This is a genomic window from Arthrobacter sp. V1I7 (genome assembly GCF_030817015.1).
Classification (GTDB): domain Bacteria; phylum Actinomycetota; class Actinomycetes; order Actinomycetales; family Micrococcaceae; genus Arthrobacter.
On sequence record NZ_JAUSYS010000001.1, the window covers coordinates 3,252,406 to 3,309,320 of the forward strand.

General features: G+C 67.3%; 54 protein-coding genes and 1 tRNA gene (2 of these 55 only partly in view). 21 read left to right on the top strand and 34 right to left on the bottom strand.

Annotated features, from left to right (window positions below; genetic code table 11):
• The 3 genes from QFZ69_RS14905 to QFZ69_RS14915 all read left to right on the top strand — a co-directional run.
• Window positions 1-326 carry the end of an LCP family protein gene (locus tag QFZ69_RS14905; protein ID WP_306919319.1) on the top strand. It extends 1,312 nt beyond the left edge of the window, so the window shows 326 of its 1,638 coding nt (coding positions 1,313-1,638); its start codon lies beyond the left edge, outside the window; the stop codon is at window positions 324-326.
• 118 nt (window positions 327-444) lie between these two features.
• Window positions 445-1,737, top strand: a complete 1,293-nt coding sequence (manA, locus tag QFZ69_RS14910; protein WP_307000209.1) for a mannose-6-phosphate isomerase, class I — start codon at window positions 445-447, stop codon at window positions 1,735-1,737.
• A 4-nt stretch (window positions 1,738-1,741) separates the two neighbouring features.
• On the top strand, window positions 1,742-2,731 hold the full coding sequence (locus QFZ69_RS14915) for a peptidoglycan bridge formation glycyltransferase FemA/FemB family protein (RefSeq protein ID WP_306919321.1): 990 nt from the start codon (window positions 1,742-1,744) through the stop codon (window positions 2,729-2,731).
• Window positions 2,732-3,534: 803 nt separating this feature from the next.
• Here QFZ69_RS14915 and glpX read toward each other — a convergent pair.
• Entirely contained in the window at window positions 3,535-4,557 is a 1,023-nt protein-coding gene (gene glpX, locus QFZ69_RS14920; protein ID WP_306919707.1) for a class II fructose-bisphosphatase, read from the bottom strand.
• Between the two features lie 221 nt (window positions 4,558-4,778).
• Here glpX and QFZ69_RS14925 point away from each other — a divergent pair, with 221 nt between their 5' ends.
• The 3 genes from QFZ69_RS14925 to QFZ69_RS14935 all read left to right on the top strand — a co-directional run bounded on the left by QFZ69_RS14925 (window position 4,779) and on the right by QFZ69_RS14935 (window position 7,576).
• Entirely contained in the window at window positions 4,779-5,444 is a 666-nt protein-coding gene (locus tag QFZ69_RS14925; RefSeq protein ID WP_306919708.1) for a DUF4245 domain-containing protein, read from the top strand.
• Between the two features lie 9 nt (window positions 5,445-5,453).
• Complete coding sequence (locus QFZ69_RS14930; RefSeq protein WP_306919323.1) at window positions 5,454-6,068, top strand: carbonic anhydrase; 615 nt, start codon at window positions 5,454-5,456, stop codon at window positions 6,066-6,068.
• A 71-nt stretch (window positions 6,069-6,139) separates the two neighbouring features.
• Window positions 6,140-7,576 carry a class II fumarate hydratase gene (locus tag QFZ69_RS14935; RefSeq protein ID WP_306919325.1) on the top strand — a complete coding sequence of 479 codons (1,437 nt, stop codon included), beginning with the start codon at window positions 6,140-6,142 and terminating at the stop codon, window positions 7,574-7,576.
• Between the two features lie 182 nt (window positions 7,577-7,758).
• Here the strand turns inward: QFZ69_RS14935 and QFZ69_RS14940 are convergent, their stop codons facing one another.
• From QFZ69_RS14940 to QFZ69_RS14950, 3 genes are all read right to left on the bottom strand, one after another.
• Window positions 7,759-8,427: a vWA domain-containing protein gene (locus QFZ69_RS14940; protein WP_306919327.1), complete on the bottom strand. Its 669-nt coding sequence runs from the start codon at window positions 8,425-8,427 to the stop codon at window positions 7,759-7,761.
• 113 nt (window positions 8,428-8,540) lie between these two features.
• The gene (locus QFZ69_RS14945) at window positions 8,541-9,011 is read right to left on the bottom strand and encodes an NUDIX domain-containing protein (RefSeq protein ID WP_306919329.1); all 471 of its coding nucleotides are present in this window, start codon (window positions 9,009-9,011) and stop codon (window positions 8,541-8,543) included.
• 53 nt (window positions 9,012-9,064) lie between these two features.
• On the bottom strand, window positions 9,065-9,622 hold the full coding sequence (locus QFZ69_RS14950) for an A24 family peptidase (protein ID WP_306919331.1): 558 nt from the start codon (window positions 9,620-9,622) through the stop codon (window positions 9,065-9,067).
• 59 nt (window positions 9,623-9,681) lie between these two features.
• On the opposite strand from QFZ69_RS14950, the gene QFZ69_RS14955 reads away from it, so the two are divergent.
• From QFZ69_RS14955 to lepB, 7 genes are all read left to right on the top strand, one after another.
• Complete coding sequence (locus tag QFZ69_RS14955) at window positions 9,682-10,506, top strand: hypothetical protein (protein WP_306919333.1); 825 nt, start codon at window positions 9,682-9,684, stop codon at window positions 10,504-10,506.
• Between the two features lie 36 nt (window positions 10,507-10,542).
• Entirely contained in the window at window positions 10,543-11,193 is a 651-nt protein-coding gene (locus QFZ69_RS14960; RefSeq protein WP_306919334.1) for a GNAT family N-acetyltransferase, read from the top strand.
• 92 nt (window positions 11,194-11,285) lie between these two features.
• Window positions 11,286-11,504 carry a hypothetical protein gene (locus tag QFZ69_RS14965; RefSeq protein ID WP_306919336.1) on the top strand — a complete coding sequence of 73 codons (219 nt, stop codon included), beginning with the start codon at window positions 11,286-11,288 and terminating at the stop codon, window positions 11,502-11,504.
• Window positions 11,505-11,561: 57 nt separating this feature from the next.
• A complete protein-coding gene (locus QFZ69_RS14970) occupies window positions 11,562-11,816 on the top strand; it encodes a hypothetical protein (RefSeq protein ID WP_306919338.1) in 255 nt (84 codons plus the stop codon).
• A gap of 71 nt (window positions 11,817-11,887) precedes the next feature.
• On the top strand, window positions 11,888-12,883 hold the full coding sequence (locus QFZ69_RS14975; protein WP_306919339.1) for a multicopper oxidase family protein: 996 nt from the start codon (window positions 11,888-11,890) through the stop codon (window positions 12,881-12,883).
• Window positions 12,880-13,494 (top strand): multicopper oxidase domain-containing protein, encoded by a 615-nt coding sequence (locus tag QFZ69_RS14980; protein ID WP_306919343.1) that lies wholly within the window; start codon window positions 12,880-12,882, stop codon window positions 13,492-13,494. The genes QFZ69_RS14975 and QFZ69_RS14980 overlap by 4 nt, the downstream gene beginning before the upstream one ends.
• Window positions 13,495-13,499: 5 nt before the next feature.
• On the top strand, window positions 13,500-13,982 hold the full coding sequence (gene lepB, locus QFZ69_RS14985) for a signal peptidase I (RefSeq protein ID WP_306919345.1): 483 nt from the start codon (window positions 13,500-13,502) through the stop codon (window positions 13,980-13,982).
• Between the two features lie 381 nt (window positions 13,983-14,363).
• On the opposite strand, the gene QFZ69_RS14990 is transcribed toward lepB, so the two are convergent.
• Window positions 14,364-15,803 (bottom strand): PhoH family protein, encoded by a 1,440-nt coding sequence (locus QFZ69_RS14990; RefSeq protein WP_306919347.1) that lies wholly within the window; start codon window positions 15,801-15,803, stop codon window positions 14,364-14,366.
• 234 nt (window positions 15,804-16,037) lie between these two features.
• Complete coding sequence (locus QFZ69_RS14995) at window positions 16,038-16,799, bottom strand: isoprenyl transferase (RefSeq protein ID WP_306919709.1); 762 nt, start codon at window positions 16,797-16,799, stop codon at window positions 16,038-16,040.
• Between the two features lie 211 nt (window positions 16,800-17,010).
• Between QFZ69_RS14995 and QFZ69_RS15000 the strand changes: the two genes are divergently transcribed.
• A complete protein-coding gene (locus tag QFZ69_RS15000; protein ID WP_306919710.1) occupies window positions 17,011-17,673 on the top strand; it encodes a hemolysin III family protein in 663 nt (220 codons plus the stop codon).
• Between the two features lie 84 nt (window positions 17,674-17,757).
• Here QFZ69_RS15000 and QFZ69_RS15005 read toward each other — a convergent pair whose 3' ends face one another.
• The 3 genes from QFZ69_RS15005 to mca form a co-directional block, all read right to left on the bottom strand.
• Entirely contained in the window at window positions 17,758-20,031 is a 2,274-nt protein-coding gene (locus tag QFZ69_RS15005; RefSeq protein WP_307000211.1) for a thioredoxin domain-containing protein, read from the bottom strand.
• On the bottom strand, window positions 20,009-20,371 hold the full coding sequence (locus QFZ69_RS15010) for a hypothetical protein (protein WP_306919350.1): 363 nt from the start codon (window positions 20,369-20,371) through the stop codon (window positions 20,009-20,011). The genes QFZ69_RS15005 and QFZ69_RS15010 overlap by 23 nt, the downstream gene beginning before the upstream one ends.
• Before the next feature lie 143 nt (window positions 20,372-20,514).
• Window positions 20,515-21,420 carry a mycothiol conjugate amidase Mca gene (mca, locus tag QFZ69_RS15015; protein WP_306919352.1) on the bottom strand — a complete coding sequence of 302 codons (906 nt, stop codon included), beginning with the start codon at window positions 21,418-21,420 and terminating at the stop codon, window positions 20,515-20,517.
• Between the two features lie 127 nt (window positions 21,421-21,547).
• Between mca and QFZ69_RS15020 the strand changes: the two genes are divergently transcribed.
• The gene (locus QFZ69_RS15020) at window positions 21,548-22,006 is read left to right on the top strand and encodes a DUF4307 domain-containing protein (protein WP_306919354.1); all 459 of its coding nucleotides are present in this window, start codon (window positions 21,548-21,550) and stop codon (window positions 22,004-22,006) included.
• A gap of 187 nt (window positions 22,007-22,193) precedes the next feature.
• Window positions 22,194-22,688, top strand: coding sequence for a transcription elongation factor GreA (gene greA, locus QFZ69_RS15025; RefSeq protein WP_306919356.1), 495 nt, complete (start codon window positions 22,194-22,196; stop codon window positions 22,686-22,688).
• A gap of 96 nt (window positions 22,689-22,784) precedes the next feature.
• Here greA and QFZ69_RS15030 read toward each other — a convergent pair whose 3' ends face one another.
• The 4 genes from QFZ69_RS15030 to QFZ69_RS15045 are packed head-to-tail and all read right to left on the bottom strand — an operon-like array spanning window position 22,785 to window position 26,998.
• Window positions 22,785-23,411 (bottom strand): rhomboid family intramembrane serine protease, encoded by a 627-nt coding sequence (locus tag QFZ69_RS15030; protein WP_306919358.1) that lies wholly within the window; start codon window positions 23,409-23,411, stop codon window positions 22,785-22,787.
• 5 nt (window positions 23,412-23,416) lie between these two features.
• Window positions 23,417-24,655, bottom strand: coding sequence for a threonine ammonia-lyase (ilvA, locus tag QFZ69_RS15035; RefSeq protein WP_306919360.1), 1,239 nt, complete (start codon window positions 24,653-24,655; stop codon window positions 23,417-23,419).
• A 20-nt stretch (window positions 24,656-24,675) separates the two neighbouring features.
• Window positions 24,676-25,983 (bottom strand): AI-2E family transporter, encoded by a 1,308-nt coding sequence (locus tag QFZ69_RS15040; RefSeq protein WP_306919362.1) that lies wholly within the window; start codon window positions 25,981-25,983, stop codon window positions 24,676-24,678.
• A 4-nt stretch (window positions 25,984-25,987) separates the two neighbouring features.
• Window positions 25,988-26,998, bottom strand: coding sequence for an aldose 1-epimerase family protein (locus QFZ69_RS15045; RefSeq protein WP_306919364.1), 1,011 nt, complete (start codon window positions 26,996-26,998; stop codon window positions 25,988-25,990).
• Window positions 26,999-27,141: 143 nt separating this feature from the next.
• Here QFZ69_RS15045 and QFZ69_RS15050 point away from each other — a divergent pair, with 143 nt between their 5' ends.
• A complete protein-coding gene (locus QFZ69_RS15050; RefSeq protein WP_306919366.1) occupies window positions 27,142-28,377 on the top strand; it encodes an acetyl-CoA C-acetyltransferase in 1,236 nt (411 codons plus the stop codon).
• 74 nt (window positions 28,378-28,451) lie between these two features.
• On the opposite strand, the gene QFZ69_RS15055 is transcribed toward QFZ69_RS15050, so the two are convergent.
• Entirely contained in the window at window positions 28,452-29,357 is a 906-nt protein-coding gene (locus tag QFZ69_RS15055) for a Bax inhibitor-1/YccA family protein (protein ID WP_306919368.1), read from the bottom strand.
• Window positions 29,358-29,885: 528 nt separating this feature from the next.
• Between QFZ69_RS15055 and QFZ69_RS15060 the strand changes: the two genes are divergently transcribed.
• Genes QFZ69_RS15060 through QFZ69_RS15075 form a run of 4 tightly spaced genes read left to right on the top strand, consistent with a single transcriptional unit; the run spans window position 29,886 to window position 34,005 of the window.
• Window positions 29,886-31,169: a branched-chain amino acid ABC transporter permease gene (locus tag QFZ69_RS15060; protein ID WP_306919370.1), complete on the top strand. Its 1,284-nt coding sequence runs from the start codon at window positions 29,886-29,888 to the stop codon at window positions 31,167-31,169.
• A 9-nt stretch (window positions 31,170-31,178) separates the two neighbouring features.
• Window positions 31,179-32,147, top strand: a complete 969-nt coding sequence (locus QFZ69_RS15065) for a branched-chain amino acid ABC transporter permease (RefSeq protein ID WP_306919372.1) — start codon at window positions 31,179-31,181, stop codon at window positions 32,145-32,147.
• Window positions 32,144-33,238 (top strand): ABC transporter ATP-binding protein, encoded by a 1,095-nt coding sequence (locus QFZ69_RS15070; protein ID WP_306919374.1) that lies wholly within the window; start codon window positions 32,144-32,146, stop codon window positions 33,236-33,238. The genes QFZ69_RS15065 and QFZ69_RS15070 overlap by 4 nt, the downstream gene beginning before the upstream one ends.
• Window positions 33,235-34,005, top strand: coding sequence for an ABC transporter ATP-binding protein (locus QFZ69_RS15075; protein WP_306919376.1), 771 nt, complete (start codon window positions 33,235-33,237; stop codon window positions 34,003-34,005). The genes QFZ69_RS15070 and QFZ69_RS15075 overlap by 4 nt, the downstream gene beginning before the upstream one ends.
• A 229-nt stretch (window positions 34,006-34,234) precedes the next feature.
• Here the strand turns inward: QFZ69_RS15075 and QFZ69_RS15080 are convergent, their stop codons facing one another.
• The 20 genes from QFZ69_RS15080 to QFZ69_RS15175 form a co-directional block, all read right to left on the bottom strand.
• Entirely contained in the window at window positions 34,235-35,584 is a 1,350-nt protein-coding gene (locus QFZ69_RS15080; protein WP_306919378.1) for an ABC transporter substrate-binding protein, read from the bottom strand.
• A gap of 326 nt (window positions 35,585-35,910) precedes the next feature.
• Window positions 35,911-36,738, bottom strand: a complete 828-nt coding sequence (locus QFZ69_RS15085; RefSeq protein WP_307000214.1) for a hypothetical protein — start codon at window positions 36,736-36,738, stop codon at window positions 35,911-35,913.
• 897 nt (window positions 36,739-37,635) lie between these two features.
• Window positions 37,636-37,709, bottom strand: a tRNA-Leu gene (locus tag QFZ69_RS15090).
• Between the two features lie 47 nt (window positions 37,710-37,756).
• Window positions 37,757-38,698: an N-acetyltransferase gene (locus QFZ69_RS15095; RefSeq protein WP_306919382.1), complete on the bottom strand. Its 942-nt coding sequence runs from the start codon at window positions 38,696-38,698 to the stop codon at window positions 37,757-37,759.
• Window positions 38,699-38,798: 100 nt separating this feature from the next.
• Entirely contained in the window at window positions 38,799-40,250 is a 1,452-nt protein-coding gene (locus tag QFZ69_RS15100; protein ID WP_306919384.1) for an NAD(P)/FAD-dependent oxidoreductase, read from the bottom strand.
• A 38-nt stretch (window positions 40,251-40,288) separates the two neighbouring features.
• The gene (locus QFZ69_RS15105) at window positions 40,289-41,719 is read right to left on the bottom strand and encodes a S8 family serine peptidase (protein WP_306919386.1); all 1,431 of its coding nucleotides are present in this window, start codon (window positions 41,717-41,719) and stop codon (window positions 40,289-40,291) included.
• Between the two features lie 103 nt (window positions 41,720-41,822).
• Complete coding sequence (locus QFZ69_RS15110; protein WP_306919388.1) at window positions 41,823-42,830, bottom strand: Ppx/GppA phosphatase family protein; 1,008 nt, start codon at window positions 42,828-42,830, stop codon at window positions 41,823-41,825.
• Window positions 42,827-43,594, bottom strand: coding sequence for a DUF501 domain-containing protein (locus tag QFZ69_RS15115; protein ID WP_306919711.1), 768 nt, complete (start codon window positions 43,592-43,594; stop codon window positions 42,827-42,829). Before QFZ69_RS15115 ends, QFZ69_RS15110 begins: the two co-directional genes overlap by 4 nt.
• A 94-nt stretch (window positions 43,595-43,688) precedes the next feature.
• Window positions 43,689-44,438 carry a septum formation initiator family protein gene (locus QFZ69_RS15120; RefSeq protein WP_306919390.1) on the bottom strand — a complete coding sequence of 250 codons (750 nt, stop codon included), beginning with the start codon at window positions 44,436-44,438 and terminating at the stop codon, window positions 43,689-43,691.
• Between the two features lie 188 nt (window positions 44,439-44,626).
• Window positions 44,627-45,907: a phosphopyruvate hydratase gene (gene eno, locus QFZ69_RS15125; RefSeq protein ID WP_306919392.1), complete on the bottom strand. Its 1,281-nt coding sequence runs from the start codon at window positions 45,905-45,907 to the stop codon at window positions 44,627-44,629.
• Between the two features lie 149 nt (window positions 45,908-46,056).
• Window positions 46,057-46,680, bottom strand: a complete 624-nt coding sequence (locus QFZ69_RS15130) for a MazG nucleotide pyrophosphohydrolase domain-containing protein (protein ID WP_306919712.1) — start codon at window positions 46,678-46,680, stop codon at window positions 46,057-46,059.
• A gap of 229 nt (window positions 46,681-46,909) precedes the next feature.
• Window positions 46,910-48,058, bottom strand: coding sequence for an adenosine deaminase (locus tag QFZ69_RS15135; RefSeq protein ID WP_306919394.1), 1,149 nt, complete (start codon window positions 48,056-48,058; stop codon window positions 46,910-46,912).
• A 32-nt stretch (window positions 48,059-48,090) separates the two neighbouring features.
• On the bottom strand, window positions 48,091-48,813 hold the full coding sequence (locus tag QFZ69_RS15140; RefSeq protein WP_306919396.1) for a DedA family protein: 723 nt from the start codon (window positions 48,811-48,813) through the stop codon (window positions 48,091-48,093).
• 114 nt (window positions 48,814-48,927) lie between these two features.
• Complete coding sequence (locus QFZ69_RS15145; RefSeq protein WP_306919398.1) at window positions 48,928-49,575, bottom strand: DedA family protein; 648 nt, start codon at window positions 49,573-49,575, stop codon at window positions 48,928-48,930.
• Between the two features lie 115 nt (window positions 49,576-49,690).
• Window positions 49,691-51,013 carry a thymidine phosphorylase gene (locus QFZ69_RS15150; protein ID WP_306919713.1) on the bottom strand — a complete coding sequence of 441 codons (1,323 nt, stop codon included), beginning with the start codon at window positions 51,011-51,013 and terminating at the stop codon, window positions 49,691-49,693.
• Window positions 51,014-51,018: 5 nt separating this feature from the next.
• Window positions 51,019-51,423 carry a cytidine deaminase gene (locus QFZ69_RS15155; protein WP_306919400.1) on the bottom strand — a complete coding sequence of 135 codons (405 nt, stop codon included), beginning with the start codon at window positions 51,421-51,423 and terminating at the stop codon, window positions 51,019-51,021.
• Window positions 51,424-51,428: 5 nt separating this feature from the next.
• Complete coding sequence (locus tag QFZ69_RS15160) at window positions 51,429-52,772, bottom strand: ABC transporter permease (RefSeq protein ID WP_306919402.1); 1,344 nt, start codon at window positions 52,770-52,772, stop codon at window positions 51,429-51,431.
• The gene (locus QFZ69_RS15165) at window positions 52,769-54,172 is read right to left on the bottom strand and encodes an ABC transporter permease (protein ID WP_307000216.1); all 1,404 of its coding nucleotides are present in this window, start codon (window positions 54,170-54,172) and stop codon (window positions 52,769-52,771) included. The genes QFZ69_RS15160 and QFZ69_RS15165 overlap by 4 nt, the downstream gene beginning before the upstream one ends.
• Entirely contained in the window at window positions 54,165-55,784 is a 1,620-nt protein-coding gene (locus tag QFZ69_RS15170) for an ABC transporter ATP-binding protein (protein WP_306919404.1), read from the bottom strand. The genes QFZ69_RS15165 and QFZ69_RS15170 overlap by 8 nt, the downstream gene beginning before the upstream one ends.
• Window positions 55,785-55,952: 168 nt before the next feature.
• Window positions 55,953-56,915, bottom strand: partial view of a BMP family protein gene (locus tag QFZ69_RS15175; protein WP_306919714.1) — the 3' portion only. Its footprint extends 108 nt past the window's final position; only the last 963 of its 1,071 coding nucleotides appear in the window; its start codon lies off the right edge, out of view; it ends in the stop codon at window positions 55,953-55,955.

The following is a 56,915-nucleotide window of genomic DNA, read 5'->3' on the forward strand; positions in this document are numbered from 1 at the left end:
GCCCGCCGGACTTCGATGTGTCCTTCTCCACGGTGCCGGACTTTGACGTCATCCATGAGCGGGTTGACCAGCTCCTTGCCGCGAAGGCCTCGGCTTCGGCCGAGGACAGCGTGCTGCCCCAGGCGGCGGCGCCCGGACCGCTCTCGGCCGCCGGTGCGGCCGCCGGCACGCAGCCCGCGCCGTCGCCGTCGGACTTCACCCCGGTGACCACGACGCCGGACGGCGAGCCGATCACCGAAGAGATGCTCAACGATTTCAAGCGCCAGGGCGACGAGCAGTCGATCCGCGACCTCGTCGCCACCAACGGCCTGTGCGCGCCCCTTTAGCACTTTCGCCGGCCGCCGGACAGCCGGCCGCCGGACAGCAGGACACCGGCGGGACCTGATCCGGTGCTGCACCGAAACCTTAACGACCGAACGTTTTTGACCAGATAGGGACCAGGCAGTGTACGAACTCGAGAACGTCCTCCGGCCCTACGCCTGGGGTTCCACGACGGCGATTGCCAAACTGCTCGGCAGGCCCGCCTCCGGCGGCCCCGAGGCCGAGCTGTGGATCGGCGCGCACCCGGACTCCCCGTCCGTGGCGCTCTCGTACGCGGCGTCCGGCTCCGGCGGGGCGCACGCCGCGGGCTCCGACGACGACGGTCGCCGGACCCTGGACGCCCTGATCGCTGAGGACCCAGCACACCATTTGGGCGGCGAGAGCCTCGCCGAATTCGGGCCCCGGCTCCCGTTCCTGCTCAAGGTCCTCGCCGCCGAGCATCCGCTCTCCCTGCAGGTCCACCCGACGCTGCAACAGGCGCGGGAAGGTTTTGCGCGCGAGGAGGCAGCCGGCGTCGACCCTGCCGCCGTCGAACGCAACTACAAGGACGACAACCACAAACCTGAAATGATCTTCGCACTGACGGACTTCGAGGCGCTGTGCGGCTTCCGTCCGGCCGCGGAGTCGCGGGCCGTATTCCTGCATCTGGCCGCCTGCTTTGACCTGGCCGGGCTGGAGCTTCCGCCGCTGCTGCCCCGGTTGCTGGACGATCTGGCGCGGCCCGACGAACCGGCGGCCCTCCGTGCCGCCTTCGAGCGGCTGATCGCCGGCGGCGAGGACGTCTCGCACGCGACCGCGATGATCACCGCGGCGCTCATCTCCGGAGCGCCGATGGCATCGCACGTGGCGGAGCTGACCACCGTCGTCAACCTCAACGGCGACTACCCCGGAGACCCGGGGGTGCTGATCTCGTTGCTCTTGAACCGGATCTCGCTAGCCCCGGGAGAGGCTGTGTACCTGCCGGCCGGCAACGTGCACGCCTACCTGCGCGGCCTGGGCATCGAGGTCATGGCCTCCTCCGACAACGTGCTCCGCGGCGGCCTGACGCCCAAGTTCGTGGATGTGCCGGAGCTGCTCAAGACCGTGGCCTTCGAGGCCGTGGGCGTGCCGATGCTCGACGCCGAGACCACGATGCTGGGCCAGGAGCTCTTCCGTCCCCCGTTCCGGGAGTTCCAGCTGCAGCGGGTGGAACTTCAGCCCGGCGGGGGGCCGGTCCCGCTGGCGCAGTCCGGCGCCGCCGTGATCATCGTCGTCGCGGGCGCCGTCCTGCTCGACTCCCCCAAGGGCGAGCTTCGCCTGGACCACGGCGCGAGCGCGTTCCTGCCCGCCGCCGAGGCCCCGGTCAACGTCCACGCCGTCTCCGGCGCCACCCAGACTGCCCTGGCCTTTGCCGTGACCACCGGGCTGAAGGCCTGACGACGTGGACTATTTCCTGCAGGGCCCCCCGTGGGCAGACTTCCAGCGCGCGCTTGGCCGGACTGTCCATGAAGAGTCCGGACCCGGCTGGAGCTTCCTCGCGGTCGAGGAGTCGAACCCGGCCGGGAAGCTGCTGTACGCGCCCTACGGTCCGGTGGCCGCATCGCTGGAAGCGTTCGACGCCGCGCTGGCGGCGCTGACGGAACTGGCACGTCGCCGCCGCGCGGTGTTCGTCCGGATCGAGCCGGTAAGCGCCGGCCTGGCAGTCCCCGACGCCGCCGCCCTGCTGCGCGGCCGCGGCCTGCAGCCCGCGCCGGCGAACCAGCAGCCCGAGCTCAGCTGGATCGTGGACCTGGACCGCGACTTCAAGGAAGTCCTGGCGGACATGAAACCGGTGAACCGCAACCTGTACCGGAACATCCATAAGAAGGGCGTGACATTCCGCTCCAGCCGGGATCCGGCCGAGATCTCGGTGTTGCTGGAGTTCCTGCACATGACGGCCGCCCGCAACGGTTTCAAGCCCCAGAGCGATGAATACCTGAGCCAGGTGGCCCGTTCCCTGATGCCGGCCGGGGCCGCGACGCTGTTCATCGCCGAACTGGAGGGCACGCCCATCGCCGCCGCCCTCGCATACGATTCGGCGGACACCCGCACCTACGCGCACGCCGCCCTGGACGATACCCACCGCAAGCTCAGTGCCGGGATTCCGCTGCTGGTGACCCTGATCGCCGATGCCCAGGAAAAGGGCCTGAAGCACGTGGACCTCTGGGGTGTGGCCCCCGAAGACCAGCCGGACCACAAGTGGGCCGGTTTCACGGCGTTCAAGAAATCGTTCGGCGGACGCGGGGTCGAGTACCCGGGCACCTGGGATCTGCCGGTGCGGAAGCTGCGCTATGCCGGGTACCAGCTCGCCCGCCGGGCTGCGCAGGCCGCGAAGACGATCCCCGCGAAGCTCCGACCGTTGAGGGACAAGGTCACAGCTATCCGGCGCTGACTTGCCGCTGGCCAGCCGCCCGCCGACCACTGGACATGCCCCCCGCTAAGGCCGGCGGGTGGACAGAATGCCACTCTGCGCATTCCCGGGCGCGACCACTGGACATGTCCCCCGCTGCGGCTGGCGCGTAGGCCTGCCCCGCCCGCCGACCAGTGGACATGCCCTCCGCTAAGGCCTGCCCCGCCCGGCGACCGCTGGACATGCTCCCCGCTAAGGCCCGCGAGCGGACAGAATGCCACTCTGCTCATTCCCCGGCGCGGCCACTGGACATGTCCCCCGCTGCGACTGGTGCCCCGGCCTGCCCCGCCCGCCGACCACTGGACATGCCCCCCGCTAAGGCCGGCAAGCGGACAGAATGCCACTCTGCTCATTCCCCGGCGCGGCCACTGGACATGTCCCCCGCTGCGACTGGCGCGCAGCCCGCCCCACCCGCCGACCACTGGACATGCCCACCGCTAAGCCCCGCGAGCGGACAGAATGCCACTCTGCTCATTCCCCGGCGCGGCCACTGGACATGTCCCCCGCTGCGACTGGCGCGCAGCCCGCCCCACCCGCCGACCACTGGACATGCCCACCGCTAAGGCCGGCGAGCGGACAGAATGCCACTCTGCTCATTCCCGGGCGCGGCCACTGGACATGTCCCCCCGCGGGCGGCCGGCGCGCAGCCCGCCCCACCCGCGACCACTGGACATGTCCCCCGCTGCGGCGGCGCCGGCGCCGGACGCAGCAGATCCCGGGGCGCGGAGCGCGTCCCGGGATCCGGTGGTGGTGCTGATGTGCTGCGGACGCTGGTCCGCGGCGGCCTAGCCCTTGCGGGCGTAGCCTTCCCACTTGCTGGCCTGGTGCTCGCCGTCCACGAACCTGATGGTGCCGGACTTGGACCGCATCACGATGGACTGGGTGAGGACCTTGTCCCTGGAGTAGCGCACACCCTTCAGCAGGTCGCCGTCGGTGATGCCGGTGGCCGCGAAGTAGCAGTTGTCGCTGGAGACGAGGTCGTTGGTGGACAGCACGCGCTCCAGATCGTGGCCGGCGTCGATGGCCTTCTGCTTTTCGTCATCGCTCGTGGGCCACAGGCGGCCCTGGATCACGCCGCCGAGGGACTTGATGGCGCAGGCCGCAACGATACCTTCCGGTGTGCCGCCGATGCCCATCAGCGCGTCAACACCCGTGCCGGAACGCGCCGCGGCGATGGCGCCGGCGACGTCGCCGTCCATGATGAACTTGGTGCGTGCCCCGGCTTCACGGATTTCCTCCACGAGCGGGCGGTGCCGGTCGCGGTCCAGGATCATCACGTTGAGCTGGTTGACCTTGACGCCCTTGGCCTTGGCAATCAGGTGCAGGTTCTGCTTGACCGGCAGGCGCAGGTCCACCATGTCGGCGGCTTCCGGCCCGGTTACGAGCTTCTCCATGTAGAACACGGCGGAGGGGTCGAACATTGAGCCACGTTCGGCCACGGCCAGCACGGCCAGGGCGTTGTTGATGCCCAGCGCGGTCAGCCGGGTTCCGTCAATCGGGTCGACGGCGACATCACACTCGGGGCCGGTGCCGTCACCGACGCGTTCGCCGTTGAACAGCATCGGCGCCTCGTCCTTTTCGCCTTCACCGATGACCACAACGCCGTTGAAGTGGACCGTCTGCAGGAAAGAGCGCATGGCGTCGACGGCAGCACCGTCCGCCTTGTTCTTGTCCCCGAAGCCAACCCAGTGGCCGCCGGCGATAGCCGCGGCTTCGGTGACGCGGACCAGTTCCAGTGCAAGGTTGCGGTCAGGCTCGTCGATCCCGACGGCGAGAGACGGGGAAAGCGTGGAATACTTCTGGGTCATTGGCGCTGGTGTCACGTGAACCTCTTCTTCGAGTGGCGATCATTGAACCCGGACGGCCAAGGTCGATCCGCCGCGGTGATTCGTCTGATACTGATCATAGTCGCGCCGGTAAAGCTGCGTCGCAGCATGACCAACCCGCGAAACACCTCACCGGACTCCCGGCCGGCCGTCCCGAATGTGAGAACGGCACCGTCATGGGCGACTATAGAGGGGTGAGTGAAATGCAGGATAGGTCCGCAACAGCCCCAGCAGCCCCTGCCGGCGGAGCCGCTCAGGGCGCCGCCGGCGCAGTCAAGCCCGTGATCGCGCCGGGGGCGGCGAAGCGGGCGAACGCCTCGGTGATCGGGATGATCATCGCGCTGGCTCTGAGCATCGGGACCTTCCTTCCGATCGTGCTGCTGAACCCATCGCCGAAGAGCGACGGCTACCGGCCGGACGTCAACGTCAGCGCCATTGCGCAGAATGCCGCGGGTGTGGCGGGATTCACACCGCTGGCACCTTCCCCGGGCGACACATTCCGTCCGAATTACGCCCGTTGGGAGTCCGGCACTGGCAGCGGGGTCGCCACCTGGGAAGTCGGCTACATCACGCCGAAGGAGTCCTTCATCGGCCTGGTGCAGACCCGGCAGTCCAATCCCACGTGGCTGCTGCAGCAGGTCAGGAACGCTCCCGTGACCGGGACCAGGAACGCCGGCGGGCGGGACTGGGAGCTCCGGGACAGTGGCAAGGGCGACAAGAGCATGGTGCTGGTCCACCGCGGCACCACCGTCATCCTGAGCGGCCCGGCCCAGCTTGACGAGTTCAGCGTCCTGGCCGCTGCCGTCGCGAAGGCATTGGACAGTAACCCCGAAGCAACAGTTTCACCTTCCGCCACGCCGTCCCCGTAAAGTAGGGCCGTGGCCACTTACCTGACTCCTGCACTTGCCTGGCGCCGTCTCCGTGAAGGCAACGAACGCTTCGTTTCCGGCGCTTCCTCCCACCCGAACCAGGATGCTTCGCGCCGGTCCTCCCTCGTGGAGGACCAGCACCCGTTCGCCGTGATCTTCGGTTGCTCCGATTCCCGGCTGGCTGCCGAAATCATCTTCGACCTGGGTCTGGGCGACGCCTTCGTGGTCCGCACCGCGGGCCAGGTGATCGACGACGCCGTGCTCGGCTCGCTGGAATACAGCGTCAGCGTGCTGGGCGTGCCGCTGATCGTGGTCCTGGGCCACGACCGCTGCGGGGCCGTCACCGCGACCAAAAAGTCCGTCGAAACAGGCCAGATGCCGGTCGGGTTCATGCGGAGCCTGGTGGAGCGGATCACCCCGGCGGTGCTGACCTCGCTGCGGAACAACCAGGACGACGTCAACGACATGGTGGTCGAGAACGTCAAGCAGGCGTCGCAGCACCTCGTAGACAGCTCCCGGGTGATCTCTGCCGCAGTCGAAGGTGGGCGGGCCGCGGTGATCGGGCTGGCCTACAGCCTGGCCGATGGCAGGGCCGACCTCGTTTCCTCCATCGGCGAACTCTAGGGTCTGCGGCGGCCGGGCCTGCAACCGGTTCACGGTTTTCGGTGCAGCGCCCCGCCCAATAAGCTAGCTCCATGACTTCCACTGAAGAGTTGAACACCGAAGAGTTCCGCATTGAACACGACACGATGGGCGAAGTCCGCGTCCCCGTGAATGCTCTGTACCGCGCCCAGACGCAGCGTGCGGTCGAGAACTTCCCCATCTCCGGCAAGACGCTGGAACGCACCCACATCGAGGCGCTCGCACGGGTCAAGAAGGCTGCCGCCCAAGCCAACGCAGAACTGGGAGTGCTCGACGGCGAGCTGGCCCAGGCGATCGCCGACGCTGCCGATGAGGTTGCTGCCGGGAAGTACGACGGCGACTTCCCCATCGACGTCTTCCAGACCGGCTCCGGCACGTCCTCCAACATGAACACCAACGAGGTCCTCGCCGAGCTTGCCTCCCGTGCCCTCAAGGCCGCCGGCAGCGACAAGGTCGTCCACCCGAACGACCACGTCAACGCCTCGCAGTCCTCCAACGATGTCTTCCCGACGTCGGTCCACGTGGCTGCGACCTCCGCGCTGATCAATGACCTGATCCCGGCGCTGGACTACCTGGCGAAATCGCTGGAACGCAAGGGCGTCGAATTCAAGGACGTCGTGAAGTCCGGCCGCACACACCTCATGGATGCCACCCCGGTCACCTTGGGCCAGGAGTTCGGCGGCTACGCTGCGCAGGTCCGTTATGGCATCGAGCGCATCAACGCCTCCCTCCCCCGCGTGGCCGAAGTTCCCCTCGGCGGCACGGCCGTCGGCACCGGCATCAACACCCCGGCCGGTTTCCCGGAGCGCGTGATCGAACTCCTCGCCGCCGACACTGGACTGCCGCTGACCGAGGCCCGCGACCACTTCGAAGCGCAGGCCAACCGCGACGGCCTGATCGAGGCCTCGAGCCAGCTGCGCAATATCGCGATTTCCTTCATGAAGATCAACAACGACCTGCGCTGGATGGGCTCCGGACCCAACACCGGCCTCGGTGAAATCGCGATCCCGGATCTGCAGCCGGGCTCCTCGATCATGCCCGGAAAGGTCAACCCGGTCATCTGCGAAGCCTCCATCATGGTCTGCGCGCAGGTCATCGGCAACGACACCGCCATCGCTTGGTCCGGCACCAACGGCGCCTTCGAACTGAACGTTGGCATCCCGGTCATGGCCGCCAACCTGCTCGAATCCGTGCGCCTGCTCGCCAACACCAGCCGCGTCATGGCGGACAAGATGATCGACGGCATCACCGCGAATGTGGAGCGCGCACGCTTCCTGGCCGAGGCCTCCCCGTCCATCGTCACCCCGCTGAATAAGTTCATCGGCTACGAAAACGCCGCCAAAATCGCCAAGAAGGCTGTGGCCGAGGGCCTGACCATCCGCGAAACGGTGGTGGCCATGGGCTTCCTCGAACGAGGCGAACTGACCGAGGAACAGCTGGACACCGCCCTGGACGTCATGTCCATGACGCGTCCGCCGCACAAGGCCTAGCCACCACAAGGCCTAGTGACCACAAGACCGAGCCACCACAAGGCCGAGTCACAGCGATGCCGCAGCCGCCCCGGGCGATGCCCGCGGTCACTGATCGTCCGCCGTCGGCCGGCACCCTTCAGCCAAGGGTGCCGGGCGACGTCGTTCGCGGCGCTTTGGGCCCGACACCGCGCTGCCCGTGGCTACGTCCGGGGCGGCTTTCCCCCGGCAGCCCGCCGCTCCTGAACCGTGTAGGCCGCTGCCGCGGCAGCGTCCGCCATGCTGGCGCCGCCGATCCGGGCCTCCCGCAGCCGGCGGGTCTTGGCCGACTGGACCGAGAAGGCCGCGTCCACGTTCCCCGCGGCATACGTCAAGGCGTCCTCGGCCCGGATGCCCAGGCCGCTGGCTGTCAGCACGGCGTCCTGGTTAGCGCCCAGATAGGTGAACTGCCACCCCCACTGGCTCTGCTGCTGCTCGACCAGTGCCTTGACCATGGCCCCGGTAGCCTCCCGGGAGGAGTTCTCGTGGCCATCGGTCAGGACGGCAACAAGGACCGTGCCCGGGCGCTGATCCTCCGGCAGGGACGCCAGCTCGGCGCCCGCCTCCCCGATCAGCCGCACCAGGGCATCATGGAGGGCCGTGCTGCCGCGGGGCTGCAGGTCAAGGGCAGGCACATCCCCGATGTCCACGGCGGCGTAGACCCGCTCATAGCTGTCGTCGAACTGGGCGAGGGAGAGCCGGCAGCGGCCGGCGACCGCCTGCTGTTCGCGGACGAAGGCAGCGAAACCGCCCACCGTGTCGTCCGCAATAGCACTCATGGATCCCGATCGGTCCAGGAGGACGTAAACGTGGGTCAGGGCAGAGTCTGTCATGCTTCCCCATTTCCGGCCCGGACACCCGGGCCAACTGGTTCCAGCGGATGGCTGGACAGAAGCAGGCTACGGCCGGGCACCGACAATTAACCCCAACCTCCGATTCCCAGCGGTCAGCGCTGGAAGTGCGCGGCCCCGTCAGCCTGCGCGGCCCGCTCAATGCCCTCCCCGTGCCCGGGCATGAGCTCCGGAAAGTCCTCCGGCCGGAACCAGCCGACGGCGAGGGACTCGTCGTCGTTCACTCTCGCCTTCCCCGAAACATACCGGCAGCGGAAAACCAGAGTCAGGTAACGGCAGACGTCCCCGTTCGGATACGTCACGTGGCCGGTGGCATCCACGGCCACGAGACGTTCGGCGGCCGCGACGACCCCGGTCTCCTCCATGATCTCCCGCAACAGTCCCGGTGCCGGCTCCTCACCGGGTTCCAGGATTCCGGCGATCAGGCCCCAACGCCCGTTGTCCGCGCGCTGGCCGAGCAGCACCCGTCCGGCGTCGTCGAACACGACGCCCCGGACTGCCGGAATCCAAAGCGTGTCGTGGCCGATTGTTTCGCGCAGCTTGAGGATGAAGTCGGGGGTAGCCATGTTGCCAGCCTAACCGGCGGATTCCCCGATCGGCGGCGAACCCAGGGACCGCGTCACGCGGGCACCATCATGGCCACGGCCGTTCCCGCGAGCATGAACGGCCCGAACGGGATGCTCGATTTCAGGGTGCCGCGCCGCGAGACCAGCAGGCCGAGGCTCCACAGCCCGCCGAAGAGGAACGCGGCGAAAGTCCCGGCCAGGACATGCGGCCAGCCGAGGAACCCCAGGTACATGCCGAGGACGCCTGCGAGCTTGACGTCGCCGAAGCCCATTCCCGGCGGGTAGAGGGCCCTGAGCAGGAAGTAGAAGAGCCACAGCGCCGCGCCCCCGGCGACGACGCGCAGGCCGGGCACGCCGAAGAGACCGGCATCGCCGTCGGGCACGGAGGCCACGGCAGCGGCCCCCGCGAGGGCATGGGTCGCCACCGCGCCGAGCAACAGCGCCCCTGCCACTGCATAGGAAGGGAAAACGATCCGGTCCGGCAGGCGGTGGTGCCGGACGTCGACCACGGTGAGCCGTACGGCCACCACCGCAAAGTAGGCGCAGGCCAGCAGCACCAGCCAGAAGGCCAGCGGCGTCACCTCGCCCAGTTCGCGCAGTCGTTGGATCACTCTCGGATGCTACTGGATATTCCCCAAAACGTGGCCGGGCCCGCGCGTACACTGTGGATATGGCCGCATGGGACAGCAGGAACCGCCCCGGGCCACGCACGCCCGGCGGTCCGGCGGAGCAGGCGGCCACCTTCCGCAACCTGTGCCGTTCCTCGCCCTGGAAGTGGCAGTCGCTGCGCTTCGAGTACCTCGACCGGCCCGTCACCAACGCGGGCATGGACCCGGCCGGCGACGCTGCTGCCGGCGCTCCGGATCTGGTGCGTGCCTGGCTCCGCCGGCCCGGCGCCCTGCGGCTCGAGACCGCCGAGCGGCTCGTCCTCCACAGCACCACGGGCATCAATGATTCCCGCGACGGCTTTTATGTGAGTTCCACGCGGAAGTCGTGGCTGCTGCCGCCGCAGCTGGTCACACCGGTCTACGACGACGGCGGCCTGGTCCGGCGCCGCCCCGAGGCCGCCTACGGGGAGCCCTGCTTCGGCAACGGCAGATTCGGCGCCGCGCTGGATCCCGTGGAACTGGCCGGCAATGCCCCCGTTCCGCTGGAATTCCCCAACTCCAACGCGGTGGAGGTCGGCGCCATCGCGGAGGTCGACCATGAGGGCCGCCCCGCGCTGGAAGCCACCGTCTCGCCCAATGCGGGCTACCGCCCGGCGTACGCGGACGCGCCGCTGTGCCGGCCCGGCCGCACCCTCGTCCGCATCGACGCCGGTACCGGCGTCTGTGTCGCCAGCTGCTGGCTTGAGGGCGACACGGACAGCTATGGCCACTGGTTACGGATCCTGGCCGTGGACGAGTACATGCTCGATGACCTGTTCCTGGCCGAATCCATGAATCTCACCGACGTCCGCCGGCACATCAGCTGGGATGTGTCACCGGGCGTGTGACTGGCCGTCGTCAGTCCCGGCCGCTAGGCTTCCGGGATGACTGAGCTCGCCTCCTACTGGCCACCCTTCGCCCTCACCCTGGCCACACCCCGTCTCACCCTGCGTGCTATCCGCGACGAGGAGATCCCCGCTGCGGTGGAGGCGGCCCTGAGCGGCATCCACGAGCCCGGCCGCAGCCCCTTCAGTAAGCCGTGGGCAGAAATGCCCGCCGACGAGCTCGGGCCCAACATGGCACAGTGGTACTGGCGGTGCCGGGGAAACATGTCGCCGCAGGAATGGACCCTGCTGCTGGGGATCTGGCACAAGGGAGATTTCATCGGCTGCCAGGACATCGCGGCCAAGGACTTCACGGCCCTGAAGACCGTCGGCACCGGCTCCTGGCTCCGCCGGAGCATGCAGGGCCAGGGCTTCGGCAAGGAGATGCGCGCCGCCGTCGCCCTCTACGCCTTCGACTGGCTCGGCGCCGACGCCGCCGAATCCGAAGCCGCGGCCTGGAACCAGCAATCGCTCGGCGTCTCCCGCTCCCTCGGCTACGAACTCAACGGCGTCACGCGCGCGTCCTGGGGCGGGAAGGCACAGGACGTCCAGAAGGTACGCCTCACCCCCGAACGCCTCAAGCGCCCGGACTGGACGCTGGCAGTGGCGGGCCACGAACCGACGGCCAGGTACCTGGGGATCAGCGGCTAGGCGGACCGGTGCGGGGCCGGTCTGCCTCGCCCGGGTTTTTCCCGGCCACGGTGAGTCGGTTTTTCCCAAGCCTGGGCCGCTTGAATGGCCGAATGTCAATCAGCGCGATCGAGGTCAGTCCCCGCCAGTCCGCCGGACGGCGCAGGGCCCTGCTGATCCCCCTCATTCTGCTGTGCGCCCTCGGGCTGGGACTGGCATATTTGTTCCTGACGGCGAAACCGGAGTCGAGCGTTCCCCTGGGGGCTTCAGCCGTCGTCCCTGGCGGGATGGCCAGTATCAGCGAAATCGTGCCGCTGGAAGTGGACGGCTGAGAGCCTGGCGAGGGCGGCGCTGCCTGGCCAGGTAACCCGCGCGAGGGCAGCCACCGCGTGCGGCTCGTGGTCCGGCTCACCGCGCTGGAACCCGGCGGTGTGCAGCTGGATGCCGACGATTTCATCGTCACCGGCCTGGGTTCACTCAAGACGCAGCCATTGCGGAGCTCGGCGCAGGATATCGCACTGCGTCAGGGAGAATCGCTCGGTACAACGCTCGTCTTCGAGGTCCCGGACAAAGCCGTCGCCCTCGTTCTGGAGGGTCCCGGGGATGCCCGGCTGTCAATGGGGCTTGCACACCACACCGGCTAGCCCGGCCATAGGTTTTTTCCAAGCTCCTTGGCACACGCTGTCCGGAAGATTCCACTGGAAGGCTGACGATTATGTCTGTTACGCGGCGGCAAGCCCTCATTTTCGGCGGGCTCGGGATCGTCGGGGCAGGCATCGTGACCGTCCCGATTTCGGGGGTCAGCGCCAAGTCCGCCAGTAAGCTCAGCGACAGGGACATGCCCCGCCCGTACCGGACCCCCCTCACCTTTCCTCCGCCGCCGGCCTTCAAGACGACGGTTGACGCTGAAGGGGTCACAACCCGGCACTACACACTGACGCAACGGCTGGGTACCGCGCAGATCCTCCCCCGGCTCAGCACGCCGATCCTGGGCTACAACGGAATCTTCCCCGGGCCTACCTTCCGGATTGATAAGGGCACCCCCGCGGTGGTCCATATGAGGAACCAGCTGCCAGCCAAACACCCCGCTCTCGGTTACGCCCTGCCGACGTCCACGCATCTTCACGGTTCCGCGTCGCTTCCCCAGTTCGACGGCTACGCGAACGACCTCACCCTGCCCGGCTTCTACAAGGACTACCAGTATCCGAACCACCAGCCGGCGCGGACTCTCTGGTATCACGACCACGCCGCTCATTTCACGGCACAGAACGTCTACTCCGGACTCGCCGGCCAGTACCTGATCAGCGACCCGGTGGAAAAGGGGCTGCTCCCCCAGGGCAACCTCGATATTCCGTTGACCATCAGTGATGCGATGTTTGCGGCTAGCGGCGCGCTGGGCTATGACGACCGGGAACACTCCGGTCTCTGGGGCGACGTCATCCTGGTGAACGGAAAGCCTTGGCCGGTGATGAAGGTCCAGCGGCGCGTCTACCGTTTCCGGATCCTGAATGCCTCGGTCTCCCGTTCCTACCGGTTTACGCTGAGCACCGGCGATCCCGTCACCGTGGTGGCCACCGACGCCGGACTGATACCCGAGGCCCAGACCATCGGCTCCTGGCGCCACAGCAGTGCGGAGCGGTACGAGGTGCTGATCGACTTCCGGAAATACGCCCCGGGGCGGCGGGTCGAGCTTTGCAACCTTTCCAAATGACAACAACCGCGACTTCGACAACACGGGCAAAGATCATGGCGTTCGACGTCGTGGGGGACGCCGTCGACACGTCAGACCCCACGTGGGACCGGATTCCCACCACCCTGGCCACCAGCCACCCGATGGACCTCAAGGCAGCTGCCGCCACGAAGACACGGCGCTTCCGGATCAAGCACGACGACGACACAAACATCTGGACCATCGATGACATGACCTGGGAAGAAGTCATCGCCAGCGGCTTTAAGAAGGTGATGGCCGATCCTGCCCTGGACGCCGTGGAAATCTGGGAGCTTCAGAACACCTCGGGAGGCTGGCATCACCCCATGCACATGCATCTGGTGGACTTCCAGATCCTCAGCCGCAACGGCAAGCCCCCCTTCGCCTACGAGAAGGGGCCCAAGGACGTCGTGTACGTGGGCGAGCGGGAAACAGTCCGGCTGCTGGTCCACTTCGGACCGCACCGGGGGCGCTACATGCTTCATTGCCACAACCTGACCCACGAGGACCATTCCATGATGCTCCAGTTCCGGGTGGGTCTCCGGGCAGACCAGGCCGACCCGAACGATCCGATCACGGCGGCCCCGGCGGTCTTTGACCCGGTCCAGGGCTGAGCGCCATGCACCGCCGGACCGTGGCAGCGGCGGCCGTCTGCCTGGGCGGCTTGCTGTGCCTCAGGTTAGGGGTCCTCGAACCGATCTGGGTCAGCTCCGGCAGCATGGAACCCACTATTGCGGCCGGCAGCCTGGTCTGGCTCGACAGGACAGCCCCGCGCTTGACCGACCTCCATTCCGGGCAGCCTGTCGTCTTCCCGGAACCGGAGGTCGGCGAGCGCAGCGACGGCAGCATCCTGCTCAAACGTGTCGTGGCGGCGGGAGGCCAGACGGTCATGATGAAGGACGGTGTGTTGTACGTCGACGGCGTTGCGGTCACAGAACCGTACGTGGACCAGAAGTCCATCGACGGCGTCTACTTCGGCTCGGTGACGGTACCGGCCGGGGAGCTGTTCGTGCTGGGAGACAACCGGGAAACCTCGATCGACTCCCGCAATTTTGGCCCGATCCCCGCCTCCGAAGTCCTCGGCACGGTCCTGGGGCATTGACCGACCGTGACCGGACCTGCGAAGGCGACCGGGGCACACGCCGGGTCGCGGTCCTTCGCAAATCGCAAGGTCAAACGCACATGCCGGGTGGGCAGTCTTTCGCAAAAGGCGACTGACTCGTCCGCCGGACCGCGGTCCTTCGCAAAGGAGCGCATCGCGGTGCATCGGACCCCGCAGGTCGCCTAGCGACCGAAGCGGGTCCCAAGCGTCGAAGCGGCGTCCCGAGGGCCCCGAGGGCCCCGAGGCGAGCTTGCGAGCCTTGGGAAGGGACCGCCGCGCTAAGCGACGGCGAAGGGCCGTGGCCCGGCAAACCCGACCACGGCCCCCTCGCCAAGGCGACCGCGAAACTACAGCGACCGCGAAACAGCAGCCTAGGCGTCCTTAGATCTCCGCCCCCTCCAGCAGCTCCGTGACGAGCGCCGCAATCGGCGAGCGCTCCGAGCGGGTCAGCGTGATGTGGCCGAAGAGCGGATGTCCTTTGAGGGTTTCGACGACGGCCGCCACGCCGTCGTGCCGTCCGACGCGCAGGTTGTCGCGCTGGGCGACGTCGTGGGTCAGCACGATCTTGGAGTTCTGGCCGATCCGGCTCATCACGGTCAGCAGGACGTTCTTCTCCAGCGACTGGGCCTCGTCCACAATCACAAACGCGTCGTGCAGCGAACGCCCGCGGATGTGGGTCAGCGGCATCACCTCGAGCATGCCGCGGTCCATCACCTCCTCCACGACTTCCTGGCTGACCAGCGCACCCAGGGTGTCGAAGACCGCCTGAGCCCACGGGTTCATCTTCTCCGCCTCGGACCCGGGCAGGTAGCCCAACTCCTGGCCGCCGACCGCGTACAGCGGCCGGAAGACGATGACCTTGCGGTGTTCCCGGCGCTCCAGGACGGCTTCCAGGCCGGCGCACAGGGCGAGCGCGGACTTGCCGGTGCCGGCACGGCCGCCGAGGGAGACAATCCCGACGGACGGGTCCATCAGCAGGTCAATCGCGAGCCGCTGTTCGGCGGAACGGCCGTGCAGGCCGAAGATGTCGCGGTCCCCCCTCACCAGACGCACCTGTTTGTCGGCTCCCACCCGCCCGAGTGCGGACCCCCGGCCGGAGAGCAACACCAGTCCGGTGTTCACCGGCATCTCTGCGGCTGCCGGGATGAAAACCGGTTCGTGACCGTAGAGGGACGCCACGTCCTCCTCGCTCGCATCGAGCTCGGCCACCCCGGTCCAGCCGGAGTCCTTGACGAGCTCGTTCCGGTACTCATCGGCCTGCAGCCCCATGGCCGAGGCCTTGACGCGCATCGGCAGGTCCTTGGACACCACCGTCACATCCCGGCCCTCGTTGGAGAGGCTCTTGGCGACGGCAAGGATCCGGCTGTCGTTGTCGACGCCGCGGAAACCGGCGGGGAGCACCTCGGCGGAGATGTGGTTCAGCTCCACCATCAGCGTGCCGCCCTCGTGGCCGATCGGGATGGGACGGTCCAGGCCTCCGTGCTCGACCCTCAGCTCGTCGAGGAGCCGGAGCGCCTTGCGGGCGAAGTAGCCGAGCTCGGGATCGTGCCGCTTGCCTTCCAGTTCGGTGATCACGACGATCGGCAGAATGACCTCGTGCTCTGCGAAGCGCAGCAGGGCACGCGGGTCCGACAACAGTACCGAGGTGTCGATCACGAAGCTCCGGGCCGGTTCCATGTTTGCTGTCCCTTCCCCGGAAACAGCAAGACCGGTCGCGGCGGAATCCGCTGCACCGGTCTTTGAGGTGGCTCGCTTGGCGCGAGAGGTAGCTTTCTGTCCCATGTCGGTCACGGCGTCGGGCAGTTGTTCAGAAATAGCCACATCGACTCCAGCCCCGGGGCGCATGCCCGGATTTGTTGGTGGTGAGGCGGCTCGGCCCGAAGGCCGCACGCGGCCTCCCATGCACCCGGTGCGAAGATCCGCTCCATGTACTGGCCTCCCCGATCAGCCGGCGGTTTGCCTGCTAATGGGAATAACGTAAATCGCGGCCGTCTTGTTTCCGCGCCTATTCTTCGGCGATTCCTGTTGCCATCGTGTGAACACGTTGTGAACGCATCAGGAACCGAAGCGGCGCTGCCTGCCGGCGTAGTCGCGCAGGGCGCGGAGGAAGTCCACTTTCCGGAAAGCCGGCCACAGCGCTTCGCAGAAATAGAACTCGCTGTACGCGCTCTGCCACATCAGGAACCCGGAAAGCCGCTGCTCTCCCGACGTCCGGATCACGAGGTCCGGGTCGGGCTGGCCGCGGGTGTAAAGGAACCGCGAGATGTCGTCGACGCTGAGTTCATCGGCGAGCGTGCCGATGTCGGCGCCGCGGCCGACGGCGTCGTGCAGCAGTTCGCGGACGGCGTCGACAATCTCCCGGCGCCCGCCGTAGCCGACGGCGACATTGACGTGGAGCTTCTCGCGCGCGGGCGTGCGGGCGGTGAGTTTGTTGAGCCGTTCGGCAAGGTAGTCCGGCAGGAGCTCCGGGGCGCCCATGGCATGCACGGAGATCTCGGCGTCCTCGTCCAGCCGGTCCAGGGTGTTGGCGATGATGCCCATCAGCAGGTCGAGTTCTTCGCCGGAACGGTTCATGTTGTCCGTGGAGAGCATGTAGAGCGTGACGACTTTGACTCCGAGTTCCTGGCACCAGCCGAGGAACTCGTGGATCTTGTCGGCACCGGCCTGGTGGCCCTGGCTGGTCGGAGCGTTGAACTGGCGGGCCCACCGCCGGTTGCCGTCCACCATGACACCGATGTGTTTGGGGATCCGCTCCGGGTCAAGGGACCGTTGGAGCCTGCGCTCGTAGAAGCCATAAAGGAACCCGGGCAGTTCCATCCGGCGATTCACCTGGCTTCCTTGAAGTACGACTGCAGTGCACATCCTAGGCTACCTGCCGGACGGCGGCGGCGAGTGCAGGGCGGCCCGATCGCTGCGTCCCAGCGTTTGTTACTAATCAGTAACTTACTAGGCCGTAGGTTATTATGGCGGCATGGAAAGCAACAGTCCGGAGCCCTTGCCGGAGCGCCCGGCGGACCGCAGAACCGCAATGAACGACGCCGCGGTCAGGCTGGCCGAGCTGCTGATGATCAAGCCGAAGTGGCGTGGCTGGATCCACACCGGAACGGCCCCGCTGGCGCTCGCGGCCGGCCTGGTGCTGGTCATCCTGGCCCCCACCCCGGACCTCAAGATTGCTTCCGCCATCTACGCCCTCACCGGGGTACTGCTCTTCGGCATCAGCGCCATCTACCACCGGGGGAACTGGTCGCCGGGCGTCAAGATGGTGCTGAAGCGGCTGGACCACACAAACATCATGCTGGTCATCGCCGGCAGCTACACACCGCTCGCCTGGTCCCTCCTGGACCGGCCAAAGGCCGAACTGCTGCTCTGGGTGATCTGGTCCGGCGCCATCCTGGGCGTGCTGTTCCGCCTGCTGTGGACCAATGCCCCACGCTGGCTCTACGTACCCATCTACATCGCCCTGGGCTGCGGCTCCCTGTTCTACCTGCCGGAATTCTTCGCCGCCAATGCGGCCTCCGCCATCCTGATCTGTGTGGGCGGACTCTTCTACATCACCGGTGCCGTTTTCTACGCCCTGAAGAAGCCGAACTTCAGCTACAAACACTTCGGCTTCCACGAGCTGTTCCACGCCCTTACGGTGTTTGCCTTTGCCGCGCACTACATCGCGATTGCCATCGCCGTCCTCAGCTGATCCCCGGAGCCGACAGCCTCCGCTGCACCCGAAGCAACATCCCAGCGCCGCGGTCAGAGTTCCAGGCCCGCAGCGCCGCGGCGGTCAGCTCCGGCCAGACATCCCTGATGAAGGGCGCCCCGCCATCGCCGCCAGGCGTTCCCGCACCGCACCGGCGGACCCGACGGGACGTTCGCAGACCATCCCCCGGCAGAGGAACACCTGCGGCGAGCCGTCCGGGGCGGGTTCCCGGTCCCGCAGCAGCGGCACGGAGGGCTCGGCGTCGGCGGTATCCTGGACGGCGATCACGAGTCCGGGGCTCGGTGCGAGCAGCAGTTCCCGGTGCAGCGCCGCCCGCTCCGGTGTGTCCGGGCCGGCCACGGCGGCCTCCACCGGACCGGCGAGCGCGGCCTGCGCCGTCGCGAGCAGCCAGCCGGCCACGCGGGGCGCCCGGGCCGCCAGCGGCGGCAGGAGTTCAAGGATATTGCCGGCCAAGGCCCGGTGCCGGCTGGAGCCGGACAGCGCCGAGTAGGACAGCAGCACCCCGGCGAACGCGGCGGCGCCACTGGGGGCGGCGTTGTCGAACGGATCCAGCGCCGCCCGCCCGCCCTGGGCGTTCAGCACCTGGCCCGACTCCCCGGCAGTGTCGTGCAGGGCCCCGTCCGCAACGAACCGGGAGCAGGCAGCGGCAATCAGGTCCTCGGCCAGGCGGTACCAGTGCGCCTGCCCCGTGACGGAGTGAAGGGCGAGCAGTCCTTCAGCGCAGAAGGCGTAGTCCTCCAGCAGGCCGCCGATGCCGCGCGCCGCCCCGTCGTGGGAGACCCGCACCAGGCTGCCCGGCATGTCCCCCTCGCCCGCGCTCCAGTGCACCCGTTCGAGGTACGCCGCGATCCGCTCGGCGGCCGCCGCCAGATCGGGACGGTCGAGCACTGCGCCGGTTTCGGCAAGGGCCGCCACGGCCAGGCCATTCCAGCCGGCCACCACCTTGTCGTCCCGGGCGGGCTGCGGCCGGCGCGAGCGGTCCGCCAGGAGCACCGGCCGCACCCGCTGCCACAGCTCCGCGTCCGCCGGACCCATTTTCCGCCCGGGATGCAGCGGGGAGCCCTCGGCGGTCACCGTGCCCCGGTCGCGTACGTTCATCAGGCGGGCGACGGCGGCGCCGTCCTCCGCCCCGAGCAGCCCGGCAAGTTCCGTGCCGGTCCACAGATAGGTGGCCCCCTCGGCGTGCCGGCCGGCCACCACGGTGTCGGCGTCGAGGGAGGAGGCCAGGGCTTCCGGGAGCCTTTCGGGGCCGGTACCTTCCGTCCCGGACCCGCCCCGGGCGGCCAGGCCCAGCGCTGCCAGGAGCCAGTCGGCGGTGCGGCCGGCGACGTCGGCGGCTTCGGCCACCGGATACTCCGCTGTGCCGCCGAGCCGGATCCAGTGGACGTAGAGGCGCAGCAGCTGGGCGTTGTCGTAGAGCATTTTCTCGAAGTGCGGAACGGACCAGTCCCGGGTCACCGAGTACCGCGCAAAACCGCCGTCGAGCTGGTCGAACAAGGCCGAACGGGACATCGCCGCCAGGGTGCGGCCCGCAATGCCCCGAGCCGCCTCCGCGGTGCCGGAAAGGGACGCGCCTTTTAAGGACGCGCCGCCGGATGCTGAGCCGGAACCTGCGGCGGCGTGCCGGATCAGGAATTCGAGCACCGGCGAGGGCGGGAACTTCGGCGCGGTGCCGAAGCCGCCGTCGTCCGGGTCTTCGGAGGCGGCGAGGGCTTCCACCGCCTCGGACAGCAGCTCTGCGCCGATCGGCTCGGGCGGGCGGTCCAGCCGCACCGCAGCGCCGAATTGCGTGGCGGCGAGGCCGCGGGCCAGGGTGTCGGCGTTCTGTTCCACGGCGCTGCGGCGTTCCGCCCAGGCCTCGACCACAGCCTCCAGGACCTGGCGGAACGAGGGCCGGCCCGGCAGGGGGCGGGGCGGGAAATAGGTGCCGGCGTGGAAGGCGCGCCCGTCCGGCAGGAGGAAGACGGACATCGGCCAGCCGCCTTCGCCCGTGGTGGCCTGGGTCGCAGCCATGTAGACGGCGTCGACGTCGGGCCGTTCCTCCCGGTCCACCTTGACCGGGACGAAGTGGGCGTTCAGGAAGTCCGCGGTGGCCTGGTCCTCGAAGGATTCGTGCGCCATGACATGGCACCAGTGGCAGGCTGCGTACCCGATGGAGAGGAACACCGGGACGTCCCGGGCCGCGGCGAAGGCAAAGGCTTCGTCCCCGAACGGGCGCCAGTGGACGGGGTTGCCGGCGTGCTGCCGGAGATAGGCAGAGGGTTCTGCCCCCAAGGCATTGGCAGCCTCGGGGAAAGTCCGTTGAGTTCCGCGGTCAGCGGTTTCCCGGTCCCGCATCGCCGTTGACTTCCGGGCGGGTTCCGGCCCCGCGGCCCGGGCCGAGGTCCGGGTTCGGGCCGAGGTTCCGGTCTGCTGCTTCCGGGGAGGCCGGAGCACCGCCGTTCAGGGCCGCCTCTTCGGCTGCCGCGCGTTCTTCCTCCACCTGAGCCCGGTAGCGTACCCGGCGGATGCGCCGCACCATGTCCACGATCAGCAGCGCCGTCAGCACCACGATGAACGCGGTCAGCAGGAAGCCCAGCAGGCCGGGCGTCACCTGGTCCGCGGAAAGTCCCGGGCGCAACGACGGCGAAGGGGCAGGTGCCGGTGACGTTGCCAGGGCGATGAGCATTGAATGCACGGATAAGACCTTCTGTGGGTACTGAGCGGCCCCGACGTCGGGCCGGTTCTTGAGGAGTTACTGCTGAAGGGCTGCTTCTGGGCAACTTCCAAACGTTCTATCAACCTTACAGTTCTACACGACATAGAACTTGCCTGCTGGGTCTATCTTAGCCCCGCAAAGAAGTCCTTTTCAGGGAGTTCGGTCGGGATCCTGGACTGGATCAGCGAGTAGTCCTCCCACGGCCAGACACGGCGTTGCAGCTCCGTCGACACGGCGAAGAAGAAGCCCTCCGGGTCCACCTGGGTGCGGTGGGCGCGCAAGGCCTCGTCCCGGGCCTCGAAGAAGTCCCCGCACTCGATCTGGGTGGTCGTGGCGTGGGTCGGCGCGGGCGGTGTGTGGCCTTCCGCGTCGGCCTCAAGCCATGCCGCGATCCGCTCCGCGTAAGGCGACTGCAGTCCGGATTCTGCCAGCGCATAGTGCAGGGCGCGGAACCGTTCGGGGCTGAACGCGCGGTCGTAGTAAAGCTTGCTTGGTGCCCAGGCCTCGCCGGAACCCGGGTAGCGGGCCGGATCGCCGGCAGCTTCGAAGGCCTCGACAGCCACGCGGTGCGCCATGATGTGATCCGGATGCGGATAGCCGCCGTTCTCGTCGTAGCTGAGAATGACCTGCGGCTTAAAATCGCGGACCAGGCGCACCAGCGGCGCGGCGGCCCGCTCCAGGGGCTGGGTGGCGAAGGATCCGGTTGGCAGCGGCGGCAGCGGATCGCCTTCCGGCAGTCCTGAGTCCACGAAACCGAGCCAGCGCTGCCGGACGCCGAGGATCCCGGCTGCCCGCTCCATCTCAAGCCGGCGGGCTCCGGCCATGTCGCGCTTGGGGTGCGGCTCGCCTTCCATGGCGGGATTCTGGATGTCGCCGCGGGAGCCGTCCGTGCAGGTCGCCACGACGACCTCGACGCCAGCCGCCGCGTACATCGCCATCGTGGCGGCGCCCTTGCTCGATTCGTCGTCGGGATGAGCATGGACAGCCAGCAGTCGAAGCGGCGCTGACGGGCTGGGGGACGCTGTCATCGTGGGACGGCTCCTCTTTCTTCTACAGGTGTTCGGTACTGGTCATCGTGCATTGGACTCTCGTCCGGTATCGGCCCGATTCCCTGGCGCGGAAATTCCGTGTCCCGATCCACACTAAACTGGACTGGTGACTTCCGAGGATCAGCCCGCCGCACCCGCGCCGGCATCTACCAGCCTAGCCAATCGATACGGCGGTCAAAAGCGCACCCTGACGGGCAAAGCCAAACGCAGCCTCCTGGTTGCCGCCCTCGCGGCGGGCATCGGTTTCATGGCCTGGATCTCGACGTCGAACGCGACCGGCAGCATCACCTTCAAAGACATCGGCTTCAGCACGCCCGATGCCACCCTCGCCAACGTCGACTTCCAGGTCACCAAGGACCCCGCCACGGACGCCAGGTGCGCCATTAAAGCGCTCGATGCCAAGTTCGCCGTGGTCGGCTGGAAGGTGGTCGATGTCGGGCCCAACGCCGCGGACGAAGGCACCGACGGGGGCCGCACCACGGCGCACCGCGTGGTCGTCCGCACCGAGTCCCAGGCTGTTTCCGGCGTGGTCGACAGTTGCTGGATTCCGGACGCCGCCAAATAGTCCCGGGCAGGCGGCCGCCCGGGCCGCCCGTCACACGGTGTGATCCACACCGCGGTGTTCTTTGGTTTATCCACAGCATTGACTACAATGGATCAATACCTTTCCCCCGCTGAGCTGGTTGCTGAGTTCCATAAGTGGCCACCGTGGCGGGGTCTTTGCTTGTTTGACCACAAAAAGGAGAAGTCCCGTGTCTACCCCCAACAGCGCAACTGCAGCTTGGCTCACCCAGGAAGCTTTTGACCGCCTGAAGGCAGAGCTGGACCACCTCTCCGGCCCCGGCCGGGCGGAAATCGTTCAGAAGATCGAAGCTGCCCGGCAGGAAGGCGATCTCAAGGAGAACGGCGGCTACCATGCGGCCAAGGAGGAGCAGGGCAAGATCGAAGCCCGCATCCGGCAGCTCACCGCACTGCTCCGGGACGCCCACGTCGGCGAATCACCGGCCGACGACGGCATCGTGGAACCCGGAATGATCGTCGTTGCCAGGATCGCGGGCGATGAGGAGACCTTCCTGCTCGGCTCCCGCGAGATCGCCGGCGACTCCGACCTCAACGTCTTCAGCGAGAAGTCCCCGCTGGGTGCCGCCATCGTCGGCCACAAGGAGGGCGAGCAGCTCAGCTACACCGCCCCGAACGGCAAGGACATCCCGGTCGAGATCATCTCCGCCAAGCCGTACGTCGGCTGACACCCAGCCCACCGTTCCCGGACGCAACGACGACGCCGGTCTCCCCTTTCGCGGGGAGGCCGGCGTTTTGTTCGCGGCGGGCAGTTGGCCGGGCGCTTACCGTCCGGGGCGCAGGGTCCTGGCGCCGCGGGTGCTCAGCAGCAGCGCTGCCACGACGCCGCCGATCGCCCCGCCCAGGTGCGCCTGCCACGAGACAAAGCTCGCCACGGTGGGGAGGATGCCGAACAGGATGCCGCCGTAGGCCATGAACAGGACCACGGACAGGACGATCTGCCACCAGTTGCGGTTGACGAAGCCCCGGACCAGCAGGAACGCGAAGAGGCCGAAGACCAGCCCGGACGCGCCCACGGTCACGTTGAAACCGCCGATCAGCCAGACCACCACGCCGGAGCCCAGCCAGCTGGACGCCAGCGCGGTGACGAAGACCCGCAGGCCGGCCAGGAACACCAGGAACCCGAAGATGATCAGCGGGAGGGTGTTGGACATCAGGTGCGCCAGGTTGGCGTGCAGCAGCGGGAACGTCAGGATGTCCAGGAGTCCGTCGAGGCTGCGCGGCCGCAGACCGAAGGTGCGGTTCAGGGAGTGCAGCAGCACCGTGTTGATGATCTCGATCAGGTACAGCAGGAGAACGAAGGAACCCACCACCACCAGCCCCCGCCGGGCCCGTGACGCGGGGGTCTCAACGGCGTTGGGCCGTTCGTCCGGAAAAGAGTCGAGGGTCATGGTGCCTAGTGAACCACAATCGGCTGGAAGCCCTCGGCCCTGAGGGCGGCGAGGACCTGTTCGCAGTGTTCGTGGCCCTTGGTTTCCAGGTTCACCGTGATGGAGACGTCGCCCATGCTGATCGAGCCGCCCACCCGGGTGTGGTCCAGGCCGGTCACGTTCGCGTCATTCTCGGCGATGATGCGGGCGATCGTGGCGAGCGAGCCGGGACGGTCGTCCAGCATCATGCGGACCGTCATGTACCGGCCCGCGGCCGAGAGACCGCGCTGGATGACCTTGAGCATCAGCATGGGATCGATGTTGCCGCCGGAGAGGACCACCGCAACGGTCCCGGGGTTCTCGATCTTGCCCTCCATCAGGGCCGCGACGCCGACAGCACCGGCAGGTTCCACGACCATCTTGGCGCGTTCCAGCAGGAAGATCAGGCCGCGGGCCAGGGCGTCCTCGCTGACGGTGACGACGTCGTCCACGAGTTCGCGGATGATGCTGAACGGCAGCTGCCCGGGCCGTCCCACGGCGATGCCGTCGGCCATGGTCGAGACCCGCTTGAGCGGCACCAGGGCGTCCGCGGCGAGGGAGGGCGGATAGGCGGCGGCGTTTTCTGCCTGCACCCCGATGATGCGGATCTCCCGGCCGAGTTCCTTCGCCCGGGCCTTGACGGCCACGGCGACACCGGCGAGCAGCCCGCCACCGCCGACCCCCATCAGGATAGTGTCAACGTTCGGGACCTGTTCCAGGATCTCGAGCCCGACGGTGCCCTGGCCGGCGACGACGTCCACGTCGTCGAACGGGTGGACAAAGACGGCGCCGGACTCGTCCGCGTAGCGCTTCGCCTCGGCGAGCGCCTCGTCAACGTTGTGGCCGTGCAGCACCACCTCGGCGCCATGGCTGCGGGTGGCGGCCAGCTTGGGCAGGGCGACCCCGAGCGGCATATAGATGCGGGCCCTGATGCCGAGGCTCTTCGCCGCCACCGCCACGCCCTGGGCATGGTTGCCGGCCGAAGCGGCCACGACGCCGCGCTTCTTCTCGTCCGGCGACAGTTTAGCCATCCGCACGTAGGCTCCGCGCACCTTGAATGAGCCGGCGCGCTGCAGGTTTTCACACTTGAGGAACACGTCGCCGCCGACCAGGCTGCCGAGGGCCCGCGACGACTCCACCGGGGTCCGCGTAATGATCCCGTCGAGCAACTTCTGCGCCTCCAGGACATTGTCCAGCGTGACGGGCAGGCTCTCAAGGGTAAGCAAAACGAGTCTCCTTCTTCGGGTCAGGCTCCGGTGCCCCGGCCGGCATCGCTGCCCGGGTCACCATGGTGGTGTGCGGCGCCCTCCCGGCCGCCGGGAGTTTCACCCGGCAGGTGGACGTCTCTAAAGGTGTTGTCGACGCCGGGCACGGCAGGGGCAAGGACGCCCTGCTGGCCCGCGGCCGCAAGCACCCCATCATGTTCCCACGTTCTGCCGGCAATGTAGCGAATCGACGAGTTTGCTACGGCGAGGACCGGTACTGAGAACAGGGCTCCCGGGATCCCGGCAAGGTACGAACCGGCCGCGACGGCGAGGATCACGGCAACCGGATGCAGGGCAACGGCTTTGCCCATCACGAGCGGCTGCAGGATGTGGCTCTCCAGCTGCTGGACCAGCAGCACGATCCCGAGCATGATCAGGGCATTGACCCAGCCGTTGGCGACGAGGGCCAGGAGCACGGCGACGGCGCCGGTCACCAGGGCACCGACGATCGGGATGAAGGAGCCGAGGAACACCAGCACGCCCAGCGGCAGGGCCAGCGGCACGCCGATGATGGCGGCGCCCACCCCGATGCCGACTGCGTCCACGAAGGCGACGAACATCTGGATGCGGGCGTAGCTGACCATCGAGGCCCAGCCCTTGCGGCCGGCACCGTACGTGGCGGCGCGGGCCTTCCGGGGCAGCAGCCGGACCAGGAAGGCCCAGATGCGGTCGCCTTCCAGCAGGAAGAAGATCAGGATAAACAGCGCCAGGATCAGTCCCGCGGCGAAGTGCCCGGCGGTGCTCCCGAAGGACAGGGCGCCGCTGAGGATGCTGCTGCTGTTGTCCTGCAGCGCAGCGGTGCCTTCTTTGATGTACTGGTCGATCTGGGCGGCAGACAGGTGCAGGGGTCCCTCCGCCAGCCAGCCCTGGATCTTTTGAATCCCGGCCAGCGCCTCGCTCCACAATTCGGAAAAGCCGGATACGAGCTGCCGGCCCACCAGGGCCAGTGCGCCCCCGATCGCCCCGATGAAGCCGAGGACGGTGATGGCGACGGCGGCCCCGTTGGGCAGCTGCCGGGTCCTGAGCCAGCCCGTCACCGGATTCAACAGCCCGGCCAGCAGCGCGGCAACCATGATGGGGATCAACAGGAAACTGATGCGGCTGAGCAGCCAGATCAGCGTGCCGCTGAGCAGCAGGATCAGCCCCAGCCGCCAGGACCACGCTGCCGCGATCCGCACTCCATAGGGAATGTCCCGGTCCAGCTGGCGGTCCGTCAGAACCGGCAGGGGTACGGCCGGCGTGGCCGGGTCGGATCCTGGGTGCGGTGCGGCGGCGTCAGCTGGGGTCATAGCTTCATGATTCACCAGTCGCGCCCGGATGGGAAACCCCGCTTTCCAGCGCCGCGCTGATGCCCCAGCTCATCCCGAATTCCTCCCCCGGCGCCAGCCAGCGCAGGCCGTCTCCGCTGTTGAAGGCGTTGGCCGGCCCGGTCATGGGTTCAATCGCCACGGCCTTGGTCCGCTCCGGGAACTCGGTGCTGACGAAGACGTGGACGTAGCGGCAGTTTTCGTCCTGCCAGAGACTCACGCTGGGCCCGTCCGGAGCGCGCAGCGTGTGCCGGGCGAGGCCGCCGTCGAACTCCAGGTCGGTGTAGGCGGAGTCGATATCCAGCCCGGCGATCTGCCGGCCGCCGCGCAGGTCGAAGTCGCCGTTGACCGGTTCGCTGCTGCGCGGAATGAGCCGGGCATCGGTTACGAGCCTCCTGCCGGCGCCGATCGTCAGGGTGAGCTCCTCGCTGGGCACCTCGCCCAGCCGCAAGTAGGGGTGGGCGCCAAGGACGCAGGGAGCGGGTGTCGGGGAGTCGTTGACCAGGGTCTGCCGGACCACCAGCCCCAGATCCTCTGCCAGTTCGTAGCGGACCCGGTGGCGCAGCAGGAAGGGATAGCCGTGCTGCGGGAAAATCACTGCTTCCAGCGTGACTGAGAACTGCGACTCATCCACCAGCCCGTAGGAGGCGTTGCGCAGCAGTCCGTGGCTGGCGTTGTTGCGGGACACCTCGGTGATGTCGAGCTGCTGCTTCTTGCCGTTCAGGTGCCAGACGCCGTCCTCCACCCGGTTGGCCCAGGGGGCCAGGGTGATCCCGGTGGCCCCTGGCGGGATCTGCGCATCGCCGTAGCTTTCGGTCAGCTGGGTGCCGCCGCGGCTGTAGAGCCGGAGGCCGGCGGCCAGTTCCGTCACGACGGCGAGCGCGTCACCGCGCCGGAGCTCGTACTGCCGGCCCGAGGCATAGCGCCGCGTGGAGCTCCCGGTACCGTGGGTGCCCGCCGCGGAAGCGTTCGCGGCATGGGGGCTCGTCTCAACCATGGCACCACGGTACAGACCCTTGCGCCAGGGCGTATACCGCGCACGGACTACAATCCGGGTCCGCCACGTCGCGCCGGACATCTTCAGCATCCGCCCGCGGCCTGGGCCATGCGCGGTGCCTGACCGAAGCGTAGGCTGGGCGCATGTCAGAAGCAGTCATCGTTTCCACGGCCAGAAGCCCCATCGGACGCTCCTTCAAGGGTTCGCTGAAAGACGAGCGGCCCGACGACCTCGCCGCCGCAATGGTGACCGCCGCGCTGGCCGCCCTACCCGCCTTCGATGCCGCGGACCCGGACCGGGGCCTCGACGACCTCTATCTGGGCTGCGCCGAACCGAGCGGCGAGGCAGGCTCCAACATGGCCCGCGTGGTTTCCATCCTGGCCGGCCTGGACAACGTCCCCGCCGCCACAGTCAACCGCTTCTGCGCCTCCAGCCTGCAGACCCTCCGGATGGCGTTCCATGCCATCAAGGCCGGCGAAGGCCACGCGTTTATCTCTGCCGGGGTGGAGGCGGTGTCCCGGTACCGGGATTGGGCCGGCGCCGGCCAAACGGACGCCGGCACCCACAACCCGCTCTTCGACGCTGCCCGGCAGCGCACGGCGGCACGTGCGGCCTCCAATACACCGTGGACGGACCCCCGGCTGGGAGGCCGGATGCCGGACATATACATCGCCATGGGCCAGACCGCTGAGAACGTCGCCACCAGCTACGGCATCAGCCGGGCGGACCAGGACGCCTGGGCCGTGCTCAGCCAGAACCGCGCCGAAGCAGCCATCGCCGCCGGCTTCTACAGTCGGGAGATCACGCCCTACACCCGGAAAGACGGCACCGTCGTGGACCGGGACGATTCGCCCCGGGCGGGCGTGACCACTGAAGCCGTCAGTGCCCTGCAGCCCGTCTTCCGCAGCGGCGGCACCGTCACCGCCGGCAACGCCTGCCCGCTGAATGACGGCGCCGCCGCCGTCGTGGTCATGAGCGACGCGCGGGCCCGCGAACTCGGGCTGCAGCCACTGGCACGGATCGTCTCCACCGGCGTCAGCGCCCTGTCACCCGAGCTGATGGGGATGGGCCCGGTGGAGGCGAGCCGCCGTGCGCTGAAGCTCGCCGGGCTGGGCATCGGGGACATCGACCTCGTGGAACTTAACGAGGCGTTCGCCGTCCAGGTCGTGGCCAGTGCCAAGGAGCTCGGGATCGACCACGACAAGCTCAACGTCAACGGCGGGGCGATCGCGCTGGGGCACCCGTTCGGCATGACCGGCGCCCGGATGACCACCACCCTGCTGAACGGGCTCCGGGAACGGGACGGGCAGCTCGGGCTGGCCACACTGTGCGTCGGCGGCGGGCAGGGCATGGCCGTGGTCCTGGAACGGCTGGCCTGAGCCGCAAGAACGCAGACAGCACCGAGATAAAAGGAAGGCCCCGCCAATGGCGGGGCCTTCCTCGCTGGGGACTGCTAGCTCTCGTCGCCGCGCAGGATCGACAGCAGGCGGATGATCTCCACGTACAGCCACACGAGGGTCACGGTGAGGCCGAAGGCGGCGGTCCAGGAGAAGCGCTGCGGGGCACCGCTGCGGACGCCGGCTTCAATGCTGGTGAAGTCCATGATCAGGGAGAACGCGGCCAGGCCGATCGCCAGCAGGCCGATGAAGACGCCCAGCGGGATGCCGAAGATCTCCATGCTCGTGCGCAGGCCGAACGGGGAGTCCACCGCGCCGGTCCACATCATCACCATGTTGACCAGCGAGAAGACGGCGTAGCCGATGATGGCGATCATGAAGAAGCGCATGGCCTTCGGCGTGGCCCGGACCTTACCGCTCTTGAAGAGCACGAGGGTGACAGCGAAGACGGAGAGCGTGCCGATGACGGCCTGCAGGCCCACGCCGGGGTACAGCCCGTCGAGGATCCGCGTCAGGCCGCCGAGGAAGAGGCCTTCCAGTCCCGCGTAGGCCAGGATCAGCGCCGGTGACGGCTGCTTCTTGAAGGTGTTGACGAGCGCGAGGACGAAGCCGCCCAGCGCCCCGACGATCATCAGCATGGACGCCAGGCCCAGAGCGACGACCAGGGTCACGGCCGCGCCGGCGATCACCATGCCGAGGCAGGCCGCCGTCTTCATGATGACGTCGTCAAAGGTCATGCGTCCCGTGTCGGCAGGGCCGGCGGCGGGCCGGTTGTACATGTCCTGGAGCTGGTCCTGGGTCATACCCTGCTGGGCTGCATTCCAGCCGCCCTGCGCGTACTGGCCCTGGCCATACGGGTTCTGACCGAAGTTGCCCTGGCCGTACGCCTGCGGGGCAGGCGGTGCCTGGGTGGCTCCACGGAAGTTCTTTCCGTTGAAGATCGGGTTTCCGCCAAGTGCCATTGCGGGTGTCCTCCAATAAAAGGGGGTGAGTGATGAGCCATGCGGGGCTGCTGATGCTTGCTGTTGATGCCTGTTACAACCCACGCTACCAATTTCCACGGCCGACCGGGAGGGATAGTTCCCGAGGGGCCCTGGCGCAACCCAACTGTGATCTGCGGAGCCCCGTTTCCGGCCGGACGGAGGCGCCGGAGTCCGAATGTTTAGGAATACTCTGGATCAACAAAAGTTTTCTTTAGCGCACGTGAATTACTGCATGGGCACTGCTTCACGGTTGTTACCCGATCGCGACGTTCTCCCTGCTCGCGGCGGCATTTTTTGCCCCTAACGCGCTGTAGCATAGGCCAAGCAGGTGACGGACATCACAAGCTACTCCGCAGTTTCCTGCATCGCATCAAGCACCACCCGTCACCTGAACGTTCGCAGCGGTTGCAAAGGCGCAACCCAGACCACCCCCATGTGGAGGTTTTCAATTTGAGAAGCACACCGAGAGGCCTGTCGCATAGACGGCGCGGCAGACTGCTGAAAGCTGTGGGGGCCGTATTTGCCGCCGTGGCCGCACTACTGCTCATCGTCGCACCGGCATCACAGGCCACGACTCCCTCGCCGACACCATCCCCGACGGCTACCACGTTCCAAAACAGCATCAGCGGCTTCCTCCGCGGCGACGACCGCGCGCCGATAGCCGACGTGACCATCACTGCCAAGAGCGGTGACTTCACGGGAACCACGAAGTCGGGAGCCAACGGCTCATGGACCATCGGTGTCCCCACACAGGGGACGTACGAGATTGAGCTGGATGAATCCACCCTTCCGGAGGGCATCAAGCTGGCCGAGGGACAGGAAAACCCCCGCAGGGTCACTTTCAGCCAGACCTCCAACCTCTCCGTGATTTTCACCTTCGGTGAGGGCATTGTCATCCAGCAGCAGGACTTCGGCCAGAACCTGCTGAACCGTCTCGTGGCCGGCCTCAGCTTCGGTCTCCTGCTCGCCCTCGCGTCCGTGGGCCTGTCATTGATCTTCGGCACCACCGGCCTGACCAACTTTGCGCACGGCGAAATGGTGACGCTCGGCGCCGTCCTCGTCTTTGCCTTCAACGCGATGGGCCTGCCGTTCTGGCTCGCGATCATCCTGGCCCTGCTGGGCGGCGGACTGTTCGGCTATGCCCAGGATGCAGGTCTTTGGAAGCCGCTGCGGCGCCGCGGTACCGGCCTGGTTCCCATGATGATCGTGAGCATCGGCCTCGCGCTGGCCGTCCGCTACGTGATCCAGTTCTACTTCGGCGGCGCCACGCAGCAGCTGCCGTTCGCGCAGAGTTCTGAAATCCAGATCGGGCCCGTCTCCATTTCCCCTAACAACCTCTGGTCCCTCGTCATCAGCGCTGTCGTCATCGCCATCCTCGGTGTCATCCTGCTGAAGACCCGGCTCGGTAAGGCCACCCGGGCGGTCGCCGACAACCCGGCACTGGCCGCCGCCTCCGGCATCGACGTCGACTCCGTCATCAGGATCGTCTGGATTACCGGCGGCATGCTCGCCTCGCTGGGCGGCATCCTCTGGGCGTACTACCGTCCCGGCGTCACCTTCGACATGGGTTCGCAGATCCTGCTGCTCATCTTCGCCGGCGTCACCCTCGGTGGCCTCGGCACGGTCTGGGGTGCCCTGATCGGTTCCATCATTGTCGGCATCTTCGTGGAGCTGACCACCGTGTTCGGCCTCGCTGCCGACCTCAAATACGTGGGAGCACTGTTCATCATGATTGTTGTCCTCTTGTTCCGGCCTCAGGGCATCTTGGGCCGTCGCGAGCGCGTAGGTTAGGAGACAGCCATGGACTTCGGATTCATACTTTCCAGCGCTGCCGCTGAGCTGTTCAGCCCGACGACGGCGGCCTACGCCCTTGCCGCCCTCGGCCTTGCGGTCCACTTCGGCTACTCGGGCCTGCTGAACTTCGGCCAGGCCGGCTTCATGGCGGTGGGAGCCTACGGCTTCGCCATCTCCACCCTCTCCTTCGGCGTGCCCTTCTTCGTCGGCCTCCTGATCGCCATAATCTGCGCGACCATCTTCGCCTTGCTGTTGGGCATCCCCACTCTGCGCCTGCGCGCGGACTACCTGGCCATCGTCACGATCGCGGCTGCCGAAATAGTCCGCTATATCGTGACCACGAACCAGCTGACCGCGGTAACCGGCTCCGCCAACGGTCTTGCCGCCTTCGAAGGCGGGTTCTATGCCATGAACCCGTTCCCCGAGGGCTCCTATCTCGGCATGAACAACCGGGACTTCTTCATCCGGGTCGTCGGCTGGGGACTCGTTATCGTCAGCTGCACCCTGGTGTGGCTGCTGATGCGCAGCCCCTGGGGCCGCGTCCTCAAGGGCATCCGCGAAGACGAAAACGCCGTCCGCTCCCTCGGCAAGAACGTCTACGCTTACAAGATGCAGGCCCTTGTCATCGGCGGCGTGCTCGGCGCCCTGGCGGGCATGATCTTCACCCTCCCCCGCGGCGCGGTCCAGCCGGCGAACTACGGCACCGAACTGACGTTCTTCCTGTACACCTGCCTGCTGCTCGGCGGCCTCGGCACGGTGCTGGGACCGGTCATCGGCGCCATGATTTTCTGGGTCGTGCTGTCCCTGACGCAGGGCATCCTGTACGGCCTGATCGAATCAGGTGCCGTCACCTGGCTGAACACGGTCCAGGCCGGTCAGCTGCGTTACATCCTGGTGGGTGTCGCCCTGATGCTGCTGATGATCTTCAGGCCCCAGGGCGTCTTCGGCAACAAGAAGGAGCTGGCTTTCGCATGAGCACCCAAAGCGGAGAATCCGCAAACACCGGAAGCACCGGACAGTCAGAAGAAATCAACTACATGACGGACGCGCGTCCGATTGCCGCCGACGCGGCGGCACCGGGTTGCAAGAAGCGCGATCCGATCGTGGTGGCGGAAAACGTCACCCGCAGCTTCGGCGGCATCAACGCCGTCGACGTCGACTACCTTGAGATCCCGAGGCACAAGATCACGGCTCTGATCGGCCCGAACGGTGCCGGCAAGACGACCCTGTTCAACCTGCTCACGGGCTTCGATACGCCCAACTCGGGCAAGTGGCAGTTCGAAGGCCAGAGCATTGCCGGAGTCTCGCCGTACAAGGTGGCCCGGATGGGCATGGTCCGTACTTTCCAGTTGACCAAGGTCATGGGCAAGCTCACCGTGATGGAAAACATGCGCCTGGGTGGCTCCAACCAGCCCGGAGAGCGGCTGTCAAAGGCACTCTTCAAGGGCATCTGGGGCGGCCGGGAGAAGGAAATCACTGCCCAGGCAAATATCCTGCTGGAGAAATTCAAGCTGGATGCGAAGAAGGACGACTACGCGGCGTCGCTTTCCGGCGGCCAGCGCAAGCTGCTCGAAATGGCCCGGTCCCTGATGGTCCGGCCCAAACTGGTCATGCTTGACGAGCCGATGGCCGGGGTTAATCCGGCGCTGACGCAGTCGCTGCTGGACCACATCAAGAACCTCAAGGCCGAGGGAATGACCGTGCTCTTCGTTGAGCACGACATGAACATGGTCCGTCATATCGCCGACTGGGTCGTCGTGATGGCCGAGGGCAAGATCGTGGCCGAGGGCCCGCCCGCCGAGGTCATGAAGAACCCTGCAGTGATTGACGCCTACCTGGGCGCCCACCACGACGTGGACCTGGGTGACTCGGAAGGCATCAAGGAGCTCGCAGCCGAACTCGTCGCTGATGAGGAATCGATTGTCGGCACCGAAAACGCCGGCATCATCTCCCTCGACGTGGTTGCCCACGATGCGGAGGAGCCGACCAGGCCGGCCAGCAACGGTTCGGCCCACGGCAGGCGTAGCGCCGATGAGCCGAACCGGACAGACAAGGAAACAGAATGAGCGCCACCAGCGCGGCACCCGCCGCACAGCCCGTGCACGATGAGGATTCTGTCGTCAAGGTCACCAACCTGGTGGCCGGCTACCTCCCCGGCGTCAACATCCTCAACGGCTGCAGCATCGAAGCCCGCAAGGGCGAGCTGATCGGCATCATCGGGCCGAACGGAGCCGGCAAGTCGACGCTGCTCAAGGCGATGTTCGGCCTCGTCAAAGTCCACTCCGGGTCGGTTGTGGTCCGCGGCCAGGACATCACCGGGCTCAAGGCAAACAAGCTCGTCAGCAAGGGCGTCGGCTTCGTGCCGCAGAACAACAACGTCTTCGCCTCCCTGACCATCGAGGAAAACCTGCAGATGGGCATGTTCCAGCGGCCCAAGGACTTCGCCGAACGGTTCGACTTTGTCTCGGGCCTGTTCCCTGAGCTCGCTAAACGGCGCGCCCAGCGGGCCGGCTCGCTCTCCGGCGGTGAGCGCCAGATGGTCGCCATGGGGCGTGCCCTGATGATGGACCCGGCCGTGCTGCTGCTCGATGAGCCCTCCGCAGGCCTCTCCCCCGTCAAACAGGATGAGACCTTCCTCCGGGTCCACGAGATCAACCGGGCCGGCGTCTCCGTGATCATGGTGGAACAGAATGCGCGCCGCTGCCTGCAGATCTGCGACCGCGGCTACGTCCTTGACCAGGGCAAGGACGCCTACACCGGCACCGGTCGGGAACTCATGAAGGACCCCAAGGTCATCCAGCTGTACCTGGGCACGCTGGCCGACGAGGTCTAGTCCGCACTGCCTTCGCAGACGGGTCGTCACCAGCCGGTGGCGGCCCTTCTGCATGCCCGGGGCCGTTCCCGGGCTCCGCTCCAAGGGCCTCCGCAGCCACTTGCTCGGCGCCCTGGGCTGTTGCCTCAGCTGCCATAACCACCACGGCGTCACGCAGCCCGGAGTTTCGGGACGCAAGAGACCCCCGTCCGGACTGGACGGGGGTCTCGTGGTGTCGGGAGGAAGCGGCTTACAGCTGGCCGAATTCTTCCTTGGCCGGCGTGTAGGTGTTGTCATCCTGGTACTCATAGATCCCGATGTAGGCTTCGGTCGGGTCACCGGCGTCGGAGAACGTTATGGGGCCGGACTGGCCGTCATAGTCGACATCCTGGCCGTTGCGGAGGAGAGTGACGCAGGACGGGAAGGTGTTGCACTTCTCGCCACCCTCGGAAACGCCCTTGAGCTGTGCCGCGATGTCGGTGCCCTTGGTGCTCTTGGCGGCCTCGGCGGCCAGGGCGATCAGGTTCACGGCATCGTAGGATTCGCCTGCGTAGCTGTAGTCCTTCAGGGCGGGGTCGATCGTCAGGAGCTTCTTCTTGAAGTCATCCTTGGCGAAGGTGCCCGGGATGGTGCCCTGGGCGCCCTTCAGCGTGCCGGGCTGGAAGTCCTTGCTGTAGTCGGACGTGTTGCCGTCCACGAGGAACATCTGGGTGGGCTTGACGCCCTTGCCCGTCATCAGCGGAACAATGCTCTTGGCCTGGTCAAAGGTGATCAGTGCGATTGCGTCCGGCTTGGCAGCGATGATCTTGTCCACCTGGCTGCTGAACTGGGAATCGCCTTCGTTGAAGAGTTCCTCGGCGACAACCTGGCCGCCTGCTGCCTCGAACGCTGCCTTCACGTTCTTCGCCAGACCGGTGCCGTAAGCGTCGTTCAAGACGATCATGCCAACGGTCTGGGCTCCACAGGTAGCCATGTAGTTGCCGAGGACCTTGCCCTGGAGCACGTCCGAGGGGGCGGTGCGCCAGTAGAGGCCCTTGTCGTCCCAGGCGGTGAAGTCCGGCGAGGTGTTGGCCGGGGAGAACTGGATAACGCCGGCACCGGTGATCTGGTTGATGACCGTCTTGGACACACCGGAGGAAGCCGCACCAACGATTGCGCTGACGCCTGAGCCAAGCAACGCGTTGGTGGACTGCGTGGCAATGTCCGTCTTGGTGTCGCCGGAGTCTCGGTGAATGACCTCGACCGGTTTGCCCAGCACGCCGCCGGCATCGTTGATTTCCTTGATGCCGAGGTTGACACCCGCGATTTCGGGCGGGCCGAGGAAGGCCAGCGACCCGGTGGTCGGCAGGAGCGAGCCGATCTTGAGCGGCGTCGGGGTGGTCGTTGTGGAAGCAGGCACGGAACCGCCGGCAGCGGCGGCAGTGGTGGCGCTGCCGGTTGCACTGGGGGCCGGGCAAGCGATGCCTGCGGCCGCGGCGGTGGGGGATCCAGTCGACGTCGGGGTGGACGGGCCACCACAAGCCGTAGCCAGAAGAGCGACGCCGATGCTAAGCGATGTGAGCTTAGCGATGCGGGGCGCCACCTGGGGGAGTGAAGTCATGTAAAAAATCTCCTCGATCTAAAGGTGCGAACGGCCTTTGATGCGAAAGATCAGGTGTTCCTGATTTAACTTCAAGCTAGTGCAATTTTGGCCCGAACATAAGTGACTACGGTCACATCCTTATAACACTCGTTGCATAGAGGAAATCAGGTCAGTGCGGGGCCCCGGGGCTGGAGACGTCGTTTCGACGCGTCAGGGGTCACTGTCGCGGGTTTTCTCCGCACGGACGGGCTCGTCCCCCGCCGTCGGACCCTGCGACCGCGGCGTGGCGGCGCCGTGCCGCCACGCCGTCAGGATCGCCGTGGAACCGGGGAACTACCCGGTCTTCATCCAGCCGCCGCAACTTTCGGACTCAAACCGTCGCCCGGGCGTCGGTGGAGGCCACAGGTTGTTTTGGCGGCTCCGAGCAGGGAATTCCTTCCGTCATGTTCGCTGGTCTCGAAGCCCCTCACTTGCCGCCGGAGCTCTGAGTCGCAACTTCGGCCTTGGGAGTCGTGGGCGTAGTCGGGGTTTACCTGGTATGCGTGCTGGTCGAGCGTCAGTGCCTGCTGGTTGATTTCCTGCAGCTGGGCGTCTGAGAGCTTTTCCGCCTTGACGAGGTCCAAGGTCTCCTGATTCTCGCCGCCCTCGGCTGTCACTTTCACCAGACCCGTGCCTGCTGAATAGTACTTCCGCTGGTGACCCACTTGCGGTTCCAGCGGGTTGTGTTCATCAATGACCAGCACATCGTCGTAGCATCCGGTGGGAACACATACTGGCTCGTGCTCCTTGAAGACCGCCCCGCAGTCCAGGAAGCCCACCGCCGGCGCGTGAGCCTGCACGTAGCTCACCGTGCCGGTCCGGGGCTCGGTCTGCATCGCGATGCCTGCCTGGGCTCCGGAGATGCCGCTGAGAAAGGTGTTCGGCGCGCCGATGAATGTGCCGCCTTCGAACTCTTCCGGGTACTCCCCGAAGAGCCAGACGTCGCCACTTTCCGTCTGGGCAAAAAAGGCCAGTTCGGATTCCACCAGCTCCCCATCGGCGTAGTCCCGGTCCCACAACACCTGGGTCTTTACGCCGTCTATCACTTTGGTCAGTCCGGTCACGGAGTGGACCACCGTGCGCTCGGTATCGCCTTCCGCACTCGTGACCGTGCCCGTTGTTGTGTACTGCATGCCGGGCGTCAGCGGAAACCACTTATTGTCTATCCTCGGCGACGCCGGGAAGGCGGTGCGGTCGAAGTGCAGGGCGGACTCTGGTCCGCAGAGCCCTACAGCCACCGACGTCACCGTCGGCGACACCGGAGGTGACGAAGACGCCGACACCGCCGGCGACGCCTGAGGCGATGCTGAATCCGATGCGGCTGGGGAATTGACCGGAGCCGGGGCAGCACTTTGTGCAGTACACGACGCCACTGTGGACATCGTCACAAACAGCATGAGAACGGAACCCAACTCTTTTAGTCGTTCGTGGGGCTGGAACATTTCGGTGACCTTTCGCTGTTGGAATGTTGTGGCTTCCAGCAGCTGTCTTCGGCCCCCTTGCCTTCAGGGCAGCGCTGGCGAAACCGCGCTACGCCGAGCGGGAGGAAGTTGCCCGAACGGGACGCGGATCGGGGTGTCTCGGGCGAGTCGCCGAGGAGGAGAGGGACGTGCGTTCAGCCTCCTCTCCTCAACCTGAGACCACTGCCAATTCCGGATAGGTGTAGCAGAATGATGGCCCTATTTCGGCCATTTGAGTAGAGGACGGCAGCACTCATTTGACCAGAGCGTGAATCTATCGGCCGACAAAGTCAGTATCGGACCGCCGCCGCCTCATTAGCCATAAGTACCGCCGGTGGGACTCGAACCCACAACACGCGGATTTTTAAGTCCGGCGGCTGGCCTTGCATGGGGTGCGGGGTGGTGCAATTTCCGTGTTATTACTGGGTTCGCTGGTGCGGCTAGGTGCCGGGTCATTTTAGAAATTGGTCACCAAAATGGTCACCAAGCCTTCGAATGGCCGACGTTCCCGGACATGACAAAAGACCCCCGATTTCCCTAGTTCTAGGGAAATCGGAGGTCCTTGCGTTGTACCCCAGGTGGGACTCGAACCCACAACACGCGGATTTTAAGTCCGCTGCCTCTGCCAATTGGGCTACTGGGGCGCCCGGTCCATGGTATCCCGTCGGGCCGTCCTCCGCCCCTGCCAAGGTCAGCCGAACGGGCCGGCGTAGCGGAAGGTCCCGCTGACGCCACCCGGCCAAAGGGCCAGCGGAAGCAGCTGGAAGTGCACGCCCCAGGCGGGGTCCGGGGCCTCGACGCCGAGGGAGGTGGACGGCACGAAGCCGAACCTCGAGTAATACTCCGGGCTGCCGAGCAGGGCGATACCGCACTCCCCCGCCACATTTGCGCGGGCTATGGTTTCCGTCATCAGCGCGGAACCGATGCCATGGCGCTGCAGCCGCGGCACCACGCCGATGGGACCAAGGCCCAGCAGTTTCAGCTCCCCCGCCCAGCCGCGGGTACTGATCACATGGCCCACAATCTCGCCGTCGAGCTCCGCAACGACGCTGAACTCCGGCAAGTATTCCTCGCACTCGAATAGCCTGGCGAGCAGTTCGACCTCCTCCGGTTCCCCGTCGAACCGGAGCCCGGTGACGGGCGAGACGGCGAAGGCCGCGGCAGCCAAGGCCAGGAGGGCAGGGCGGTCGGCGGGCTGTTCGCTGCGCAGCACGAGCTCGGGCGCGGGCTTCCGCTCCCCGCTGTCGGCGACCAGCTCGTGCAGTACCTCGAGGGCACGGTCGGCGTCGGCCACGGGGACCAGAATATGGTCGTGGTGGAATCCTGCCAGGACATTGCAGCTGATCTTCGCCTCGGTCAACGCGGCCCTGACGGCTGCCGTCAGGCCGACCGCCTCGAGCGCGGAGTGCACCTGCAGCGTGATCCAGGCCCCGACAAAGTCATAGGACAGCTCCAGCCGGTCCGCCTCGGCCCGTGGCAGCACCACGGTCAGGCCTTCCGCCTCCCGGACGGCTGCCGCGATCGCGCCTGCCAGGGGTTTACCATGCGGCCACAGGGCATAGACGAACTCGCCGTCGCGGCGTTCGGGGCGCATGGTGGCCAGGAGGGTGTGCAGATCCTTTTCAGCTGTCATGGGGCCAGTCTAGGTGCGGGGGCCGCCCCGCTTCCCGCCAACGGAAAACGGCGGCCGCTCCCCGGGAAGGGAACGGCCGCCGTCGAAAGGCTCGCGCTGGCTACTTGGAGTCGGCCGGCACCGATACCTTGGAGGCGTCTGCTGCCGGCGTGCCGGCGGCCGGGGCGGGAGCCGCCGGCTTCGGCGCCGGGCTTGCGGCGGCAACGAAGGCGCCCCGGGGGTTGTCCAGGTCGATCAGCTGCGTGGTGTCGCGGCCCATGAAGAAGGCCAGGACCCAGCCGAAGATGACGCGGAACTTGCGTTCGAAGGTCGGCATGGCCAGGCCGTGGTAGCCACGGTGTGCCAGCCAGGCCAGCGGGCCCTTGAGCCCGATGCGGCCCAGGATGTTGATGTTGGCAACGCCCTTCCACTCGCCGAACCCGGCAACGGCGCCCAGGTTCTTGTGCTTGTAGTCCTTGAGCGGCTTGTCCCAGCGGGAAGCCCACAAGTTCTTGGCGAGGCGCTTGGCCTGGCGCAGGGCGTGCTGGGCGTTGGGGACGCAGGTACCGTCCGGCAGGCCGCTGCCCGAGAGGTCCGGCACGGCCGCAACGTCGCCGGCGGCCCAGGCATTCTCGATGATTCCTTCGTCCCCGGCGATGCGCAGGTCCGGGAGGACGCGGACGCGTCCGCGTGGCTCGAGCGGGAAGTCGGTGGAGCGGACCATCGGGTTGGCCTGCACACCGGCAGTCCAGACCAGGGTGTCCGACTCGAATTCCTGTGCCGGGGTCTTGTCCGGAAGGTTGATGAGCTTCAGGGAGCCCTCGGCGTTGTCCAGTGAGGTGTTCAGCAGGACCTCGATACCGCGGCTGCGGAGGTGCTCTACGACCCATTCGGCCTGTTTGGCCGTGACCTCGGGCATGATGCGGCCCATGGCCTCAACCAGGACGAAGCGGACTTCCTCCTGCTTGACGCGGGGGTTGTTTTTGACCGCGGCGCGGGCGAGGTCTTCCATTTCGGTGATGCACTCGATGCCGGCAAAGCCGCCGCCGACGACGACGAAGGTCAGGGCGCGGGCGCGCTCAACCGGATCCGTCATGAGCGAGCCGGCTTCGATGCGATCGAGGACGCCGTTGCGCAGGGCCACGGCTTCCTCGATGGTCTTGAGACCGATGCCCTTGTCCGCGAGGCCCTTGATCGGGAAGGTGCGGGTTATCGCGCCGGCAGCCACGACGACGTCGAAGTAGGGAATCTCGAAGTTCTCGCCACCATCGGCGGGGGCAACCACGGCGGTGCGGTTGGCGTGGTCGATCGAGAGGACGCGGCCCTGGACGAGTTCCGTCTGCTTGAGGTGCTGGCGGTGCGAGACTACGGCGTGGCGTGCCTCGATGTTGCCGCCTGCCACCTCGGGGAGGAAGGGCTGGTAGGTCATGTAGGGCAGCGGATCAACGACGGTGACGATGCCACCGGCATTCGCGATCTTGTTCTGCAGTTTGAGGGCTACGTACAGGCCGACGTACCCGCCGCCGACGACGAGTACCCTGGGACGGTCCTGGAGCTGAGGGGTGGATGCCATTCCTCAAGAATACCGTAGTTTGTGAAAACCTTCACTAACTACGTTTTACCCCCGGAATCCCCCGGATCCAGCACCCGGGTCCCCGGTCCTCCGGACGCGTCCCGACCTCCGGACCCGTCCGGACCTCCTGTCGCGGCCGGACCTCCTGTCGCGGCCGGGCGTCCGGCCCGGCGGAGCTGGGAAACCGCAGCCACGATGATGGCCACGAACAGCGCCCCGAAGCCGAGGACGACCATGGCCGGGACGGCGCTGTCGAGCTGCGAGGGCCGCTCCGCCACCGGCACTGTGGCCTCCGGCAGCGTCGGCACCGCACTGGATGGAGCGGGCGCCTCTGTGGCCGGCGTCGTCACCAGGTTTCCGCGGCGGTGAACGCGGATCCAGTCCGAGATGGAGCCCAGCGGATTCGTTTTGGTTTCCGGCACGTCGGCTTTGAGAGCCGCCTCGGCGTTGAGCAGCCCGAAGCCGTAAATCGGGTCCTTCCCGGCCGCCCCGGTGTCCTTCGCGGTGCTGACGATCCTGTTGATGACCTGGCTGGCCGTCATGTCCGGCCACTCGGAACGGATCAGGGCCGCGACGCCGGCGACGATGGGGGTGGCGCCGGAGGTGCCCGCCCACTCGGCGTAGCCGCCGGACGGCAGGCCGCCGATCAGGTTCTCGGCAGGGGCCGCTACGCCGATGCTGATGCCCTGGGAAGAGGAATCGACGCTGGCCCTCCCCTTGCGGTCCAGCCCGGCCACGGTCAACACTCCGGGAATGGTGGCCGGGGCGCCGACCTGGATGTTTCCGCCCAGCCGGTTGCCGGCTGCGGCCACGATCACAACGTCCTTCTGCTCGGCGTAGAGGAAAGCCGCGTCCCAGCTCTGCGGCCACTCCGGGGAGGTACTGCCGAGCGAGATGTTGATGACCCGGGCGCCGTTGTCGACGGCCCAGCGGACAGCCTCGGGGATCTGGTCCTGGTCACTCTTGCCGCCGGGGTTGGCCGAACCGAGCCAGGTGGAGACCGACAGCAGTTGGGCCTCGGGCGCAACCCCGACAATCCCGTCCGGTCCGACCGTGGGACCCGGGCGTGCGCTGGGGCTGGCGCTGGCGGTGGACCCCGCGGGCTGGTGTCCGCGGCCCGCGAGCATGGTGGCCACCAGGGTGCCGTGTTCCGGCTTGGCGCCGATGCTCTCCCGCCCGTCCGGGCTGCCGGCGCCGGACACATCCGCTCCCCCGGACAGCACTCCGGCCAGATCCGGGTGGGTGCCGTCCACGCCGCTATCGATCACGGCGATCTTGACGTTTGCGCCCTTGGAGACCTCCCAGGCCTTGGTGATTCCCGACTCGGCGAGCCAGTACTGCTTGTCGCGCCAGGAATCCGCGTGCGCGGCGGGAGCCGCCGCCAGCGTTGCCGAAAGGGTTCCGCCCGCCAGGGCCAAGGCCATCAACGCGGAGGCGGTCCGGCGGGGCCGGGCTGTTGCTCTGGTCATTAGGGTCCTATCGGCGGTACAGCGGTGGCGCCGCAGTTCGGGTCGGGCTGCGGCAGGAGGAGCGGGGTGCATCCGGCGGAGCTGCCTCCGGCGGATGCCGGGTTTAGCTGATGCTGAGGGCAATGCCGTCAAGAATATCGTGTTCGCTGCTGACGGCCGTGGGGATGCGCCCCTCGGTGGCTTCCGCCAGGCGCTCCAGGACGCGGCGCCAGACGAGTCCGCCGGCGCCGATCACGTCCACCCGGCCGGGGTGCATGTACGGCAGGGCGGCCCGCTCCGCCCGCGTCATTTCCAGCAGGCCGGTACAGGCACGGCGGACGGCCGCCAGGCTGAGCTCGGTTCCGTGGATCGCCGCCGGGGAGTACTCCGGAAGGTCCAGCGCGTGGGCGGTGATGGTGGTGACGGAACCCGCCACCCCGACGACGACGGTGCTGCGGTCCAGCGGTACGGTCCGTGCGGCCTCGCTGATGGCGGCGTCGATGTCGGCTTCCGCCGCGGCAATCTGTTCCGCCGTCGGCGGGTCGTTGCGGAGGTGGCGTTCGGTCATCCGGACGCAGCCGATGTCGACGGACTTCGCCGCGATGACGCCGTCGGCGTTCCCCAGCACGAACTCGGTGCTGCCGCCGCCGAGATCCACGACGAGCACAGGGTCCGGGCCACGCGAAGGCAGGACGCTGCTGGCACCGGCGAAGGACAGGGCGGCTTCTTCGTCGCCGGAGATCACTTCGGGTTCGACGCCGAGGAGTTCGCGGATCCCGTCGATGAAGACCTCCCGGTTCCGCGCGTCGCGGGTGGCCGAGGTCGCGACGAAACGGACCTTTGTAGCACCGTGGCGGCGGATCAGTCCGGCGTATTCCCGGGTGGCGGCGAAGGTGCGGTCGAGGGCTTCCCGGGCGAATTCGCCGGTGGCGTCGACGCCCTGGCCGAGGCGGACGACGCGCATTTCGCGCACGACGTCGGTGAGCCGGGGGGGTCCGCCCCCGGCGCCGGCCGCGGCTGCGTCAACACCGGCGGCGTCGTCGTCCGCGATGTCAACGTCCGCATAGTCGACATCCGCGATGAGGAGGCGGATGGAGTTGGTTCCGCAGTCGACGGCGGCGACGCGCGTCACTGGCCGGTCTCCGGCGAGCCGGCGGTGCCTGAGCCTGCACTGATTCCGGGGTTTTCGGCGGTTATCGAGTTTTCGGTGGGGGCCGTGGGTGCCGGGCGGCGGACCGGGGCCGGCCGGCCCACGATCTCCGGAAGGCCCTGCGGTCCGTGCCGGCTGAGGTCCTGCGAGGGGACCTCGCCGCCGGTGTCCCACGCTCCGTCGCAGTAGCAGCGGTCTCTGGTCCACCATTCTGCGATCCCGGCGATCGCCTCGTCGCCGAGCGGATTCACCCCGGGCCCCGCGGCGAGGGAGTGTCCCACCAGGACGTGCAGGCATTTGACCCGGGTGGGCATCCCTCCGGCGGAAATACCGTTGATCTCGGGCACGGCTCCGATGCCGGACCGGACGCCGATTTCGGCCCGGGAGGCCAGGTAGGCCTCGTGGGCGGCGCGGTAGCCGTCGGCCAGGGCCGCATCCGCAGCCAGCCGCTCGTTCATCTCGTTCATCAGCCCGGCAGCCTCCAGCCGCGAAACGGCGGAGGTGATGACCGGGTGCGTCAGGTAGAAGGTGGTGGGGAACGGCGTGCCGTTGCTGAGCCGCGGCGACGTGGCCGCGACGAGCGGGTTGCCGCAGACGCAGCGGGCCGGGATCTCCACGACGTCCCGGACCGGACGGCCGAGCTGCCGGCTCAGGGTCTCAAGGTCGCGCCCTGAGGGCTGGCGGGACTCTGGCGGCGCTGCCGTGCTGGCGGCGTCGGCCGTCGCTGCTGCCGGATTCCCTGCCATGGGGGTCTCGTCCACTCGGTTCTCGTCCACTGGCGCGGCACCTTTCCTGCCCTGTACGGCCTGTCCGTCGGAGCGGCCGGCGGCGGGCGCCGCTTTAGTCAGTTGCCGAACGCCGGATGGAGTCCCAGAGGGTGTCCACCCATGGCAGCTTGGCAGGGTCTTGGAATGTTGCTGCTCCGGCCGCGCTACCGGACTCGCCGGCAGGAAGATCACTGCCAAAGACCCAGTAGCCCGTTTCTCCGGGCATAACCATGTTAATCCGGTCGCGGGCCTGCTGCTTAACGTAGTTGGGATCCTGCCAGCGGGAGACCTGGCGCCTGAGGTCGTTCCGTTCGGACTGCTTCGCGGAGATATCGGCCTGCAGGGCGGCGATTTCGGCGCGTTTCTCGAAGAAGATCTTGACGGTTGGCGCCAGCATGATGGTGATCGCAATCATGACCACAGACAATGCCAGCATGCGTCCGGAGAACGCTTTGGCCGGGATCGGGGCCTCGTCCGGTTCGGCGGGGGGCTTCCCGGCGCCGCTGGCCTTGGTCCCGTTTGTCTTGGTCCCGGTGGCCTTGGTCCCGGTGGCCTTTGTCCCGGTGGCCTTTGTGTCACTGCTTGTGGCGGTGCTGGTCCGGGCCGAGGAAAGCTGCCGGTCCGCTGCGGCTTTGCCGGGAGCGGCCCTGCCGGCGTCCTGCTGCGGGCTGTCGTGGCGGGAGCCGGACGCAGGGGCGGCTGCGTAGCCCGGCGCCGTCCGGCCGCCAAAGTCCGCCTGGATGACGTCGCCGCCGTCGCCCTTGTCCTGGGACTTCGGGGCCGCGGGCGTGGCCCGGGGAACCTTGGGGCGGCGGGTGGCCATGTCACTCCTGTAATGCCCGGTCCCTGCTGGGCTGGCTTGCTGCTTTGTACTGACATCCGTGGCCGGGACCGGCGGCGCCAATCCGGCGCCAACGCGGATGCCAACCCGGCATCAACGCGGGTGCCAAAAACAGAACCGGCGGCCATGGTCATTCAACCATAGCCACCGGTTACTCGTTTTCGTTGCTACTAGCCCTTGAAACGCGGGAAGGCGCTGCGGCCGGCGTAGCGTGCGGCGTCGTCCAGTTCTTCTTCGATGCGCAGCAGCTGGTTGTACTTGGCAACGCGCTCGGAGCGGGCCGGGGCACCGGTCTTGATCTGGCCCGCGTTGGTGGCAACGGAGATGTCAGCAATGGTGGTGTCCTCGGTTTCGCCGGAGCGGTGCGAGGTGATGGTCGTGTAACCCGCGCGCTGGGCGAGGGACACGGCGTCGAGAGTCTCGGTCAGTGAACCGATCTGGTTGACCTTGACCAGCAGCGAGTTGGCGGTGCGCGAGTCGATGCCGGTCTGCAGGCGCTCGGGGTTGGTCACGAAGAGGTCGTCACCGACGATCTGGACCTTGTCGCCGACGGCGTCGGTGAGGGCCTTCCAGCCGTCCCAGTCGTTCTCATCCAGCGGGTCTTCAATCGAGACCAGCGGGTAGTCGGCGACGAGTTCCGCGTAGTAGGCGCTCATCTCTGCAGAGCTGAGGGCCTTGCCCTCGAACTGGTAAGCACCGTCGGTGAAGAACTCCGAGGAGGCTACGTCGAGGGCCAGGGCGATGTCCTTGCCCGGGGTGTAGCCGGCGTTCTTGATGGCTTCCTGGATCAGGTCCAGGGCAGCACGGTTGGACGGCAGGTTCGGCGCGAAGCCACCCTCGTCGCCGAGGCCGGTGGAGAGGCCCTTTTCCTGCAGCACGGCCTTGAGGGCGTGGTAGACCTCGACGCCCCAGCGAAGGCCTTCGGAAAAGGTCTCGGCGCCGAGCGGGACAACCATGAATTCCTGGATGTCGACGTCGGAATCGGCGTGCGAGCCGCCGTTGAGGATGTTCATCAACGGAACCGGCAGGACGTGGGCGTTCGGGCCGCCCAGGTACTTGTAGAGAGGCAGGTCCGCGGACGCGGCCGCGGCGTTGGCGACGGCCAGGGAGACGCCCAGGATGGCGTTGGCGCCGAGCTTGCTCTTGTTGGCGGTGCCGTCCAGGTCAATCATGGACTGGTCGATGCTGCGCTGGTCGGTGGCGTCGAAGCCGATCAGGGCCGGGGCGATCTGGTCGATAACGGCGTCGACAGCCTTCTGGACGCCCTTGCCGAGGTAACGGCCCTTGTCACCGTCGCGGAGCTCAACGGCCTCGTGCTCGCCGGTGGAGGCTCCGGAGGGGACTGCTGCGCGGCCGATCTGGCCGTCGGACAGCAGAACTTCAACTTCTACGGTCGGGTTGCCACGGGAATCGAGGATCTCGCGGGCGTGGATGGCATCGATAAGCGCCATGAATATGCTCCTTTGGTGAAGCGATCTGCTGGGGAATGACTGCTGGGACTCGAGCTGGAATCAAACGGAAAGCCGACGTCCTCGTCCCTCCTAGCCTAGTCGAGAGTGGTGCAGGTTACGCCAACCCATCCAGTCCCCGGACGTCATCATCATGGCGACGGCGGGAGAGCGTGGCTGTCCTGGAAACGGCGGGCGGCGCCGCGGAGGGCGCGTTCGGCGTCGAGCCCATTGGCCCGGGCGGCCGCGGCGATGCCGAAAAGCAGCTCCCCGAGTTCCTCTTCGGTGTTGGGGACATCGACGGCGCTTGGGCTGACGGCGCTTTCGGTTCCGGCCGGCGTGAGGCCGGCCCGCTCGGCGCGGTCCAGGAGCTTCTGGGCCCGGGCCAGGGCCGGGAGCGCCGCGGGTACGCCGTCAAGGGCGTTCCCGGGATGGGATTTCTCCGTGTGCAGCAGCTTTTCGGAACGCTTGACGGCGTCCCACTCTCGGACGATTTCCTCCACCGTCGCCGGGAAGGTGTCCTGCAGGGTGCCGTCGGGATGGAACACGTGCGGGTTGCGCCGGATCATCTTTGCGGTGAGGCCACGGGCGACGTCGTCGAGATCGAAGGCGCCGCGCTCCTGCGCGAGCCGGGCGTGCAGGACAACCTGAAGCAGGACGTCACCCAGCTCGGCCTGCAATTCGGTATCCCCGCCGCCGGCCTCGATGGTCTCGGCGACCTCGTGGGCCTCCTCAAGGAGGTACTCCACGAGGGATTCATGCGTGAGGGCGCCCATCCAGGGGCAATGCTCGCGCAGCGCCGCTATCGTCCCCACCAGCTCCCCAAGCTCGCCAGCTCGCCTGGGGACCCCTGCTGATGTGGGCCCAGCCAGCTCCCCAAGCTCGCCAGCTCGCCTGGGGACCCCTGCTGATGTGGGCCCAGCCAGCTCCCCAAGCTCGCCAGCTCGCCTGGGGACCCCTGCTGATGTGGGCCCAGCCAGCTCCCGGACGGGTGAGGCGTCCTCGCTAGCCAAGGTCCCCGTAGGCCTCGTTGATGTACTCGACGAGGGCTTCCTTCTCCTCCAGCGGAAGGAAGGCCGCCTCGGCTGCGTTGAGGGTCAGCTCCAACAGGTCATCGAGGTCGTAGTCGAAGGTCTCCACGAGCAGTTCGAACTCGTCGGTCAGGGTCACGCCGCTCATCAGCCGGTTGTCCGTGTTGATGGTGACGTTGAAGCCGAGCTGGTAGAGCATGTCCAGCGGGTGGCTTTCGATTCCCTCGCCGAAGCCGGCAATGGCGCCGGTCTGCAGATTGGAGGACGGGCAGATCTCCAGGGCGATGCCGCGGTCGCGGACCCAACTGGCGAGCTCGCCGAGGGTCACGAGGCCGATGTTGTCGCTTTCGTCCTCGTCGGCGTCGTCGTCTTCCTCGAACTCGACGGTGACGTCCTCGGCGATCCGGATGCCGTGGCCCAGGCGCAGCGCCCGGCCGTCCACGAGCGCGGACTGGATGCTTTCCAGTCCGGCGGCCTCGCCGGCGTGCACGGTGGCCGGGAAGTTGTGCTCTGCCAGATAGGTGAAGGCGTCCTTGAACCGGGAGGCCGGGAAACCGTCTTCGGCGCCGGCGATGTCAAAGCCGACGGCGCCATTGTTGCGGTGGCGGACGGCGAGTTCGGCAATCTCCTGGCCGCGGTCCGCGTGGCGCATGGCGGTGATGAGCTGGCCGACCTGGATATCGCGGCCGGTCTCCGCGACGGCGTCCACACCCGCATCGAAGCCGGCCTGCACGGCCTCCACCACTTCGTCCAGGCTCAGGCCCTTCTGCAGGTGCTGCTCGGGTGCCCAGCGGACTTCGCCGTAGACGACGCCGTCGTCCGCCAGGTCCTCGACGAACTCCTTGGCGACCCGGAAGAGGCCGTCCTTGGTCTGCATGACGGCGATGGTGTGGTCGAACGTTTCAAGGTAGCGGACCAGGGAGCCTGAGTCGGCGGATTCGCGGAACCACTCCCCCAGCGCGACTGCGTCGGTCGAGGGCAGCGCGTGCCCGACGGCCTCGGCCAGTTCGATGATGGTGGCCGGACGCAGCCCGCCATCCAGGTGGTCGTGAAGGGAAACCTTGGGAAGGCCCTTCAGGTCGAAGTCGAGGTCAGGGGCAGCGTCAGGAATAGTCTCAGTCACGTTCCCACCTTAGGGTCGGAGGACCCCGGATGCTACTTTCTGCCGACCCCGGCATCCCCGGACGCGATCATCGGTGCAGGGACGGCAGCGGCGGCCGGCTCGTGCGTGGGGCCGCCGTCGAGCCACTCGTCCACGACCTCGGCGTCGTGGCGCCCGAGTCGCTTGTGCCACCAGCGGAGGACATGATCGATCAGCACACCCAGCACGATCGCGAATACCACCGCAATGCCGGCGCCCAGCAGTGGGCTGCTGTGCAGCCACTCGAAGGAGCTGGCCAGGATGCCGATGCCGATGGAGTAGGCCACCCACGTAAGGCAGGCGAACGCGTCGAGGAGGAAGAATCTCCGGTGCGGGAAGCCCGTGGTGCCGGCAACATAATTCACCGCGACACGTCCCCACGGGATGTAACGGGCGGTGAAGATCAGGACGGCGCCGCGCTTCTCCAGCTCATAGCGCGCCCAGCCGAACGCCTTCTGGACCTTCGGTCTGCGCATCCAGCGGAACCGATCCAGGCCGATCTTCCGGCCCAGGAGGTAGGCCATGTTGTCGCCCGCGATGGCACCGACAAGGGCGGTCAGGCCCAGGATCCAGAGGTTGGGCTCGCCGCTGTTGCGGGAGAACGCCGCGAGGGCAACAATCAGGGTCTCACTCGGGACCACCATCGCGAAGCCGTCCACAAAGAAGAAGACCAGGAGGAGGGGGTATATCCACCACTGGCCAGCTGCATGGAGCACGGCCTCATTAATGAACTCCACGCGGGCATGGCTCCTAGACGAAAATGTGGCACATGTTCTGCCAGCGGAAAGTGACGTAAATCGCCCCTAAGTGTCCCACGGCGATGGCACCATTCGCTACGGTTTCACGGAGGTTCACTGCCGGCCTATCCCCTCCGCGGGAGGCAGCGTCGGGTCGGCGTCAGCCGGGACCTTTCCGTGGATCCTGCTGATGCCGAAATCCACAACGATGCCGAGCACGATCGCGCAGACGATTGCGACGGTCGCACCGAGCAGGTGGTTGTCTTCGAACCACTGCCCGAAGAACAGTCCGATCGCGACGGAATACCCGGCCCATAGCAGCGCGGAAAGCACTGTCAACGCCAGGAACCGGCGCCTTGGATAGCGCGAGACGCCGGCGGCCAGGTTCACGGCCACCCGGCCGATGGGGACGAAACGCGCCACCAGAATCAGTGACGCCGGGCGCTTGCGCAGTTCCTTACCGGCCCAGGAAAAGGCTTTCTGCATGCGGGGACCCCGCATCCACGCCCAGCGGTGCGTGCCCGTGCGGCGGCCGATGAGGTAGGCGGTGTTGTCGCCCAGGAAGGCGCCGGCCGCGGCGACGGCGGCCAGGGACAGCGGATTGGGTACGTCTGCCGTGGCGGCGACGGCGGCTAGCCCGACCACCACAGATTCACTCGGAATCGGCGGGAAAAAGCCGTCAATCACGCAGCACGCGAACACGAGGAAGAGGACCCAGGGTTGACCTGCGGCTGCCAGAATGAATTCGTTGATTGCCTGCACGGTTTCCTATCACACGGCCGGGCTGGGGAGTGCTGCCGTGGAGCCAGTGTACTGCCGGCGGCAACGCGGGGCGGGTCCGGCGGCAACGGGGCGTGTCCGGGCAACGGGGCGCTGCTCAGGCGATGCGGTCGATGATCAGCTGCTGGGCCGGGCGGGAGCCCTCCGGGGCGATCACCACGGCGTGCTCCAGCGCTTCTCTGGCCCGCTCGAACTTCTCCGGCGTGTCGGTCAGCAGGGTCATCAGCGGCTCCCCGGCCTTGACCAAGGCGCCGGGCTTGGCATGCAGGCGCACGCCCGCCCCGGCCTGGACCTGGTCTTCCTTCCGCACGCGGCCTGCGCCCAGGCGCCAGGCGGCGACCCCGACGGCCAGGGCGTCGAGTTCCACCAGCACGCCGTCCGCGGGCGCGTAGATGACCTCGGCCTCCTTCGCGACCGGCAGCTTCGCGCGCGGGTCCCCGCCCTGCGCCTCGATCATGCGGTTCCAGATATCCATGGCCCGGCCATCCTTGAGGGCCGCGCGCGGATCGGCGTCGCGGACTCCGGCGCACGCCAGCATCTCCTCCGCCAGCCGGACGGTCAGCTCGACGACGTCTTCCGGGCCCCCGCCGGCGAGAACCTCCACGGATTCCTCCACCTCGATCGCGTTGCCCGCTGTCAGGCCCAGCGGCGTGTCCATGTTCGTCAGCAGGGCCACGGTGTTGACGCCGGCGTCCTTGCCGAGGGCCACCATGGTCTCGGCCAGTTCGCGGGCGCGGGCCTCGTCCTTCATGAAGGCGCCGCTGCCCACCTTGACGTCGAGCACGAGGGAGCCGGTGCCTTCGGCGATCTTCTTGCTCATGATGGAGGACGCGATCAGCGGGATGGCTTCGACCGTTCCGGTGACGTCCCGCAGGGCGTAGAGCTTCTTGTCGGCCGGAGCCAGGCCCGCGCCCGCGGCACAGATCACGGCCCCCACGTCCTGGAGCTGGGCCAGCATCTCCTCGTTGCTCAGCGCCGCGCGCCAGCCCGGGATCGCTTCGAGCTTGTCCAGGGTCCCGCCGGTGTGGCCCAGGCCGCGGCCGGACAGCTGCGGCACGGCCACGCCGAAGACCGCGACGAGGGGTGCCAGCGGCAGGGTGGTCTTGTCCCCCACGCCGCCGGTGGAGTGCTTGTCGGACGTGGGCTTCACGCCGCCGTCGGACCGGCGCAGGCTGGAGAAGTCCATCCGCTCGCCGGAGGCGATCATCGCCGCGGTCCAGCGGGAGATCTCGGCCCGGTCCATGCCGTTGAGCAGGATGGCCATGTTGAGGGCCGCCATCTGCTCGTCGGCGATCGCGCCGCGGGTGTAGGCGTCGATGGTCCAGTCGATCTGCGCGGGGCTGAGCACGCCCTTGTCCCGCTTGATACGGATGATGTCGACGGCGTCGAACGCTTCGGAGCTGCTGTTGGTCTGGGTCACTTGTGTCACCGGGGTTCCTCCAGGTGTTGGGGGCCAAAGGCATCGGGAAGGACCTGGTCCATGGTCCTGATTCCCTGCGTGGTCATGAGCTCCATGTCCGGAGCCCGGAATTCGTAGAGCAGCTGCCGGCAGCGTCCGCACGGCATCAGGACGTTCCCCTCGCCGTCGACACAGTAGAAGGCGCGCAGCAGCCCGCCGCCGGTCATGTGCAGATTGCCGACGAGCGCGCACTCGGCGCACAGGGTCAGTCCGTAGCTGGCGTTCTCGACATTGCAGCCGCTGACGATCCGGCCGTCCGCGGTGAGGGCTGCTGCCCCCACCGCGAACTTCGAATAGGGCGCATACGCATTGCTCATCGCGGCGACCGCGGCGGCCTCGAGGGCGGCCCAGTCGACGTCGTTGCTTCCCACGCCCGTCAGCCCTTGACGTACGGTATGCCGCTGGCGGCGGGAGGACGGGACCGGCCCACGAGCCCGGCCACGGCCAGCACCGTCACGAGGTACGGCAGCATGGCCATGAACTGGCTCGGGACCGGGGTACCGATGATGGTCACGATGCTCTGCAGGTTGTCCGCGAAACCGAACAGCAGGGCGGCGAAGAACGCCCCGATCGGGTTCCAGCGGCCGAAGATCAGGGCGGCGAGGGCAATGAAGCCGCGGCCGCCGGAGATCTCCTTGGTGAAGCTGTCGATTGCCACGAGGGTGAAGAACGATCCGCCGATGCCGGCGATGGCGCCGCCGAGGGTGACGTTCCAGAACCGGGTCGCGTTGACCTTGATGCCCATGGTGTCCGCCGCCTGCGGGTGTTCGCCCACGGCCCGGACCCGCAGGCCCCACTTGGTCTTGAACAACCCGACCCACACCAGGAAAACGGCGGCGTACATAAGGTAGCCGACGACCGACTGCTTGAACAGGATGGGGCCGAGCACGGGGATGCTGGAGAGCACGGGGATCTCGATGATCGGCAGCTGGCCGGGGGCATTGAACATCTCCTTGTCCGCCTGCATGACGGTGCTGAACAGGAAGCCGGTGAGGCCGGACACCAGGACGTTGAGCACCACGCCGACGATGATCTGGTTGACCACATACCTGATACTGAACAACGCCAGCACCATGGACACGACGGCTCCCGCAACGGCCGCGGCGAGCAGGCCCACGAAGGGGTTGTGGGTCAGGGTTGCCACGATCGCGGCCGTGAAGGCACCGCCCAGGAGCTGTCCTTCGATGGCGATGTTGACGACGCCGACGCGTTCGCAGAGCACGCCGGACAGCGATCCAAAGACCAGCGGCACGGCGAGGGTGACCGATCCGGCGATCAGGCCGGCCAGCGAGATGCTGGGGGTCCGGGCGCCGCCGACCACCCAGATCAGGAAGGCGGCCACGAAGAGGACAATGAACGCGATCGGCAGCCAGCGCGGCGGCCGCTGGTTCCTGGCCTTGAGGAAAAGGGCGTAGCCCGCCAGGCCCAGCATGATCACGGAGAGGACTATCCCGCCGAGGAAGGCAGGCACTTCGATCGCCGGCAGCTGGAAGAAGTCGCCGCTGGAGGAAATGCCGAACCTGGCGGTCTGGTTGGGACCGAGCAGGCCGAAGAAGATGAACGCGACGACGCCCAGCACCAGCAGCGTCACCGGCAGCTTCCAGGTCACGGGTTTGAAGGTCACCGCGGGTTTGGCGTCAGTGGCCGGCTGGGTCTGTCCCGATCCGGGTTTGTCCGGCTGCGCTTTTCCCGGTTGAGGCGACGTCGCTGTTGTGCTCATGCTGCACCTCCGGTGGTTGCTGCCGGCCGGGACCTGCCGGCAGGTGCGGCCTTCTTCTTGCGCGGGTTGAGTCCGAAGATCGCCCGGATCAGGGGCGGGGCCGCGATGAACAGCACGATCAGGGACTGGACCACCAGCACGATGTCGATCGGGGTTCCGGTCTGGATCTGCATCTGGACCGCTCCGGCGCGGAAGGCGCCGAACAGCACGCCGGCGGCGAAGGTGCCCCACGGCGTCGAACGTCCCAGCAGCGCCACCGTGATGGCGTCAAAGCCGTACGTGGCCGCGACGCCGTCGGTGAGGACCTTTTCGGTGCCCGCCACCTGGGCGACGCCGGAGAGTCCGGCCAGGCCGCCGGCGATTGCCATCCCCAGGATCGTGGCGCGCGGCACGTTGATGCCGGCGCTCAGCGCCGCCTTGGGGTTGGCGCCGACGGCACGGAACTCGAAGCCGATCGTGGAGCGGTTCAGCAGCCACCAGACGAACACGGTGGCCGCGATGGCCAGCAGGAAGCCCAGGTGCAGCCGGTACTGGCTGCCGAGGATCTGCGGATACACGGCGGTCGGGTCCAGGACCGGGGAGATCGGGGTGGTCTCCCCCGGCCGCTGGAACGCCGGAGTGTCCAGCAGGTAGCGCACGAGGTAGAGCGCGATGTAGTTGAACATGATCGTCACGATCACCTCGTGGGCGCCGGTCCTGGCCTTGAGCAGCCCGACGAGGCCGCCCCAGACGGCACCGCCGACGACGCCGGCCAGCAGGACCAGCAGCAGGTGCAGCCCCAGCGGAAGGTGCAGCGCGAAGCCGACCCAGGACGCGAGGATGCCGGCCATGATGATCTGGCCTTGGGCGCCGATGTTGAACAGGCCGGCGCGGAAGGCCAGGGCGACGCCCAGGCCGGCCGTGATCAGCGGGGTCGCGATCGTGAGGGTTTCCAGCAGCGGGGCGAACTGGCCGCCGACGCCGGAACCCCGGGGGTTGTACACCGAGCCCTGGAACAGGGCCACGTAGGAGCGGGTGGCGGCGGACCACACGGCGGAGAAGAAGTCGCTGGGGCGGGCAAAGAGGTAGCCCGCCGTGGCGCCGACCTGTCTGTCGGTGCTGGCGATGAGCAGGCCGCCCAGGGTCAGCGCGAGCAGCACGGCGAGGACGGAGACCATGCCGCTGCCGGTGGAGATCCTGCGCAGCACAGAGTCCGGGCGGCCCGGGACGGAGCCGCTCTGGGCCGAGACGGGCACGGCCGAGGGCCGCATCGCGCCGCCGGCGGTGTCCAGAGCGGTGACCGAGGCGGCGTCCGGTGCCTGGATCTCGTCCTCGGGCGCCGTGCCCGGCGCCGTGCCCGCGCCCGGCGCCGTGTCCGGACCCGGTTCAGCCGCGTGGCGTGGCTGGTGTTTTTCAGTCATGGTGTTCTCCTACGGCGCCGGAATGGGGCTCCTGCACGGGCTGCGCGGCATGCGCCGGGTTAATGGCCCGGGTGCCGGCGTGGTGCCTGGTGGCGGTGTCTGCCTGGGCGTCGGCCGGGGAGAGCCCGGCCATCATCAGTCCGAGGACGTCGCGTCCGGTGCCCGCGGGGACAATCCCCACGAGCTTGCCCTTGTAGAGCACCGCGATCCGGTCGGCCAGCTCGATCACCTCGTCCAGTTCGGTGGAGACGATCATCACCGGGGTGCCCTGGTCCCGCTCGGCCACGATGCGTTTGTGCAGGAACTCGATGGATCCCACGTCGACGCCTCGGGTGGGCTGTGAGGCGATGAAGAGGCGCAGCGGACGGGACAGCTCGCGCGCCATGACGACCTTCTGCTGGTTGCCGCCGGACAGGGTGCCTGCGGCGAGCAAACCGGACGGGGTGCGCACGTCGAACTCGTCGATCCGGGTTTTCGCGTTCTCCAGGATCTTGGCCGGGCTCATGCTGATGCCCTTGGCGAACGGTGCCTGGTCGTAGCGGTCCAGGATCAGGTTTTCGGCAATCGAGAAGGTACCGATCAACCCGTCGACGGAGCGGTCTTCGGGCACGAAGCCGACGCCGGAGTTCAGGATGTCCTTGACGTTGCGGCCCACAAGCTCTTCGCCGTCGAGCAGGATGGAGCCCTGGACCCGGTCCTGCAGGCCCAGGATGGCCTCGGTGAGTTCGGTCTGGCCGTTGCCCTGGACTCCGGCGATGGCGAGGATCTCGCCGCGGGCGATGTCGAAGCTGATGCCGTCCACGACGTGCTGGCCGCTCGGCGCAATGACCGTGAGGTCCCGGACTTGGAAGGTCTTTTCCTGCGGCTTGGCCGGGGCCTTGTCCAGGGTCAGGCTGACGGCCCGGCCCACCATCATGGAGGCGAGCTCCGTCGTCGAGGCGCCGGGATCGGCGCTGCCGACCACCTTGCCGCGCCGGATCACCGTGATGGTGTCCGAGACGGCCTTGACCTCACGGAGCTTGTGCGAAATGAAGACGATCGAGGTGCCGTGGCTCTTCAGCTGGCGCATGATGTCCAGCAGCTCATCGGTGTCCTGCGGGGTCAGCACGGCGGTCGGCTCGTCGAGGATCAGCACCTTGGCGTCCCGGACGAGCGCCTTGATGATTTCGACGCGCTGCTGCACGCCCACCGGGAGGTCTTCGATCAGGGCATCGGGATCGACGTCAAAGCCGTACCGGTCGGAGATCTCCTTGATCTTCCGGCGCGTGTCGTCGAGGTTCAGGAAGCCGCCGGCCTTGGTGACTTCCGCTCCCAGGGCGACGTTTTCGGCAACCGTGAAGACGGGGACCAGCATGAAGTGCTGGTGCACCATGCCGATGCCGGCGGCCATGGCGTCTCCGGGGCCGCGGAAGGTGACGGGTTTTCCGTCGATGAGGATTTCGCCCTCGGTGGGCTCGTACAGCCCGTACAACACATTCATCAGCGTGGACTTGCCGGCGCCGTTCTCGCCGAGCAGACAGTGGATCTGCCCGGGTTCAACGACCACGTCGATGTGATCGTTGGCGACCAGGGAGCCGAAGCGTTTGGTGATCCCCTTGAGTTCAAGTTTCAAAACTCTGACCAATCTCGAAGTGTCCGGCAGGCTTCGCCCGGACAGATGATGGGGCTGCAGCACCAGCCTAGTGCCTGTGGCCTGCAGCGAAGCGTAGCCCGCTCAACGAAAAGCGCCACAGCCCGTGCGGTGGATGACCGTACGGGCCGCGGCGCTTAGCGGAGGAAGTCAGGCCTTCGGGCTGGCTGCGGATTCGACCTTCAGCTTGCCGTCGGTGATGTCCTTCTTGATCTGGTCCAGCTCGGTCTTCAGCTCGGCCGGAACAGCGGAATCGAGGTCGTGGAACGGAGCCAGCTGCACGCCGTCGTTCGCGAGGGTGCCGACGTACGGCGTGTTCGTGAATTTGCCGTCCTTGTCTTCCTTCACCACGTTCTCCACTGCCTCGCCCATGAGCTTCATGACGGAGGTAAGCATCAGGTCCTTGTACTCCGGTGCGGTGCGGAAGCCGTCGGAGTCGACCCAGATGAGCTTGACGTCCTTGCCTGCTGCCTTGGCTTCCTTCAGGGCCGCGCCGGCACCCTTGCCAACCGGACCGGCGACGGGCATCACAATGTCTGCGCCCTGGTCCAGGAAGTTCTGGGTCAGCTGCTTACCTGTGTCCTGCTTCACGAAGTCGCCGGTGAAGCTGCCGTCCTGGGCTGCCTTGTCCCAGCCGAGGACCTTGACGTTCTTGCCCTTCTGTTCGTTGTAGTACTTGACGCCGTCGGCGTAGCCGTCCATGAAGATGGTGACCGTGGGGATCTTGATGCCGCCGAAGGTGGCAACCGTTCCGGTCTTGGTGGTGCCTGCCGCGAGGTAACCGGCCAGGAAGGCCGCCTGCGCCGTGTCGTAGATGATCGGCTTCACGTTGGCGATCGGGGTGTCGTAGCCGAAGTCGATGATGGCGAAGTGGCTGTTCGGGTTTGCCGTGGCCTGGGCCTTCGTGGCGTCGCCGAGCAGGAAGCCGACCGTGACGGTCAGGTCGCAGCCGGCCGTGACCATGGCGCGCAGGTTGGGCTCGAAGTCGTTGTTGGTCTGGGACTCAATCTGGTTGACCTTGATGCCCAGGTCCTTCTCGGCCTTCTTCAGTCCCTCGTATGAGGACTGGTTGAACGACTGGTCGTCGAATCCACCCGAGTCGGAGACGATGCA

What these genes read in the sequence shown, in the direction of transcription:
- glpX (WP_306919707.1), bottom strand. Translation starts at nt 4,557, where the DNA reads ATGACCCAGAAGTATTCCACGCTTTCCCCGTCTCTCGCCGTCGGGATC.
- QFZ69_RS14925 (WP_306919708.1), top strand. Translation starts at nt 4,779, where the DNA reads ATGCAGGATAGGTCCGCAACAGCCCCAGCAGCCCCTGCCGGCGGAGCC.
- QFZ69_RS14935 (WP_306919325.1), top strand. Translation starts at nt 6,140, where the DNA reads ATGACTTCCACTGAAGAGTTGAACACCGAAGAGTTCCGCATTGAACAC.
- QFZ69_RS14940 (WP_306919327.1), bottom strand. Translation starts at nt 8,427, where the DNA reads ATGACAGACTCTGCCCTGACCCACGTTTACGTCCTCCTGGACCGATCG.
- QFZ69_RS14945 (WP_306919329.1), bottom strand. Translation starts at nt 9,011, where the DNA reads ATGGCTACCCCCGACTTCATCCTCAAGCTGCGCGAAACAATCGGCCAC.
- QFZ69_RS14955 (WP_306919333.1), top strand. Translation starts at nt 9,682, where the DNA reads ATGGCCGCATGGGACAGCAGGAACCGCCCCGGGCCACGCACGCCCGGC.
- QFZ69_RS14960 (WP_306919334.1), top strand. Translation starts at nt 10,543, where the DNA reads ATGACTGAGCTCGCCTCCTACTGGCCACCCTTCGCCCTCACCCTGGCC.
- QFZ69_RS14965 (WP_306919336.1), top strand. Translation starts at nt 11,286, where the DNA reads ATGTCAATCAGCGCGATCGAGGTCAGTCCCCGCCAGTCCGCCGGACGG.
- QFZ69_RS14975 (WP_306919339.1), top strand. Translation starts at nt 11,888, where the DNA reads ATGTCTGTTACGCGGCGGCAAGCCCTCATTTTCGGCGGGCTCGGGATC.
- QFZ69_RS14980 (WP_306919343.1), top strand. Translation starts at nt 12,880, where the DNA reads ATGACAACAACCGCGACTTCGACAACACGGGCAAAGATCATGGCGTTC.
- lepB (WP_306919345.1), top strand. Translation starts at nt 13,500, where the DNA reads ATGCACCGCCGGACCGTGGCAGCGGCGGCCGTCTGCCTGGGCGGCTTG.
- QFZ69_RS14995 (WP_306919709.1), bottom strand. Translation starts at nt 16,799, where the DNA reads ATGGAACTGCCCGGGTTCCTTTATGGCTTCTACGAGCGCAGGCTCCAA.
- QFZ69_RS15000 (WP_306919710.1), top strand. Translation starts at nt 17,011, where the DNA reads ATGAACGACGCCGCGGTCAGGCTGGCCGAGCTGCTGATGATCAAGCCG.
- QFZ69_RS15005 (WP_307000211.1), bottom strand. Translation starts at nt 20,031, where the DNA reads ATGCGGGACCGGGAAACCGCTGACCGCGGAACTCAACGGACTTTCCCC.
- mca (WP_306919352.1), bottom strand. Translation starts at nt 21,420, where the DNA reads ATGACAGCGTCCCCCAGCCCGTCAGCGCCGCTTCGACTGCTGGCTGTC.
- QFZ69_RS15030 (WP_306919358.1), bottom strand. Translation starts at nt 23,411, where the DNA reads ATGACCCTCGACTCTTTTCCGGACGAACGGCCCAACGCCGTTGAGACC.
- QFZ69_RS15040 (WP_306919362.1), bottom strand. Translation starts at nt 25,983, where the DNA reads ATGACCCCAGCTGACGCCGCCGCACCGCACCCAGGATCCGACCCGGCC.
- QFZ69_RS15045 (WP_306919364.1), bottom strand. Translation starts at nt 26,998, where the DNA reads ATGGTTGAGACGAGCCCCCATGCCGCGAACGCTTCCGCGGCGGGCACC.
- QFZ69_RS15050 (WP_306919366.1), top strand. Translation starts at nt 27,142, where the DNA reads ATGTCAGAAGCAGTCATCGTTTCCACGGCCAGAAGCCCCATCGGACGC.
- QFZ69_RS15055 (WP_306919368.1), bottom strand. Translation starts at nt 29,357, where the DNA reads ATGGCACTTGGCGGAAACCCGATCTTCAACGGAAAGAACTTCCGTGGA.
- QFZ69_RS15065 (WP_306919372.1), top strand. Translation starts at nt 31,179, where the DNA reads ATGGACTTCGGATTCATACTTTCCAGCGCTGCCGCTGAGCTGTTCAGC.
- QFZ69_RS15070 (WP_306919374.1), top strand. Translation starts at nt 32,144, where the DNA reads ATGAGCACCCAAAGCGGAGAATCCGCAAACACCGGAAGCACCGGACAG.
- QFZ69_RS15075 (WP_306919376.1), top strand. Translation starts at nt 33,235, where the DNA reads ATGAGCGCCACCAGCGCGGCACCCGCCGCACAGCCCGTGCACGATGAG.
- QFZ69_RS15080 (WP_306919378.1), bottom strand. Translation starts at nt 35,584, where the DNA reads ATGACTTCACTCCCCCAGGTGGCGCCCCGCATCGCTAAGCTCACATCG.
- QFZ69_RS15085 (WP_307000214.1), bottom strand. Translation starts at nt 36,738, where the DNA reads ATGCAGTACACAACAACGGGCACGGTCACGAGTGCGGAAGGCGATACC.
- QFZ69_RS15095 (WP_306919382.1), bottom strand. Translation starts at nt 38,698, where the DNA reads ATGACAGCTGAAAAGGATCTGCACACCCTCCTGGCCACCATGCGCCCC.
- QFZ69_RS15100 (WP_306919384.1), bottom strand. Translation starts at nt 40,250, where the DNA reads ATGGCATCCACCCCTCAGCTCCAGGACCGTCCCAGGGTACTCGTCGTC.
- QFZ69_RS15105 (WP_306919386.1), bottom strand. Translation starts at nt 41,719, where the DNA reads ATGACCAGAGCAACAGCCCGGCCCCGCCGGACCGCCTCCGCGTTGATG.
- QFZ69_RS15115 (WP_306919711.1), bottom strand. Translation starts at nt 43,594, where the DNA reads ATGGCAGGGAATCCGGCAGCAGCGACGGCCGACGCCGCCAGCACGGCA.
- QFZ69_RS15120 (WP_306919390.1), bottom strand. Translation starts at nt 44,438, where the DNA reads ATGGCCACCCGCCGCCCCAAGGTTCCCCGGGCCACGCCCGCGGCCCCG.
- eno (WP_306919392.1), bottom strand. Translation starts at nt 45,907, where the DNA reads ATGGCGCTTATCGATGCCATCCACGCCCGCGAGATCCTCGATTCCCGT.
- QFZ69_RS15130 (WP_306919712.1), bottom strand. Translation starts at nt 46,680, where the DNA reads ATGGGCGCCCTCACGCATGAATCCCTCGTGGAGTACCTCCTTGAGGAG.
- QFZ69_RS15160 (WP_306919402.1), bottom strand. Translation starts at nt 52,772, where the DNA reads ATGAGCACAACAGCGACGTCGCCTCAACCGGGAAAAGCGCAGCCGGAC.
- QFZ69_RS15165 (WP_307000216.1), bottom strand. Translation starts at nt 54,172, where the DNA reads ATGACTGAAAAACACCAGCCACGCCACGCGGCTGAACCGGGTCCGGAC.